The sequence below is a fragment of the Neoalteromonas facilis genome (genome assembly GCF_002807665.1).
GTDB lineage: Bacteria > Pseudomonadota > Gammaproteobacteria > Enterobacterales > Alteromonadaceae > Alteromonas_E > Alteromonas_E facilis.
The window spans coordinates 115,344-173,014 of record NZ_PEAY01000001.1 but is presented as its reverse complement, the minus strand read 5'-3'; the positions used below and the strand labels follow the sequence as shown (position 1 = coordinate 173,014).

52 protein-coding genes and 1 tRNA gene (1 of these 53 only partly in view) are annotated in these 57,671 nt (G+C 44.6%); 22 read left to right on the top strand and 31 right to left on the bottom strand.

Annotation, left to right across the window (positions count from 1 at the left end; all coding sequences use genetic code 11):
- Together CSH93_RS00815 and nlpI are read right to left on the bottom strand one after the other, a co-directional pair.
- On the bottom strand, positions 1-15 hold the 5' portion of the coding sequence (locus CSH93_RS00815) for a tetratricopeptide repeat protein (protein ID WP_100640952.1). It extends 1,515 nt beyond the left edge of the window; only the first 15 of its 1,530 coding nucleotides appear in the window; the start codon lies at positions 13-15; its stop codon lies off the left edge, out of view.
- Positions 16-30: 15 nt separating this feature from the next.
- Complete coding sequence (gene nlpI / locus CSH93_RS00810; RefSeq protein ID WP_100640937.1) at positions 31-915, bottom strand: lipoprotein NlpI; 885 nt, start codon at positions 913-915, stop codon at positions 31-33.
- A gap of 95 nt (positions 916-1,010) precedes the next feature.
- Here nlpI and CSH93_RS00805 point away from each other — a divergent pair, with 95 nt between their 5' ends.
- A complete protein-coding gene (locus tag CSH93_RS00805; protein ID WP_100640935.1) occupies positions 1,011-1,418 on the top strand; it encodes a cytidine deaminase in 408 nt (135 codons plus the stop codon).
- Here the strand turns inward: CSH93_RS00805 and CSH93_RS00800 are convergent.
- The 4 genes from CSH93_RS00800 to nhaR all read right to left on the bottom strand — a co-directional run bounded on the left by CSH93_RS00800 (position 1,415) and on the right by nhaR (position 5,520).
- On the bottom strand, positions 1,415-1,717 hold the full coding sequence (locus CSH93_RS00800) for a DUF1244 domain-containing protein (protein WP_100640932.1): 303 nt from the start codon (positions 1,715-1,717) through the stop codon (positions 1,415-1,417). The two genes, CSH93_RS00805 and CSH93_RS00800, sit on opposite strands and share 4 nt — an antisense overlap.
- A gap of 11 nt (positions 1,718-1,728) precedes the next feature.
- Positions 1,729-2,316 (bottom strand): HD domain-containing protein, encoded by a 588-nt coding sequence (locus tag CSH93_RS00795; protein ID WP_100640930.1) that lies wholly within the window; start codon positions 2,314-2,316, stop codon positions 1,729-1,731.
- A 78-nt stretch (positions 2,317-2,394) separates the two neighbouring features.
- Positions 2,395-4,530, bottom strand: coding sequence for a polyribonucleotide nucleotidyltransferase (pnp, locus tag CSH93_RS00790; protein WP_100640928.1), 2,136 nt, complete (start codon positions 4,528-4,530; stop codon positions 2,395-2,397).
- A gap of 87 nt (positions 4,531-4,617) precedes the next feature.
- Positions 4,618-5,520, bottom strand: coding sequence for a transcriptional activator NhaR (nhaR, locus tag CSH93_RS00785; protein ID WP_100640926.1), 903 nt, complete (start codon positions 5,518-5,520; stop codon positions 4,618-4,620).
- 158 nt (positions 5,521-5,678) lie between these two features.
- On the opposite strand from nhaR, the gene CSH93_RS00780 reads away from it, so the two are divergent.
- Positions 5,679-6,032, top strand: coding sequence for an HPF/RaiA family ribosome-associated protein (locus tag CSH93_RS00780; protein WP_100640924.1), 354 nt, complete (start codon positions 5,679-5,681; stop codon positions 6,030-6,032).
- A gap of 74 nt (positions 6,033-6,106) precedes the next feature.
- On the opposite strand, the gene CSH93_RS00775 is transcribed toward CSH93_RS00780, so the two are convergent.
- From CSH93_RS00775 to CSH93_RS18250, 7 genes are all read right to left on the bottom strand, one after another.
- Positions 6,107-6,192, bottom strand: a tRNA-Leu gene (locus tag CSH93_RS00775).
- Between the two features lie 6 nt (positions 6,193-6,198).
- Positions 6,199-6,552, bottom strand: a complete 354-nt coding sequence (secG, locus tag CSH93_RS00770) for a preprotein translocase subunit SecG (RefSeq protein WP_100640922.1) — start codon at positions 6,550-6,552, stop codon at positions 6,199-6,201.
- A 24-nt stretch (positions 6,553-6,576) separates the two neighbouring features.
- Positions 6,577-7,338: a triose-phosphate isomerase gene (gene tpiA, locus CSH93_RS00765; RefSeq protein ID WP_100642294.1), complete on the bottom strand. Its 762-nt coding sequence runs from the start codon at positions 7,336-7,338 to the stop codon at positions 6,577-6,579.
- Positions 7,339-7,461: 123 nt separating this feature from the next.
- The gene (gene glmM, locus CSH93_RS00760) at positions 7,462-8,805 is read right to left on the bottom strand and encodes a phosphoglucosamine mutase (protein ID WP_100640920.1); all 1,344 of its coding nucleotides are present in this window, start codon (positions 8,803-8,805) and stop codon (positions 7,462-7,464) included.
- A gap of 11 nt (positions 8,806-8,816) precedes the next feature.
- Complete coding sequence (folP, locus tag CSH93_RS00755) at positions 8,817-9,635, bottom strand: dihydropteroate synthase (RefSeq protein WP_100640918.1); 819 nt, start codon at positions 9,633-9,635, stop codon at positions 8,817-8,819.
- A gap of 73 nt (positions 9,636-9,708) precedes the next feature.
- A complete protein-coding gene (gene ftsH / locus CSH93_RS00750; RefSeq protein WP_100640916.1) occupies positions 9,709-11,655 on the bottom strand; it encodes an ATP-dependent zinc metalloprotease FtsH in 1,947 nt (648 codons plus the stop codon).
- Positions 11,656-11,758: 103 nt separating this feature from the next.
- The gene (locus CSH93_RS18250; protein WP_124748919.1) at positions 11,759-12,013 is read right to left on the bottom strand and encodes an SAM-dependent methyltransferase; all 255 of its coding nucleotides are present in this window, start codon (positions 12,011-12,013) and stop codon (positions 11,759-11,761) included.
- Between the two features lie 194 nt (positions 12,014-12,207).
- Here CSH93_RS18250 and yhbY point away from each other — a divergent pair, with 194 nt between their 5' ends.
- The gene (gene yhbY, locus CSH93_RS00740; RefSeq protein WP_100640912.1) at positions 12,208-12,504 is read left to right on the top strand and encodes a ribosome assembly RNA-binding protein YhbY; all 297 of its coding nucleotides are present in this window, start codon (positions 12,208-12,210) and stop codon (positions 12,502-12,504) included.
- Positions 12,505-12,541: 37 nt separating this feature from the next.
- Positions 12,542-13,321 (top strand): SDR family NAD(P)-dependent oxidoreductase, encoded by a 780-nt coding sequence (locus CSH93_RS00735; RefSeq protein WP_100640910.1) that lies wholly within the window; start codon positions 12,542-12,544, stop codon positions 13,319-13,321.
- 15 nt (positions 13,322-13,336) lie between these two features.
- On the opposite strand, the gene CSH93_RS00730 is transcribed toward CSH93_RS00735, so the two are convergent.
- Positions 13,337-15,733 carry a Lon protease family protein gene (locus tag CSH93_RS00730; protein WP_100640908.1) on the bottom strand — a complete coding sequence of 799 codons (2,397 nt, stop codon included), beginning with the start codon at positions 15,731-15,733 and terminating at the stop codon, positions 13,337-13,339.
- Positions 15,734-15,932: 199 nt separating this feature from the next.
- On the opposite strand from CSH93_RS00730, the gene leuS reads away from it, so the two are divergent.
- The 13 genes from leuS (at position 15,933) to lipA (ending at position 28,819) form a co-directional block, all read left to right on the top strand.
- Positions 15,933-18,542, top strand: a complete 2,610-nt coding sequence (leuS, locus tag CSH93_RS00725) for a leucine--tRNA ligase (protein WP_100640906.1) — start codon at positions 15,933-15,935, stop codon at positions 18,540-18,542.
- Between the two features lie 17 nt (positions 18,543-18,559).
- The gene (locus tag CSH93_RS00720; RefSeq protein ID WP_100640904.1) at positions 18,560-19,078 is read left to right on the top strand and encodes an LPS-assembly lipoprotein LptE; all 519 of its coding nucleotides are present in this window, start codon (positions 18,560-18,562) and stop codon (positions 19,076-19,078) included.
- Between the two features lie 6 nt (positions 19,079-19,084).
- On the top strand, positions 19,085-20,104 hold the full coding sequence (holA, locus tag CSH93_RS00715) for a DNA polymerase III subunit delta (protein ID WP_100640902.1): 1,020 nt from the start codon (positions 19,085-19,087) through the stop codon (positions 20,102-20,104).
- On the top strand, positions 20,101-20,769 hold the full coding sequence (gene nadD / locus CSH93_RS00710; protein WP_100640900.1) for a nicotinate-nucleotide adenylyltransferase: 669 nt from the start codon (positions 20,101-20,103) through the stop codon (positions 20,767-20,769). Before holA ends, nadD begins: the two co-directional genes overlap by 4 nt.
- 11 nt (positions 20,770-20,780) lie before the next feature.
- Positions 20,781-21,098 carry a ribosome silencing factor gene (gene rsfS / locus CSH93_RS17985; protein WP_100640884.1) on the top strand — a complete coding sequence of 106 codons (318 nt, stop codon included), beginning with the start codon at positions 20,781-20,783 and terminating at the stop codon, positions 21,096-21,098.
- Entirely contained in the window at positions 21,099-21,569 is a 471-nt protein-coding gene (gene rlmH / locus CSH93_RS17980) for a 23S rRNA (pseudouridine(1915)-N(3))-methyltransferase RlmH (protein ID WP_100640882.1), read from the top strand.
- 2 nt (positions 21,570-21,571) lie between these two features.
- Positions 21,572-23,476: a penicillin-binding protein 2 gene (mrdA, locus tag CSH93_RS00695; protein WP_100640880.1), complete on the top strand. Its 1,905-nt coding sequence runs from the start codon at positions 21,572-21,574 to the stop codon at positions 23,474-23,476.
- Positions 23,473-24,588 (top strand): rod shape-determining protein RodA, encoded by a 1,116-nt coding sequence (rodA, locus tag CSH93_RS00690; protein ID WP_100640878.1) that lies wholly within the window; start codon positions 23,473-23,475, stop codon positions 24,586-24,588. Before mrdA ends, rodA begins: the two co-directional genes overlap by 4 nt.
- Before the next feature lie 4 nt (positions 24,589-24,592).
- The gene (locus CSH93_RS18185) at positions 24,593-25,456 is read left to right on the top strand and encodes a septal ring lytic transglycosylase RlpA family protein (RefSeq protein WP_100640876.1); all 864 of its coding nucleotides are present in this window, start codon (positions 24,593-24,595) and stop codon (positions 25,454-25,456) included.
- Positions 25,457-25,742: 286 nt separating this feature from the next.
- Positions 25,743-26,903 (top strand): D-alanyl-D-alanine carboxypeptidase family protein, encoded by a 1,161-nt coding sequence (locus CSH93_RS00680; protein WP_100640874.1) that lies wholly within the window; start codon positions 25,743-25,745, stop codon positions 26,901-26,903.
- Positions 26,904-26,931: 28 nt separating this feature from the next.
- A complete protein-coding gene (gene ybeD / locus CSH93_RS00675) occupies positions 26,932-27,198 on the top strand; it encodes a DUF493 family protein YbeD (protein ID WP_205663201.1) in 267 nt (88 codons plus the stop codon).
- Between the two features lie 3 nt (positions 27,199-27,201).
- Positions 27,202-27,864: a lipoyl(octanoyl) transferase LipB gene (gene lipB, locus CSH93_RS00670; RefSeq protein WP_100640870.1), complete on the top strand. Its 663-nt coding sequence runs from the start codon at positions 27,202-27,204 to the stop codon at positions 27,862-27,864.
- Positions 27,857-28,819, top strand: a complete 963-nt coding sequence (lipA, locus tag CSH93_RS00665; protein ID WP_100640868.1) for a lipoyl synthase — start codon at positions 27,857-27,859, stop codon at positions 28,817-28,819. The genes lipB and lipA overlap by 8 nt, the downstream gene beginning before the upstream one ends.
- A 27-nt stretch (positions 28,820-28,846) precedes the next feature.
- Here lipA and CSH93_RS00660 read toward each other — a convergent pair whose 3' ends face one another.
- From CSH93_RS00660 to CSH93_RS00650, 3 genes are all read right to left on the bottom strand, one after another.
- Positions 28,847-30,577 (bottom strand): GGDEF domain-containing protein, encoded by a 1,731-nt coding sequence (locus tag CSH93_RS00660; RefSeq protein WP_100640866.1) that lies wholly within the window; start codon positions 30,575-30,577, stop codon positions 28,847-28,849.
- Between the two features lie 30 nt (positions 30,578-30,607).
- The gene (locus tag CSH93_RS00655) at positions 30,608-30,850 is read right to left on the bottom strand and encodes a hypothetical protein (protein ID WP_124748918.1); all 243 of its coding nucleotides are present in this window, start codon (positions 30,848-30,850) and stop codon (positions 30,608-30,610) included.
- An 89-nt stretch (positions 30,851-30,939) separates the two neighbouring features.
- Positions 30,940-31,734, bottom strand: coding sequence for an SAM-dependent methyltransferase (locus CSH93_RS00650; protein ID WP_100640862.1), 795 nt, complete (start codon positions 31,732-31,734; stop codon positions 30,940-30,942).
- Between the two features lie 130 nt (positions 31,735-31,864).
- Here CSH93_RS00650 and ansA point away from each other — a divergent pair, with 130 nt between their 5' ends.
- Positions 31,865-32,869 carry an asparaginase gene (gene ansA, locus CSH93_RS00645; protein ID WP_100642293.1) on the top strand — a complete coding sequence of 335 codons (1,005 nt, stop codon included), beginning with the start codon at positions 31,865-31,867 and terminating at the stop codon, positions 32,867-32,869.
- 33 nt (positions 32,870-32,902) lie between these two features.
- Here the strand turns inward: ansA and CSH93_RS00640 are convergent, their stop codons facing one another.
- From CSH93_RS00640 to CSH93_RS00605, 8 genes are all read right to left on the bottom strand, one after another.
- Positions 32,903-33,121, bottom strand: coding sequence for a hypothetical protein (locus tag CSH93_RS00640; protein ID WP_100640860.1), 219 nt, complete (start codon positions 33,119-33,121; stop codon positions 32,903-32,905).
- A 6-nt stretch (positions 33,122-33,127) separates the two neighbouring features.
- Entirely contained in the window at positions 33,128-35,935 is a 2,808-nt protein-coding gene (locus CSH93_RS00635; protein ID WP_100640858.1) for a DUF349 domain-containing protein, read from the bottom strand.
- Positions 35,925-36,212: a YeaC family protein gene (locus CSH93_RS00630; protein ID WP_100640856.1), complete on the bottom strand. Its 288-nt coding sequence runs from the start codon at positions 36,210-36,212 to the stop codon at positions 35,925-35,927. Before CSH93_RS00630 ends, CSH93_RS00635 begins: the two co-directional genes overlap by 11 nt.
- 9 nt (positions 36,213-36,221) lie before the next feature.
- Positions 36,222-36,548: a zinc ribbon domain-containing protein gene (locus tag CSH93_RS00625; RefSeq protein ID WP_100640854.1), complete on the bottom strand. Its 327-nt coding sequence runs from the start codon at positions 36,546-36,548 to the stop codon at positions 36,222-36,224.
- 147 nt (positions 36,549-36,695) lie between these two features.
- A complete protein-coding gene (locus CSH93_RS00620; RefSeq protein WP_100640852.1) occupies positions 36,696-38,357 on the bottom strand; it encodes an alanine/glycine:cation symporter family protein in 1,662 nt (553 codons plus the stop codon).
- Between the two features lie 51 nt (positions 38,358-38,408).
- Positions 38,409-39,536, bottom strand: coding sequence for a M14 family metallopeptidase (locus tag CSH93_RS00615; RefSeq protein ID WP_100640850.1), 1,128 nt, complete (start codon positions 39,534-39,536; stop codon positions 38,409-38,411).
- Positions 39,537-39,618: 82 nt separating this feature from the next.
- Positions 39,619-40,134: a thioredoxin fold domain-containing protein gene (locus CSH93_RS00610; RefSeq protein WP_100640848.1), complete on the bottom strand. Its 516-nt coding sequence runs from the start codon at positions 40,132-40,134 to the stop codon at positions 39,619-39,621.
- A 141-nt stretch (positions 40,135-40,275) separates the two neighbouring features.
- The gene (locus CSH93_RS00605; RefSeq protein WP_100640846.1) at positions 40,276-41,733 is read right to left on the bottom strand and encodes a glyceraldehyde-3-phosphate dehydrogenase; all 1,458 of its coding nucleotides are present in this window, start codon (positions 41,731-41,733) and stop codon (positions 40,276-40,278) included.
- 209 nt (positions 41,734-41,942) lie between these two features.
- Here CSH93_RS00605 and CSH93_RS00595 point away from each other — a divergent pair, with 209 nt between their 5' ends.
- The gene (locus CSH93_RS00595; protein WP_100640842.1) at positions 41,943-42,755 is read left to right on the top strand and encodes a DUF2989 domain-containing protein; all 813 of its coding nucleotides are present in this window, start codon (positions 41,943-41,945) and stop codon (positions 42,753-42,755) included.
- Positions 42,756-42,984: 229 nt separating this feature from the next.
- Here the strand turns inward: CSH93_RS00595 and msrB are convergent, their stop codons facing one another.
- From msrB to malQ, 5 genes are read right to left on the bottom strand one after another with little or no spacing between them, the layout of a single operon-like run.
- Positions 42,985-43,368, bottom strand: a complete 384-nt coding sequence (gene msrB / locus CSH93_RS00590) for a peptide-methionine (R)-S-oxide reductase MsrB (RefSeq protein ID WP_100640839.1) — start codon at positions 43,366-43,368, stop codon at positions 42,985-42,987.
- Positions 43,369-43,390: 22 nt separating this feature from the next.
- Entirely contained in the window at positions 43,391-44,941 is a 1,551-nt protein-coding gene (gndA, locus tag CSH93_RS00585; RefSeq protein ID WP_100640837.1) for an NADP-dependent phosphogluconate dehydrogenase, read from the bottom strand.
- A gap of 47 nt (positions 44,942-44,988) precedes the next feature.
- A complete protein-coding gene (gene glgX, locus CSH93_RS00580) occupies positions 44,989-47,034 on the bottom strand; it encodes a glycogen debranching protein GlgX (RefSeq protein WP_100640835.1) in 2,046 nt (681 codons plus the stop codon).
- An 18-nt stretch (positions 47,035-47,052) separates the two neighbouring features.
- Positions 47,053-49,236, bottom strand: coding sequence for a 1,4-alpha-glucan branching protein GlgB (glgB, locus tag CSH93_RS00575; RefSeq protein WP_100640833.1), 2,184 nt, complete (start codon positions 49,234-49,236; stop codon positions 47,053-47,055).
- A gap of 13 nt (positions 49,237-49,249) precedes the next feature.
- A complete protein-coding gene (gene malQ / locus CSH93_RS00570; RefSeq protein ID WP_100642292.1) occupies positions 49,250-51,451 on the bottom strand; it encodes a 4-alpha-glucanotransferase in 2,202 nt (733 codons plus the stop codon).
- A 212-nt stretch (positions 51,452-51,663) separates the two neighbouring features.
- Between malQ and gap the strand changes: the two genes are divergently transcribed.
- Positions 51,664-52,659 (top strand): type I glyceraldehyde-3-phosphate dehydrogenase, encoded by a 996-nt coding sequence (gene gap / locus CSH93_RS00565; protein ID WP_100640831.1) that lies wholly within the window; start codon positions 51,664-51,666, stop codon positions 52,657-52,659.
- 95 nt (positions 52,660-52,754) lie between these two features.
- Positions 52,755-53,603: a D-hexose-6-phosphate mutarotase gene (locus tag CSH93_RS00560; protein WP_100640829.1), complete on the top strand. Its 849-nt coding sequence runs from the start codon at positions 52,755-52,757 to the stop codon at positions 53,601-53,603.
- Positions 53,604-54,609: 1,006 nt separating this feature from the next.
- On the opposite strand, the gene CSH93_RS00555 is transcribed toward CSH93_RS00560, so the two are convergent.
- Entirely contained in the window at positions 54,610-55,575 is a 966-nt protein-coding gene (locus tag CSH93_RS00555) for a helix-turn-helix domain-containing protein (RefSeq protein WP_164078261.1), read from the bottom strand.
- Positions 55,576-55,836: 261 nt separating this feature from the next.
- Between CSH93_RS00555 and CSH93_RS00550 the strand changes: the two genes are divergently transcribed.
- A complete protein-coding gene (locus CSH93_RS00550; protein WP_100640825.1) occupies positions 55,837-57,642 on the top strand; it encodes a tetratricopeptide repeat protein in 1,806 nt (601 codons plus the stop codon).
- Positions 57,643-57,671: the final 29 nt, after the last annotated feature.

The window sequence follows — 57,671 nt, the reverse complement described above, 5'->3', positions numbered from 1 at the left end:
TAGATAGCGCTTCATTTAGGCAATTTGCCCCTATGAATCCGTTGTTTCGGTGCGTTCGCTAAGTCGCTCCAGTTCCAGCCTAGCATAGCGATGTTCAACGAACTCATACACGTTAGTGCTCAGTGCGAGCTTGAAATAATTGCTGGCTTTGCCACGATGACCTAACGCACTGTGATACTTGCCAATGTAGAAATAAGCTTCGCATACACGATTGTTGAGTTCAGTACGATTCGAGATATTTTCAATTAATAAGCCCAATAGCGTGCTTTCATCGATGTCTTCTAGGTAAAAATCAACGATGTAATTTGCCCACATCTCTGGATTCAATTGTGGTCTTATTTCTCGCAGAGCTTGCTTTGCTGCAACGGGGTCGACTTCCCGCTGAGCGATATACAACCAAATCGCACGGTATGGGTCAGACGCATCATTGTCTCTAAAGCGAGTTAAATCATCTACGGCCAATCTAGGCTCACCGCCGTAATACAGTGCAATGCCTCGATTCAAGAACGCGTATTCATATTCCGGCTTTAAATCTATTGATGAGTCGAACGCTTCATACGCCTGTATAAATTCTTGCTGCTGGGTGTAATGGATACCAATAGAGTTGTACGCTTCAGCCATAGTCGGCTGCAATTGCAAAACTTGACTGTAATCAAACTGCGCGAGACTGGTAAGGCCGATGCTGTCATACAGCATTCCACGCTGATACAAAAGTTCTGCCCGCTCCTGTTCGGCGATATCCGCTTGATTCAGAATGTAGTTAAAACGCGCAATGGCCAATTGAGTGCGCGGATTGGCCGGAATAGGCTCAACCAATAATAGATTGCCCATCTGAGCAGTTCTTTCTTGCGGTACTTGAGCACAGCCGCCCAGTAGTAACAGTATCAATACAATCGTGAAGATAAGTTTTTGCAACGTAAACCTTTTGGGTAAAGACGTGGCCCTTTCAAGACTATGCGAACTAGCCTATTTCATGTTAAAAAGGACACTAACAATTTAAATGATGTTCTATGAATACTAGCAAAATATCTGCAACACAAACAGCATTGCGTGACGCTGCATTAAAAGTTCAAGAAAACGCCTACGCGCCCTACTCCAACTTTAAAGTGGGTGCCGCAATTTTGGCATCCAATGGTAAAATTTACGCCGGCTGTAATGTTGAAAATGCAGCTTACCCGTTAGGTACTTGCGCTGAAGGCGGTGCTATCAGTGCAATGATCGCGGATGGTGCCACTTCAATCAATGAGGTCTTTATCGTAGGTAGCGCTGATCAAGCGTGCTATCCATGCGGTGGTTGTCGACAAAAGCTGGCTGAATTTAGCCAGCCAGAAGTCAAAGTAACCATGCAAAGTCACTCTGGGCAGTATGAAATTCTGACAGTTGGTGAGCTTCTTCCCGCCAGCTTCAGCTTAAATTAACAACCTTTTTTCGCCTGACGACTTTCAAACGCGGCGATCTGTTCAGGCGATGCAGGTTGTTGAAACTTCTCTTTCCACTCGCTATAGGGCATACCGTATATACGTTCCCTGGCTTGTTCATAGTCTACAGAAACATCCTGTTCCTTAGCAGCCGCCACGTACCATTTAGCCAAACAATTCCGGCAAAAGTCAGCGAGAATCATCAAGTCTATATTTTGCACATCCTTATTTTCATCGAGGTGTTGAAGCAGGCGGTTAAATACAGCTGATTCAATTTTCAGTGTGGTTTCATTTTCCATAGACGTATTCCTTACTCTTCGGTTAGCCATCCGTTTTGTGTGGCTAAATCAATTTGTTCAAGTACATACGACCAGAGTTTCGGCGCAGATCGTTCTAAATGTTTATTTCGATTGATAACTTGTTGTCTTTTAACCTTATTTTGCGACCAACTGCCACCGCCATTTTGCATATTTTGTATCAGCGGCAACACGCGGTCCATCGCTTTGGCGAAACAGGCATCGGCAGTCTCTGCTGCTTCAAACTCACACCATAAACTCAATAGGGTTTGCGCCTGTGTTTCAGGTAATAAACCGAAAATACGTTTTGCTGCTAGCATTTCTTTGTCAGATTGTTGCGCTAACATTTCAGTAGGCGCAAATGCAAAGGTATCACCGGCATCTATTTCTACGATATCGTGGATCAAAAGCATTAATATAACGCGACCGATGTCGATAGGTTCCTCCGCGTAGGGTGATAGAACTTGAGCCATAAGGGCGATATGCCAACTGTGTTCGGCACTGTTTTCGTATCGATTGTTGTCATTCTTAATAAGCGCTTTTCGATAAACCGCTTTTAATTTATCCAGTTCTTGAATAAATGCTAACTGCTGTTCCAACATATGTAACAACTCTTTCTACTTAATTTTTGACATAAAAAAGCCAGCGCAAGGCTGGCTTTTTAAGAACATTACAAGAGATTACTGATTGCCATTTGGCTCGTCATTTGACTCTTCAGCTTCTTCTTTTACCGGCTTTTCTAGCAACTCTTTGATGCTTAAACGAACACGGTTTTGGCGATCGATTTCCATTACTTTCACGTCAACCATCTGACCTTCTGAAAGGTAATCAGATACCTTAGCTACACGCTCGTGAGCAATTTGTGAGATGTGAACAAGGCCTTCTTTGCCTGGCAACACTTCAACGAATGCACCGAAATCAACAATACGCGTCACTTTACCGTGGTACGTTTTGCCTACTTCAATTTCTGCCGTAACTTGTTCAATTTTAGCAATCGCAATTTCGGCTTTAGCACGCTCAGTCGCGAAGATTTTGATAGTACCGTCATCTTCAATTTCGATGTTGGTATCAGACTCTTCAGTGATTGAACGGATCATGGCGCCACCTTTACCAATGACATCACGGATCTTATCTTGGTCAATCTTCAGTGTATAAATTCGTGGTGCGAATTCAGACATTTCTTCACGGTGACCAGAGATAGCTTCATCCATTACACCCAAGATATGCAAACGTGCTTCTTTTGCTTGCTTAAGTGCTTGTTGCATGATTTCTTGCGTAATACCTTCGATCTTGATATCCATTTGAAGAGCGGTAATACCATTAGTTGTACCCGCTACTTTAAAGTCCATATCACCCAAGTGATCTTCATCACCTAGAATGTCAGATAATACGACGAAGTTGTCATCAGATTTAACCAAACCCATTGCGATACCCGCAACTGATGCTTTAATCGGTACACCAGCATCCATAAGTGCTAATGAAGTACCACAAACTGACGCCATAGACGATGAACCGTTTGATTCAGTAATTTCTGAAACCACACGCACAACATACGGGAACTCAGCTTCAGTCGGCATAACCGCTTGAATACCACGCTTCGCTAAACGGCCGTGACCAATTTCACGACGCTTAGGTGAACCGATCATGCCAGTTTCACCAACACAGTATGGAGGGAAGTTATAGTGCAACATGAAACGGCTATCACGCTTACCAGCTAGCTCGTCGATCATCTGTGCATCACGCTCAGTACCTAAAGTTGCTACAACCAAGGCTTGCGTTTCACCACGTGTAAACAAAGCAGAACCGTGTGTACGTGGCAATAAACCTGTTGCTACGTCTAATGCACGGATCATGTCTGGGCTACGACCATCGATACGTGGCTCACCCGCTAAAATACGAGAACGAACAACTTCACTTTCAAGGTCATGCAATAAGCCAAGCACTTCATTGCTGTCTTGCTCTGCATCTGCAGCTAAGATTTCCGCTAGCGCTTTCTCAGTAACGGCAGTTACTGCATCTTTACGCTCCATTTTGTCAGAAATCTGATAAGCCGCTGTCATGCCTTCTTTAGCAAGCGCAGCTACTTTATCTTTTAATTCTGTATTTTCAGCTTCTGGCTGCCATTCCCATTTAGGCGTAGCAACTTCTGCTGCAAACTCATTTACTGCATTGACAACGGCTTGCATCTGCTCGTGACCGAACATTACTGCGCCAAGCATAACGTCTTCGCTCAGCATGTTGGCTTCTGATTCAACCATCAATACGGCACCTTGAGTACCGGCAACTACGAGGTCTAGCTCGCTCTGTTCTTGCTCAGATGCACGCGTGTTAAGGATGTACTGACCATCAGTGTAGCCAACACGAGCAGCACCAATTGGGCCATTGAAAGGTATACCTGAAATAGCTAACGCAGCAGATGTACCGATCATAGAAATAATGTCAGTTGGGATCTCTGGGTTTGAAGAAACCACCGTGATAACAACTTGCACTTCGTTTTTAAACCCTTCAGGGAAAAGCGGACGAATCGGTCTATCGATTAAACGTGCCGTTAGGGTTTCGTTTTCTGAAGGACGACCTTCGCGCTTGAAGAAACCACCTGGGATTTTACCCGCAGCGTATGTTTTTTCCTGATAATTTACTGTTAACGGGAAAAAGTCTTGACCTTCTTTCGCTTCTTTTTTACCAACGACAGTGACTAGCACTGAAGTGTCGTCCATGCTCGCCATAACAGCAGCTGATGCTTGACGTGCAATTACACCTGTTTCTAAGGTGACCGTATGTTGTCCATACGTAAATGTTTTTGTAATAGGATTCACTATTATTCCTTTCTATTAATCTATTATCGCTTTTTAATGCGGCGCATAGTATACCGGTCATCACACGCTATGGCTATGCACAAAACGTTATTTAAAGATAATATCCCGTGCTTTGTCACAAATAGCCGCAACCGCAGGGTGAGTGACTTTACGCTCTGAAGAAATAGCATAGAATCGCTGTTTAATTTCATCCGTTCTACCAATCACTTCAACCTTAAACTGTTCGCATACTTCTTCTTCAATCACGGTTGGCATAAAAAACACACCAAAACCGGACATACCAAAAGATTTCATTAATGCACTGTCATCATACTGCCCCCGCAGTAATGGAAAAATATCGTTATCACTTGACCAACGATCAAATAATTGACGAATCGCATACTGTTTGGTGGGTAGTAACATAGGTGCATGGTTGAGATTATGTGGGAATGTACCACTGAGTTTCTGCTTCAACGACGGTGCAGCAAGAAACGACAATCCCGACTCTCCCAAGAAATGATTATACGCCTTTATACTAAACGCAGATGACAATGGTGTGTCAGTTAACACCATATCCACTTCGTGAACCGCTAAATCAGCTAAAATGGCGTCTATCGGCCCTTCTTTGCTGATCAAATGAATATCTTCATCCAAGTTTAAAGCCGGTTCTAAGATCTTGTATACAATGGTCTTGGGTATTGCACTTGCCGCACTGACAATAAACTCTGACGCACCGATTTGTGGCGCTCCGCGCAACACATCACTCAGCTCTCTGCCTAATTCAAAGATTTCATCAGCATACCGCAACACTAATCTACCCGTCTCGGTTAGCTGCAATCCCCTCCCTACACGGTCAAACAACGGTTGACGAATGCGATCTTCTAACATGCTAAGTTGGCCGCTGATAGTTTGCGGCGTTATATGTAACTTTGCAGCAGCTTTTGCTATCGAGCCCTCCTTTGCGACAACCCAAAAGTAATGAAGGTGTTTATAGTTAATATTTTCTGCCATTGAGATTTTTTCCAATTACACTTTTTAAATTTTTTTCGATGTATAGCATCGCTATCAAACGATTTTTCTTGCTTTAATCGGATTGGTTAAATATGCGTTGTGAGCCGGTAGTAGTCAAACAAAATCGACAGTTTTAGTAACCGTTAAGGCAAATGTAGATGCGCATCAAATATAATGTTCGTGACTATGCAGTCACGCCTACCTTAAAAGCGTTTATCAATGAAAAAATCGGGTTCTCGTTAAGCCGGTTTGCGCAGCGAATACGCGTGGTCATTTTCTCAATAAGCCAAACGCGATCAAACAATGGCGAATTACAGTGTATATGTGTGATTAAGGTTAAACTGAATCAATACAAAACCTTGGTAGCAGAAGAGCAAGGCCGAGATATGTACCTCACTGTGCAGGCTTGCAGCTATAAAGCTAAGCGAAAAATTGAGAGGCATTTTTATACAAGTCGCACTAAAACCCATCGGGCCAATATGATGCAATACAGTAGACTAAAAAGCGAGTGAACAACAGAAAGTGTTGGCAGTGCTAACTGTGCAACAAAAAGCAAAAAGGCCAGCATATGCTGGCCTTATTTTATTGGTGCGGATGGAGGGACTTGAACCCTCACGAGCATAGCTCACTACCCCCTCAAGATAGCGTGTCTACCAATTCCACCACATCCGCTAAATTCTAGTTTGGTACGTCAGAGTCGTCTGATGCTGGCTGTGTTTCTTCAGCTGGAACATCTGTTGCTGGGACGGTTTCAGCCACTGGCACTTCTAGGTTTTGCCATTCATCAACTGCTTTCTCTCTATTCGCCGTCATATTTCCAAGCGTCAAGCTGATTAAGAAAAACAAGGTTGCCAAAATAGCAGTAGTGCGTGTCATGAAATTACCTGAGCCAGATGAACCAAACACAGTGTTTGAACCACCAGAGCCAAACGAAGCACCCATGTCAGCACCTTTACCTTGTTGGATCAAAACGATACCAATCAATACCAAAGCAACTAACAAATAAACGACAATCAAAACTTCATATAACATGTTTTTTTACTCTCCTGCGACTCGTCACAACATCGTTGAACGACAAATCGCTTCAAATTCTTCTGGTTTTAGGCTTGCACCACCTATCAAACCACCATCAATGTCAGCTTGGGAAAACAGTTCTCTTGCATTATCCGCTTTCACACTGCCGCCATATAACAACCTGACGCTTTTAGCTGCATCAGCACTAACTTTGGCTAATGCATCACGTATGTAGGCATGCATTGCTTGCGCCTGCTGTGGCGACGCTGTTTTGCCTGTTCCTATTGCCCAAATAGGCTCATAGGCAATTACGACAGTAGCAAGCTCTTCGGCGGACAGCACTTCAAACACAGCTTGCAACTGGCTTAATACATAAGTTTCTTCATTACCGGCTTCGCGTACATCCAGTGGTTCACCCACGCAGATAATTGGCGTAACATTTTGTGCCAATAATGCTTTTGCTTTGCTGGCAACCTGCTGACTGGATTCACCATGATCGGTACGGCGCTCAGAATGACCTACTATCGTGTACTGACAACCAACATCGGCCAACATTGCAGCGCTTACATCACCTGTATGAGCGCCCTCGCCTAGCTCACTCACATTTTGCGCTGCAACCAGAAACCCTGACGGGCCCAATTTTTGCGCAGCAATAGTAATGTAAGGTGCCGGCGGGCATAGCACTGCCTCACAGGTTAATGCTGACACGCTGTCAAAATGGTCAGCGAATGAGGACAACAACGCGTTGTTGCCATTCATTTTCCAATTTCCAGCCACCAGCGGCTTTCGAGAATTCTGCATAATCAATCCTTGTGCCGCTTCAAAGCGGGCGAGATATTAACGATTCCACTCATAATATACAAGTATCTAAACGACAAATTAGGCTAATTTATTGCGACTAGGAGCAATACTAGCAACATCGCGGATTTAAGCGGTTACTGCTTGAACAACTTCAGCAATATGCAGTGCCCAACGTGTTGACATATCATTGTCATTGGATTCGACCATAACCCGAATAAGAGGCTCTGTTCCGCTCTTTCTCAGCAAGACTCGACCGTTTTTGCCTAGTGCTGCTTCAGCTTCCTTAACCGCTTTGCTCACATCTGCATGAGTGAGTGGGTCAACGTTGGTATTTTCAAAGCGAACATTCTCTAAGACCTGCGGATACTTTTCAAAACCACTCGATAAATCATGTAAACTCATATCAGCACGTAACATCGAGGTTAAAACTTGCAGACCCGCGATTATACCATCACCCGTTGATGAGGTTGCCAGATTAAGCACATGGCCAGAATTTTCACCGCCTATATGCCAACCTTTCTCTTGCAGTAATTCCATGACATAACGATCGCCAACTTTGCTTCGCGCAAAAGGAACGCCTAACTTTGCCAAACCGTTCTCTAGCCCGAGATTACTCATCAAAGTACCAACAACACCGCCAGACAAACGACCGGACTTAAGTGCATCGCGCGCGATGATATATATAATTTGATCTCCGTCGATAACATTGCCGAGATGGTCTACCATCATGATGCGGTCACCATCACCGTCTAATGCCATTCCCAAATGAGCTCCAGAAGCCAATACTTCATCGACAATGGCTTTCATGCTGGTTGCACCAACTTTGTGGTTTATGTTTGTACCGTTTGGATTAGTGCCAATTTCAATCACTTCAGCACCGAGTTCACTGAGTACGTTTGGTGCAATGTGATAGGTTGCGCCATGCGCACAATCAACGACTATCTTCATGCCCTTAAGCGAAAGGTCGGATGGGAAGGTACCTTTACAAAACTCGATATAGCGACCTGCGGCATCATTAATGCGGATCGCTTTACCCAGTTTATCTGAGGCAACACATGTCATCGGTTGCTTCATTTGGGCCTCAATAGCCAATTCAATAGAATCGTCTAATTTAAAGCCATTGGCTGAAAAGAATTTAATGCCATTGTCGTAATAAGGGTTGTGCGATGCACTGATAACGATCCCGGCCTCTGAACGAAACGTTTTGGTTAAGTAGGCGATAGCAGGGGTAGGCATTGGTCCAAGCAGGCCAATATTAATACCCGCAGCAGACAAGCCCGCTTCGAGAGCTGACTCGAGCATATAACCTGAAATTCGAGTATCTTTACCAATCAATACTTTGTTTGTGCCTTGACCGGCAAGCACTTTACCGGCAGCCCAACCAAGCTTTGTGACAAATTCAGGGTTAATTGCGCTTTCGCCTACTTTGCCGCGAATTCCATCAGTTCCAAAAAATTCTCTTTGCCCCATGTCCCTACTACCTATTGGTTATTATTTTTAATCGCTTCGACTATGCGGATAGCATCTACCGTTTCATCAACATCATGTACACGGATAATATGCGCCCCCCACTGAGCCGCAAGTGTAGCCGCAGCAATACTGGCGGCCAATCGTTTTTCTACCGTTTTATGTGTAACAACCCCTAACATCGATTTTCTTGATACGCCCACAAGCAATGGGTAACCAAGTTCTAACATTTGAGGTATTGCATTAAACAATGCGTAATTGTGTTGTACCGTTTTACCAAATCCAAAACCAGGATCCAACGCTATTTCAGATTTTTTAATGCCCGCGTCTACACACATTTGCACGCGCTCAAGAAGAAATGCAGTGACATCGTCAACAACCTGTCCATAACGTGGATCATGTTGCATAGTGCGTGGCTCACCTTGCATGTGCATCAAACACACGGGTACGCCTAAGTCTGCAGCAGCGTCAAGTGCGCCAGGTGTTCTGAGCGCATTAATATCGTTAATCATGTTTGCGCCCGCGCCAATACCTGCACGCATCACTTCAGGCTTGTGCGTATCAATGGATATCGGTATATCGGTATGTCGCCGAAGCTGCTCCACAACTGGCACCACACGCGCCAGCTCAGAATCAATATCAACGGCTTGCGCACCGGGTCTAGTGGATTCTCCACCAATATCAATAATAGCAGCACCTTGCTCTACCATAAGCAGTGCATTTTCTACGGCGCGCTCTACATGGGTATTAATCCCCCCGTCGGAGAATGAATCAGGGGTAACATTTAAAATCCCCATTACACTCGGGGATGTAATTTGCGTCAGCGAAAACATATTGCCTCAGCGACTCCTTTTTTAATACAAAAACGCCAGCTTACGCTGGCGCTTTATTAGCATGATTCAATAATCAGCTCGTTGCATCATTTGGCTTGGCATTGGTTGTGTCAGACGATTCGTTATCATTTACGTCTTGTTTAACCTCTGCTCCACCACTGGGCTTATCATTATCATTCGATTTTGAGCTATCCCAGTCAGCCGGTGGGCGTACATCACGACGCTCCATCAAATCATCGATTTGTTTGGCATCAATCGTTTCATACTTCATCAATGCGTCCTTCATTGAATGAAGAATATCGATGTTTTCTTTTAAGATGTTTTCAGCACGCTCATAGTTACGGTCAATCAACGATTTAATTTCTGCGTCAATAGCACGCGCCGTATCATCAGACATGTGGCTCGCTTTAGACATACTGCGCCCAAGGAATACTTCACCTTCCTCTTCTGCATATAGCATAGGACCCATTTTGCTCGATAAGCCCCATTGAGTCACCATTTTGCGTGCAATTTCAGTTGCACGTTCAATGTCGTTTGACGCGCCTGTCGTCACTTTATCATCACCGTATATGATCTGTTCAGCAATACGACCACCAAACAAGCTTGAAATCATACTTTCTAGATGCTGTTTACTATGGCTAACGCGATCTTGCTCTGGTAAATACATGGTCACACCCAACGCTCGACCGCGTGGAATGATAGACACTTTGTAAACCGGATCATGCTCTGGCACTAAGCGGCCTACAATAGCGTGACCAGCTTCATGATAGGCCGTCATGGTCTTCTCTGCTTCAGACATAACCATTGATTTGCGTTCTGAGCCCATCATGATCTTATCTTTGGCTTTATCGAATTCTTCCATTGAAACCAATCGCTTGTTAGAACGCGCAGCAAATAATGCAGCTTCGTTAACAAGGTTGGCTAGGTCAGCTCCGGAAAAGCCTGGTGTTCCACGCGCAATTACAGATGCTTCAACGTTATCGCTGATCGGCACTTTACGCATATGAACTTTAAGGATCTGTTCACGGCCACGAATGTCTGGCAAGCCCACAACCACTTGACGGTCGAATCGACCTGGACGCAATAGCGCCGGATCTAATACGTCTGGTCGGTTGGTAGCTGCAATTACAATAATACCTTCATGACCTTCAAAACCATCCATCTCAACCAACATTTGGTTAAGTGTTTGTTCACGTTCATCGTGACCACCGCCTAAACCAGCACCACGCTGACGTCCAACGGCATCAATTTCGTCAATAAAGATAATGCACGGTGCAGATTTCTTAGCTTGTTCAAACATGTCTCGAACACGGCTTGCACCAACACCCACGAACATTTCAACGAAGTCAGAGCCCGAAATAGTGAAGAATGGTACTTTAGCTTCACCCGCAATCGCCTTCGCTAGTAACGTCTTACCCGTACCAGGAGGGCCCACCATTAAAACACCCTTGGGGATTTTTCCGCCTAGCTTTTGGAATTTTGATGGGTCACGTAAAAAGTCGACTAATTCTGCAACATCTTCTTTCGCTTCATCACAACCGGCAACATCTGCGAAGGTTGTTTTGATTTGGTCTTCACCTAACAAGCGCGCTTTACTTTTACCAAACGACATTGCGCCACGACCACCGCCGCCTTGCATTTGACGCATGAAGAAAATCCACACACCGATTAACAGCAGCATTGGGAACCATGAAATAAAGATCGTACCTAATAATGAAGGTGACTCTGGTGGCTCGCCTAATACTCGAACGTCTTGTTTAATTAAGTCTGAAATTAATTGCTCATCAAAATAAGGAATATAAGTGACAAAAGTATCACCATTACTTCTGGTGCCACGGATTTCGCGTGCATCACTGTTGATCCGCACTTCTCGAATATTGCCTTGATTAACCTGATTGATAAACGTCGTGTAATCAGTTTGCGCACGAGTTGACTCACCGGGAGAAAAACTCTGGAAAACTGACATCAATACCACGGCGATAACCAGCCAAAGGATTAAATTTTTTGCCATGTCGCTCAACGCATTAAACCTCGTAAATAATTGCTAGGGATTTCGATGCCCACACTCAGCAAATGTTCCTGAACGTGAACGTAAAACTCTCGTCGCGAAGTAGTACACAATACTACACCTTGTAACCAGTCGCCACTAAATACATACCTTGAAAACGTGCATGTAAACAGTCTGGTTTACGCGTTTTAACTATTTTTAAACGCGTTTTGACGTCGCCAAAGAATTCATCGAATCCTTCGCCTTGGAATACCTTAATAACAAATGCCTCGTTAGGCTTTATCACTATATATAACGCACTAAGTGCTAATTTACATATATACAATACGCACCTGCTTAACAGATGGATTAACGCTATCCATATAAGCACTTAACTCAAATCAGCTTTGTAGGACGTCTGCCCTTTACTCATTGTAAACATGATCTTTTAACTCGCGTTAACGACTCGCTGAGTGCTTCTTTTTCGTTATTAATCGCGATGATTGTCGTATTGCAACTTAGATGGCGTTAGAATAGCGCTTTTCAAGTGACATTACGTCATCTAATTGTAAGAAAATTGGTACGATGAATCTAACGACTAAACAAAAGCAGTTCCTCAAAGGGCTGGCGCATGACAAAAAACCAATCGTTCAGCTTGGTAATAATGGCCTTACCGAAGGTGTATTAGCTGAAATTGACAACGCTTTGGGCCATCACGAGCTGATCAAAGTGAAAATCCCCACTGACGATCGTGACGAAAAGAAGCTTATTGCTGAAGCAATTGCGCGTGAAACGCAAGCTGCACAAATTCAGATTATTGGCCATACACTGGTGTTATATAAACCGGCTAAAGAACCCAAAATCGTCCTGCCTAGACGGTAATAATAGAACCCTACAATAACGACAGAAGAAAAATAATATGCAAATTTCAAACAACATGACGGCTATCGTGACCGGCGGTTGCTCAGGTCTCGGCCATGCCACTGCGATAACACTACGAGAAGCGGGTTTTCGCGTCGCGATCTTTGACATGAATGAAGAAGTGGGTGCACAACGCGTCGAAGAGCTCGGTGCAAAGGACACCATGTTTTGCGCGGTTGACGTGCGCAATGCCGATTCAATTGAACAAGCAGTGGCTCAGGTAAATGAGAATTTCGGTAATATCCGCATGTGCGTTAACTGTGCAGGTGTGGCGCCAGCGAAACGTTTACTGGATAGAGAAAGCAACCCTATGCCACTGGATAGCTTTCAATCCGTGATCGACATAAACCTTGTAGGTTCATTCAACGTAGCGAGAGTTGTAGCAAGTTATATGGCTAAACTCGACCCTGTGGGTGAAGCACAAGAACGAGGCTTGATTGTCAATACGGCGTCTGTTGCCGGTTATGAAGGTCAAATCGGACAAACCGCATATGCAGCCAGTAAAGGCGGTATTATTGCGCTCACATTGCCAATGGCACGTGACCTTTCGAAAGTAGGAATTCGTGTAAATACTATTGCACCCGGCATTATGGGCACTCCCATGCTGCTAGCGATGCCTGAACATGTTCAAGATGCATTGAAAGCTAACGTGCCCTTCCCTAACCGTTTAGGGTTACCGGCTGAATACGCGAACCTAGCGGTCCATATGTTTGAAAATGCTTACCTTAACGGTGAAACCATCCGTTTGGATGGTGCATTGAGAATGCCACCTAAGTAATAGCATGATGGCGCGCTAATCTTGCGCGCCATTCACTATATTAGCGATGTTATACAAACGATTTACCGCATGGTAATTGACACTTCCCTTAGGATAGCGCCCTTTAGAGTTCAACTCTCCCGCCTCTTGCTGCATCAATAGTTCTATCGCCTGATCAACGGTCGCTACTGGATAAATATGAAATTGCCCTTGCGTGATCGCGTCAATTACGGGCCCATCTAACATCAAATTAATTTGATTTGAAGCCGGTATTATCACACCCTGTTTGCCAGTAAGCCCTCTGTATTGGCACAGGTCGAAAAACCCTTCGATCTTTTCATTCACACCACCTACGGCTTGTACTTCTCCGTATTGGTTGATTGAACCGGTAACGGCAAGTTCTTGCGTCGCGGGGATCTCGGTCAGTGCTGACAATAACGCTAATAATTCGCCCAAAGACGCGCTGTCACCATCGATATGACCGTAGGATTGCTCTAACGCAATATTGGCTGACAAGGTTAAGGGAAAATACTGAGCATATTTGTTGCCTAGATACCCGGTCAGTAGCATAACCCCTTTACTGTGGATCGGTTGCCCCAACTCGACTTCACGTTCGATATCAACCACGCCAGAGGCGCCCGCATAAACTGTAGAGGTTATCCGTGCCGGCGTACCAAAGGTTGTATCGCCGATTTCTAACACGGTTAGGCCATTCACTTTACCAATTGCTTTGCCCTGCGTATCAATCAGTACATGCCCTTCTGTGATGTCATCAAACAAGGCACCTTTTACGCGACCCGAGCGTTTTTTCTTTGCCGCCAGCGCTTCTTCAATATGCACTAAACGCAATTCTGCATCCTTGGCTTGCAATGCAAAGTAATTAGCTTCTTTTAATAACTCGATGACATCGGAAAAACGCGCTGATAACTTGCATTGATGTTCAGCCATTCTCATCGAATAGGTGACTAATCTAACCATTGCGGCGTGTTCAATGCTGTTCAGGCCTAACAACGCCAGTTGATGGCGAACGCGACCAACAAAATCTTTTAGATTGTCGTCACTGAGTTGAATTTCGTGGTCAAAGTCGACCAATACTCGAAACAGCTCATCAAATTCATCATCGTAATCTTGCAGCGTGTAATAGAGTTCGCGTGACCCCATCAGGATCACTTTTACGTTTAACTCTATTGCTTGAGGCGTCAGTGTAATGGCATTTACCATACCAATATCTTGCTGCGGTGAATCCATTTTCAGACTCGAAAACTTAAGTGCCAGTTTCAGTGATTCCCATACATAAGGCTGGTGCACCATTTTATCCGCGTCTAGCAACAAATAGCCGCCATTGGCGCGATGTAAAGCGCCACCTTGGATCATACTGTAATTGGTGTAAGCCACGCCCTGACTACTATTATATTCAACCTTACCGAATAAATTTTGATGCGTGGGGTTCGGCTCGTAAACTACAGGCGCCCCATCAGTGATGCGATGAGACACGACGACATTGGGCAGAAACTGCTCTTCAAGGATTGCGCGGCGGTCAAACTCTTCGGGTTTATCGTCCTTAGCTTCTACCATTAGCAGCTCAAGTACGGCGTCGATCATCGGGGTCTTCATTTGACGCAAGTATTTGAGCACGCCCAGCTGAGATGCATATTTATGTTCAAGATGCTTGAGCAATGGACGGATCCCCTGCTCAGCCGTCATTCGTTTGAGCTCTCGGAGCTTTTCACTGTGCTGGCGTTTCCATAATGGCAGCTCAATCAAAGCATCACTTAGACGCGTTTCTAGCGTATCTATCAGTTCATAAAAATGAGCTCTTTGCGCATCATCTAACTGGCTAAACTGAGTATCATTAATGGGTTCACCATTAATAATGGGCGAAAAAGAAATACTGCCGGCATCTTCGTATAACGCAACGCCCTTGGTTTGAGCGTATTTTTCTACTTCATCTATCGCATGGTCATATTGAAGCTCAAATTGACGCCCCAACGCGGCTTTTCTGCGTTGATATCCCGGGTTATCAAACGCAGCTGGGAAAGTATCAAGCACATCATCAATGAGGCCCTCTATATCTTCCACCAAACGCTTGCTGTCTCCAGCGGGCAATCTCAAAGTAAACGGCTGACGTTCATCGTCGAAATTATTGAGGTAAATCCAATCATCAGGCGTCGGTTTATGGGTCACCGCTTTAGCTACATAATCGTGAACTAATGTATACCGGCCGGTTGCTTGTTCACCCATAACGTACAAATTGTAGCCTGTCGCGTCGATACCTAAGCCAAAACTTAGGGCTTCACGCGCTCTCGCTTGGCCAACGAAGGTAGCTTGCATTGCCGTTTCGTCAGCAAGTGCTTGAGTGATTTTTTCTAATTGAGGAGCTGCATTGAGCTGTTCAGGCGTTAATGCAATCACGTCCTGTGGCTTTTTTTTCATGTAGACAAATCGAATTCATTTTTTATCAGTGTACACCGCGACAAAACGAATGTGTCAAGTTCACAAGTTTTTTTCACAAATGAAGGGTTTGGATCTGTTGTTGAATGCCACACTGAGGTATTCTAACGGGCTTTATGTCGCCGCAAATAAATCGGCTAACAATGTTAAGTTATAACACCAATACGGAATTCTACGCTGCATGTCAGAAAAGCAATACGACCACCGAGAAATAGAACAACAGGTTCAACAACACTGGCAAAATAACGACACGTTTAAAGTTGACGTGGACGAGTCAAAAGAGAAGTTCTACTGCTTATCAATGTTCCCATACCCTAGCGGCAAGCTGCATATGGGGCACGTGCGTAACTACACCATTGGTGACGTGATCAGTCGCTACCAACGTATGCAAGGTAAAAACGTACTTCAACCAATGGGTTGGGATGCGTTTGGCCTACCAGCAGAAAATGCGGCGATCAACAATAAGACCGCGCCGGCCAAGTGGACATATGCCAACATTGAATATATGAAGCAACAGTTGAAATCACTGGGCTTTGGCTATGACTGGTCGCGTGAGGTGACTACCTGTAAACCTGATTATTATCGCTGGGAACAATGGTTCTTCACCCGCCTTTATGAAAAAGGTTTGGTGTATAAAAAACTGTCTACGGTTAACTGGGATCCGGTGGACCAAACCGTATTGGCAAATGAACAGGTTATCGATGGCAGAGGCTGGCGTAGCGGCGCTGTTGTTGAACAAAAAGAAATTCCGCAATGGTTTATTAAAATTACCGATTATGCAGAAGCCTTACTCAGTGATTTAGACGGGCTGGATGAGTGGCCAGAACAGGTTGTAGCCATGCAACGTAACTGGATTGGTAAATCAGAAGGCGCCAATATCACGTTTGCATTACCTGCCCCAATCGCCGGCATCGACAGCGTCGACGTTTATACCACGCGTCCAGATACACTGTTTGGCGTGACCTATGTTGCCGTCGCTGCTCAGCACCCGCTCGCACAGCATGCTGCGCAATCGAATCCAGATGTAGCCGCCTTCATTGAAGACAACAAACACACTAAAGTCGCAGAAGCAGAACTAGCGACAATGGAAAAGCGTGGCTGCAATACAGGTCTTGAAGTAGTCCATCCGTTAACGGGTGAAAAAGTCCCGGTGTGGGTAGCAAACTTTGTCCTTATGGAATATGGCTCTGGCGCTGTTATGTCAGTTCCAGGCCACGACCAACGCGACTGGGAGTTTGCAACTAAGTATCAGTTACCTATCACGCAAGTGGTCAAGGCAGCAGACGGGGCAGAAATCAGTTCTATCGAGCACGCGGCAATCACTGATAAAGGTGAACTCATAAACTCAGGCGAGTTTAGCGGTCTTGCGTTTGAAGATGCATTCAACGGCATATGTCAGGCATTAGAGGCCAAAGGTAAAGGTACGCGCACAACCAATTATCGCTTACGTGACTGGGGTGTTTCACGCCAGCGCTATTGGGGTGCTCCTATCCCCATGATCAATATGCCAGATGGCTCAGAAGTGCCTGTGGCAGCAGAAAATCTTCCGGTTGAATTACCTGAAGATGTGGTTATGGACGGCGTCACAAGCCCTATCAAAGCCGATAAACAGTGGTCTCAAGTGACTGTTGACGGGCAAGCTGCACAACGTGAAACAGACACATTCGATACCTTTATGGAATCCAGTTGGTATTACGCGCGTTATGCATCTGCCCCCTCTGATGCGATGTTAGATCCAAAAGAAAGCAATTATTGGTTGCCGGTTGACCAATATGTCGGCGGCATTGAGCACGCCATTTTACACTTATTGTACTCTCGCTTCTTCCATAAGCTTTTACGTGATGAAGGTTTAGTTGATTCTGATGAACCATTTAAGCGTCTGCTTTGCCAAGGTATGGTGTTAGCAGAGTCATTTTATCGTGAAGATGAAAGCGGCAAGAAAACCTGGTTTTCGCCCACCGAAGTTGAATTGACCCGCGATGATAAAGGCCGTGTGATCAAAGCAGCATTAACGGCTGACGGCGAAGAAGTCATACCCGGCGGTATGACGAAAATGTCAAAATCCAAAAATAACGGGATTGACCCTCAACACGTTATCGATTTGTACGGTGCGGACACCGTTCGATTGTTTACTATGTTTGCTGCGCCGCCTGAACAAACGCTAGAGTGGATTGACTCTGGTGTTGAAGGGGCTCACCGCTTCTTGAAACGTCTGTACCGCTTAGTTATGGATAACCTCGATGCGCTTAAAGCGTCGAAACAAATCACGTCTGAAATCGTGAGTTCGTTAACTAAAGAGCAAAAAGCGTTACGCCGTGATATTCACAAGACGATTGAAAAAATCACTGATGATTTAGGCCGTAGACAAACCTTTAACACCGCTATTGCGGCGGTGATGGAATTGCTCAACAAGCTGCAAAAAGCTGATACTCAAAGTGATGCCGATATTGCCCTGTTGAATGAAGGCATTCACGCCATGATCCGTTTGTTGAATCCGGTAACCCCACATATTTGTCAGCATTTATGGGAAACGTTAGGGCATGAAGGTTCTATCGAGTTTGCCGGTTGGCCAACGGCTGATGCATCAGCAATGGTTGAAGATGAGAAACTTATCATCGTACAGGTTAACGGTAAGGTTCGTGCGAAAATAACGGTTGCCGCGGATGCTGACCAAGACAGCGTCAAAGCAACAGCAATGGAGCACGATAACGTGCAAAACTTCATCGCAGATAAGACCGTACGTAAAGTGATTGTTGTGCCAGGTAAACTGGTCAATATCGTAGCCAATTGATATCGGGAAAAGATTGGATGATAAAACTCCTGCGTGCATTTACTTGTGTGCTCATCGTGTTTACGTTGAGCAGTTGTGGCTTTACGCTGCGTGGCTCGCAACAGTTTCCAGAACACATAAAACAAGTCGAAGTGCGCAGTTTATCTGATCATGATCCCCAGGCTCTTGCACTCGCAGAGCGTTTGCGCGTTTACCAGTTAGATTACACTCGAGCGGCTGCGAGCGATATGTTGAACAATACAGTCATCATTGAGTTGCGCCCAGAAAATCTAGATCGACGTTTGCTGTCAGTATTTAGAACAGGCCAAGTGGCAGAGTATGAACTGATATATCGTGTCGATTACCGTGTTACCTTTCCACAAGCCGATCCCTTTGATTCAAGCGTTGAAGTTTTACGTGAATACCAAGATGATCCTGATCAGGTACTGGCAAAATCACGTGAACTGGATTTGATCTTAAGTGAAATGCGCGCCGACGCAGCAGATAGGATCATCCGCTTGATGGCCAGTCAGGCTGCTTCGCCTGCTGTCGAATAAAGCGCTATGCAAGTTTACCCTGACCGCTTCCTCGCCCAAATAGAAAAGGCACTGCCCAGTGTGGTGCTTGTTTTTGGTGATGAACCACAACAGAAGATTGAATGCATCGATCACCTTCGCGCTTTAGCCGTAAAGCAAGGCTTTTTGGAACGCCAAACACTTATCGCTGACAGTGATTTTGATTGGTCACTGTTGCTCGATGCTACCCAATCTATGTCGCTGTTTGCCGATAAGCAGTATATAGAGTTAGAGCTTCCGACAGGAAAACCCGGGGCAGCCGGCGCCAAAGTGCTCGCTGAACTTGCCAAAGCTGATTTTACCGATTTATTGGTACTGATCCATGGCGGTAAAATTGGCAAAGATGTGCAAAATACCAAATGGTTTAAATCACTTTTAGGCCTAGGATTCTATACGCCCTGCTTCCCACAAGAAGGCCAGCGGTTACAGCAGTGGATTTCACAGTGTATACAACGTAACCAGTTAAGTGCTGATCCTGATGCCATTGCATTGCTAGCAGACAACTGTGAAGGCAATTTACTTGCTGCACGGCAAGAAATAGAAAAACTTTCGTTAATTTACCCTAACGCACACCTTAACCGAGAACACGTGGGTAACGCCACTGTCGACCAATCGCGTTTCAACGTATTTCAACTGGTCGACTCATTGCTATCAGGCGATATACAACGTGGTATTAAAATTCTTTACCGTTTAGAAAGCGAAGGTGTTGAACCCAACATTGTTATTTGGGCGCTGATCAGAGAATGGCAAAACCTCTGGGCCTTGAAACACGCCATGCAAGCGGGCCAACAACCACAATGGCAGAAACACCGTATATGGCAAAACCGTCAAGGGCTATATTCCTCGGCATTGCACCGTTTAAATATGGACGATTTAGCGCAGATGCAACAAAAGCTAGCCGTTGCCGATCTTCAATTCAAACAATCAGTCGTCAGTAAGCCATATGTAACCTTGTGCCACCTTTGCTTACTGTTTTTGCCTGCGCCGCTATCTGCAATGAGTCTATGAATTACACAGGACCCTGTTTAGCGCTATTTGGCGGTACCTTTAATCCTCCTCATTTTGGCCATATAAACCCATTGCTCGCGTTAATTGACGAGTTTCAATTAACTGAAGTGAGGCTATTACCGTCCCCTATTCCGCCACATAAATCAGTTGATGGTGCGACCTTCAGCCAACGTCTCGATATGTTGAAGTTGGTATGCGAGGAATACCCACAATTTACCCTTGACCTCATTGAGACGCAGCTCCCCGAACCCTCATACACAGTAAGAACCCTACAACACTTCAGGCAGCAATTCCCTGATAGAAGTATTGTGTTCATTATGGGGCAAGACTCGATTAACACGCTGGATAGCTGGTACGAGTGGCAACGTATACTCGAGTTGAGCCATATAATTGTGATGCCGCGCAAAGACACATTGCCAGCGCCAAGCGAAAAGTTGAAACAGTGGATTAAACGATATCGGCAAACAGATACAGGTTTGCTCCAAAGTACCGCATCAGGTCAGCTATTTTTTGCAGAAAGCCCTATTACAGAGGTATCATCTACACTTATACGAAAAGTGTTAAATCAGGCGCTACCAGAAAACCCGTTAGCAGACGTCATTCCGTCTTCGGTGCTTAATTATTGCCGCGCCCATAAGCTTTATTTAGACAACACGTTAATGTGACAGGAGAAAACTTGAATCACGCAGAATTAGTAGAGTTTGTTAAAGACAAAATCGACGACATGAAAGGTCGTGACATCATTGAACTTGATGTATCCGGCAAATCCAGCATTACCGACACCTTACTTATTTGTTCAGGCAATTCAAAACGCCACGTCATTTCTATTGCTGAGCACGTTACATTATCGTGCAAAGCTGAAGGCAATCCAGCGCTTAGTATTGAAGGTAAGGACACGGGAGAGTGGGTGTTAGTGGACTTAGGTGATGTTGTTGTGCATGTGATGCAGGACGAAACACGTGATTTCTATCAATTAGAAAAACTCTGGGGCTAAATGCGGATCCAGATCATCGCAGTGGGGAACAAGATGCCGCAATGGGTGTCTGAAGGCAGTAATGAATACTTACGCCGGTTCCCACCCGACATGCCCGTTACAATAACTGAAATCCCGCCGGGGAAAAGAGGTAAGAACGCCGACATCGCGCGTATTCTCGACAAAGAGGGCGAGCTGATGTTAAAGGCTGTGGGCAAAGGAAATCGTATTGTTGCATTGGCTGTCACCGGCAAACGCTGGAGTACACCACAACTCGCACAAAAAATGTATGAGTGGCAACATGACGGACGTGATGTTAGTTTATTGGTTGGCGGTCCAGAAGGATTGGCACCGTCATGTATCGCAGCAGCGGAACAACAATGGTCTTTGTCAGATTTAACCCTGCCTCACCCTATGGTACGCGTTATTTTGGCTGAATCGTTATACCGCGCTTGGAGTGTTAATAATAATCACCCTTATCACAGAGAGTAGTCGTGCCGAGAAAGCGCCAAACCATACGTGATCACACCGCAGAGGCAAACCTTTTTGCACGACGTGCCGTCATCGCTCTCATTATCGTATCCACATTGATTGGGATAGTGATCAGTAACCTGTATCACTTGCAAGTCACGCAGTTCGAAGATTATCAAACGCGCTCAAATGGAAACCGCATCAAGGTATTGCCGGTTGCCCCCAATAGAGGCCTCATTCTAGATAGAAACGGCATTATACTGGCTGAAAATGTACCGGTTTTTAGTTTAGAAGTGATCCCGGAAGAAGTGGAAGACATTGATCAGATGTTGGTTGATGTAAAAGCAATACTGGACATCACCGATGAACAAATCGACGATTTTAAAAAGAACTTAAAAAGCCAACGACGATTTAAGCCAGTGGCATTGAAATCACGCCTAGAGCATGACGAAGTTGCCAAGTTTTCTGTACACCAACACAAATTCCCTGGTGTTAGCATCAACGCTCGTCTCGCGCGTCATTACCCTTTCGGTTCAGCGTTGACACATGCACTCGGCTACGTTGCGCGGATCAACAAAAATGATTTAAATAAACTCATCGAATCTGGTCAAGAAGCCAATTACGACGCCACACATGATATTGGCAAATTAGGCATTGAACGGTTTTATGAAGAACGTTTACACGGACAAGTAGGCTATCAACAAGTGGAAGTGAACAATCAAGGCCGTATATTGCGTACACTCGACTTTCAACCGCCGATCCCGGGTGAAGACCTTGTTTTGAATATCGACTTAGAGCTACAACTTGAGGTGCAGCGCTTAGTGGGTGAACGACGCGCAGCAATTATTGTATCTGAGCCTGCGACTGGCGCCGTCTTAAGCCTTTATTCAAACCCCAGTTATGACCCCAACCTATTTGTACACGGGATCAGTTCGCGCAACTACAATGCATTACTCAACTCTGCGGCTCGCCCCCTCATAAACCGCACAACGCAGGGGCAATATCCGCCAGCGTCAACAATTAAACCTCATCTAGCATTGGTTGGTTTAGAAAAGAAAATCATCGATTTAGACTTTACCATGAAGGATTATGGTCGCTATCGCATCGACAATGTCGATCATGTTTGGCGAGACTGGAAACGCGGAGGACATGGCGAAGTTAATGTTACCAAGGCTGTAGAAGTGAGTTGTGATACGTTTTTTTATGATTTGGCGTTTAATCTCGGTATCGATGCCATCAGTGAATCGATGAATGAATTTGGTTTTGGGGATTACACCGGTATAGACATCGCAGAGGAATCAGACGCTAACATGCCCTCTCGTGGATGGAAGCGCGCACAAATGAACGAGGCTTGGTATATTGGCGATACCATCCCTGTCGGCATTGGTCAGGGATTTTGGACTGCCACACCTATCCAAATTAGTGCGTCTGTGAATACATTGATTAATCATGGGGAAAAGATTATCCCTCAATTGCTGCGCGGCGTGAAAACGTCAGACACTATCAAATTAGAAGGTATTAAAACCTCACGCCCAATTACGGTTGAAAATGACGCCAATTGGGACGTTGCGCTTGACGCGATGTACGGCACAGTCAATAGAGAACATGGCACTGCGCGGAATGCTTTCAAAAATACGCCCTATATATCAGCGGGTAAAACCGGTACTGCACAGTTGTTTACTGTTGCTCAGGATGAAGAATATGTTGCCGAAGAAGTCGCCAGCCATTTGCGCGACAATGCGATGTATATCGGTTTTGCGCCGTATGAAAAACCTGAAATCTCGGTTACGGTTGTGCTTGAGAATGCCGGTGGTGGTAGTAGCAATGCCGCCCCACTCGCTAGGCAAATAATGGACTTTTATTTTAGAAATCATGTTTTTGAACCGCCGCAAAGCGAAATTACCCTGACTAATGGCGAAGTACAATGAACCGAACTCCCATAAATCCAAATAAAGTCAGCCTATTACGCAAGCTACACATCGACGGTGTATTGTTAATCGGTTTACTGGTTCTAATGGGGGTTGGATTGGTTACAATCTATTCAGCCGGCGGGCAGGACCCTGCTTTGATCCAGCGCCAATTGATCCGGTTAGGTTTAGCATTGTTCGTGATGTTTGTACTCGCGCAGGTTCCCCCCATGATGTACCGCGGCATGGCAATATATTTTTATGCTATTGGGCTTATGATGCTTATAGCCGTCTTAGTGGTTGGCGTTGTGGGTAAAGGTGCACAACGTTGGCTCGATCTCGGCTTTATGCGGTTTCAACCTTCGGAAATCATGAAACTGGCGGTCCCCATGATGGTGGCTTGGTATATCAGTAAATTCACGCTACCGCCGCGCACACATCACATCATTATTGGTTTTATATTAGTGGCAATACCGACTGTCCTCATTGCTAAACAGCCCGATTTAGGTACCTCATTATTGATTGCCAGCTCAGGCATTTTCGCCCTATTTTTGGCCGGCATGGCGTGGAAATTGATATCCGTAGTGTCAGTGATGGCCGGAGCATTTGCGCCTATCATGTGGTTTTTCTTGATGAAAGATTACCAAAAACAACGCGTATTAACGTTTTTGAACCCTGAAAGCGACCCCCTCGGTTCTGGTTATCACATCATTCAATCCAAGATTGCAATTGGTTCAGGCGGCATTGAGGGCAAGGGTTGGTTGCAGGGTACTCAATCACAGTTGGAATTTCTGCCAGAACGCCATACTGACTTTATCTTTGCGGTGTTCAGTGAAGAGTTTGGTTTGATGGGCGTTATTGGACTGCTTGGCATATACGCATTTATTATCTTACGTGGCATGTGGATAGCCTCGCGTGCCCAAGACGCCTTTAGTAAATTGCTTGCTGGTGCCATAACCCTAACCTTCTTTGTCTATGTGTTCGTAAATATGGGGATGGTTTCAGGCTTGTTACCTGTAGTCGGCGTACCATTGCCTTTAGTGAGTTACGGCGGCACTTCTATGGTGACACTGCTCGCAGGATTTGGCATTCTAATGGCTATTAGTACGCAAACCAGATTAATGTCGCGCTAACAAAATGAAAAAAATACTCACAACTCTGGTTTATATCACTACACTCAGCCTTACGTTTGGGTGTCAGTATGGCGGGCGATACTCGCAGCGCCATGATTCTGCACCGACCTACGTTCCCCACTCCATAGCCAGAGAGAGTGCGATCCCGCATTATGAGCCTTATCGAGAATGGAATAGTCGACCCTACACCGTGTTAGGCAAACGGTATTACCCATTACAAACTGGTAAAGGCTTTACAGAACAAGGCCAAGCATCATGGTATGGGCAAAAGTTTCACGGTCACCTCACCTCGAATGGCGAGATATATGACATGTACGGCATGACCGCTGCACATAAAACATTGCCACTTCCCTCGTTTGTGCGTGTAACCAATAAAGCCAACGGGAAGCAAGTTGTTGTGCGCGTGAATGATCGTGGTCCGTTTCACGGAGATAGGATCATCGATTTGTCTTTTGCTGCGGCGAAAAAACTCGATTTTTTGAAAACGGGAACGGCGAACGTGTCACTGGAAGTCATCCATTTTGACGAACAAAACCGTGTTACCGTTGGTAATGGCCCAACTGTTTCCTATGCAGAGTATGCAGGTATTGAGGTCCCGACTCAGCCTTCTCAGACAGTCGAAGAACGAGACACTACAGTGGCAGATGGCTTGTATATCCAAGTCGCAGCGCTCAGCGACGCGACTAAGATCCAACAAATTTCAGATGATTTAAGCCGCCGTTTTCAAGTTCCTACCATCACTTTGAATCAAGAACGGATCTACCGATTACGTTTGGGCCCTATCAGCAATCAGCATTTGGCAGACCTATTGCTAGACGAATTACGTACATCAGGCTTTCCCGAAGCCTTTAGTATTTCCGCGCAATAATAAGCCTATTCATCCTGAGAAATCGCCAATCGCCGTGGCACTTTTGCGCCAATTAGCACTCTCCGCACACAGTTGGTAATACAGCAAACTTTTTCCTGATATCCGTATCAGATAAAACTTCTGCAATAACCAACGCAGATGACATAAACTTTTCTAAATTTTTATTGTCTTAGCCTAGTCCAAAGGTAGCGTTTTGCGATATTATAACGCCTTATCTTTGTAGAAGATGTGCGCTAATAAAAGGGGTAATAAGCCCCAAAACCATAACTAAAAAAACGGTAGTTTCATGCTTTCAAAATTTCGTTATCTATCAGCCGTATTCTGTTTGGCCATTACTCCACTAACGCAAGCGGCCGTGGTTATCCCACCTCCACCGTCCGTGGCGGCAGAAGGTCATTTGTTAATTGATCCTGCGACAGACACGGTCATCACCGAAAACAACGCAGACATGCGCCTTGCACCTGCAAGTTTAACTAAAATAATGACGGTGTATGTTATCGGTAAAGAGATACAAGCTGGTAACATTTCAATTAACGATAAGGTTAAGATTTCTGAAAACGCATGGGCTAAAAACTTCCCAGACTCCTCTAAAATGTTTATTGAGGTGAATACTGAAGTATCGGTGTCTGACTTATTGCGCGGTATTATGGTGCAATCAGGTAATGATGCCTGTGTCGCTATGGCAGAACATATTGCCGGCAGTGAAAGTGCTTTTGCCAATATGATGAATGCACACGCCGAAGCGCTTGGCATGACCGGTACGCATTTTGTCAACAGTCACGGCTTACATGATCCTGACCACTATACTACCCCACGCGACATGGCCATTTTATCAGCGGCTCTGATCAACGAAGTGCCGGAAATGTATGCGATTTACAGCGAAAAAGAATTTACTTATAACAACATCAAACAGTACAACCGCAACAGTTTGTTGTGGGATAAAAGTCTTAATGTTGACGGAATTAAAACCGGGCACACATCTGATGCGGGTTACAGTTTAATTACCTCTGCTACGCAAGGAGATATGCGCCTAATTTCAGTTGTGATGGGCACTGATAGCGAACGTTCGCGTAAAGAAGAAAACAAAAAATTATTGCGCTATGGTTTCCGCTTTTATGAAACAGTCACGCCGTATGAGGCCGGTACAAGCTTTGTTGCCCACCGCATTTTTATGGGTGACAGAGAAACCGTAGACTTGGGAATTAACCAAGCAACCCCCATTACTATACCCAGAGGTCAAGTGAAAAACTTAGAAGCTAATTTTGTATTAGATGAAAAGTTAGAGGCGCCTTTGGCAAAAGGTGAAGTAGTAGGCAAATTATTTATCCAACTTGAAGGCGAAGACATTGCAGAGTACCCACTCGTAGCGCTTCAAGAGGTAAATGAAGGTGGTTTCTTTGATCGCGCTGTCGATTACATCAAGCTACAGCTTGGCTTTGATAGTTAAGTAACCAAACGCGAATACGCAGGAGATTATCGTGGATACACGTTTTGACGAACTGTTAGAGTTTCCATGTTATCAAACATTTAAAATAATGGGTGTGGCTCACGAGAGCCTACCTTCGGTGGTTATCAGCCGTTTACAAGAGCTTGCACCGGGGGACTATGTGCCCAGTGTAAAACCAAGTAGTAAGGGGAATTACCACTCCTTATCCTTGAGTGTAAAAGTCACCAGCAAAGACCACATGGAAACCATTTATACCGAGCTATCTAAGCTCGAACTAGTGCGTGTTGTTCTGTAATTAATGAGTGACACGCAGCAAATCCCTCGCATTATCGTTCGTCAATTAGGCCTGCAATCATATTTGCCCATGTGGCAACGTATGCAAACCTTTACCGATGAACGAAACACCGATACCACTGATGAAATATGGCTGTTAGAGCATGAAGCCGTGTTTACACAGGGCCAAGCGGGTAAAGCAGAACATATACTGATGCCAGGCGACATACCAGTTGTGCCAGTAGATCGTGGTGGCCAAGTAACCTATCACGGTCCGGGTCAGCAAATGCTGTATTGCTTAATTGATATTAAGCGAGCGAAGTTGGGTGTACGCCATTTAGTCACCGCACTAGAGCAATGCATCGTTAACCTGTTGGCCGACTACAATATTGAAGCGTACGCCAAGCCTGATGCTCCCGGCGTGTATATTAATGAGAAGAAAATCTGCTCAGTGGGTTTAAGAATTCGAAAGGGCTGTTCATTCCATGGCCTGGCTCTCAACGTGAATATGGATCTTAGCCCTTTCCAACGTATCAATCCCTGTGGCTATGCCGGCTTGGAAATGGTAGATTGTGCGCGCGTTGGCGGCCCCGATTCAATCGCCAGCGTGGCTAAACCATTGATTAATCATTTTTGCACGCTGATAGGCGTGCAATCGATAGAATTTAAAGAAGGCTTTGATGAGTAACGTAAAACCAAGGGCTGGAGTCAAACTCCGCGATGACGAAAAAGTTAAGCACATTCCTGTCACTATTATTCCGACAGAAAAAGAGGATATGCTACGCAAGCCTGAATGGATAAAAATCAAGTTACCACGCAATACCGACCGCATTGACCAGATCAAGCAAACTCTGCGTAAAAACAAACTTCACTCTGTATGCGAAGAAGCCAGCTGCCCTAACCTAGCTGAATGTTTTAATCACGGCACAGCCACCTTTATGATTTTAGGTGATATTTGTACTCGTCGTTGTCCATTCTGTGACGTTGCCCACGGTAAACCGCTTCCACCATCAGCGGAAGAGCCTTTAAAACTTGCCACCACAATAAAAGAAATGAATCTACGCTATGTGGTGATCACCTCGGTCGATAGGGATGATTTACGTGATGGCGGCGCACAACACTTTGTTGATTGCATTAACGCGATAAGAGAGCATTCGCCGTCAACCACGATTGAAGTACTGGTGCCAGATTTTCGTGGTCGTATGGATCGCGCATTAGAGATATTCAAAAATGGTGTGCCTGATGTGTTTAACCACAATTTAGAAACCATTCCACGCCTTTACCGTGAATGTCGACCTGGGGCAAATTATCAGTGGTCTTTAGATCTATTGAAGAAGTTTAAGCAGCAACATCCAGACATTCCAACCAAGTCAGGTTTAATGATGGGCATGGGTGAAACCAACGATGAAATCCAAACTGTACTCGACGATTTACGCGCTCATGATGTGGATATGTTGACGTTAGGCCAGTACCTTCAGCCAAGCAAGCACCACTATCCGGTAAAACGTTATGTACCACCGCAAGAGTTTGATGCGCTTGGCGAGTATGCGAAAGAAATTGGATTTAGCCACGCTGCGTGTGGTCCAATGGTACGCTCAAGCTATCATGCCGACAAACAAGCAGCCGGCGAAGAAGTTAAGTAAGCGATAAATAAAAGGCGCAGTGGTCAGCTACTGCGCTAATCTGGCGTTGTATTTAAAAACTTGATTACGTCCGAAGTGTTTCGACTGATATAACGCCAAGTCTGCAGACGCAAGCAATGTATCCAGCTTATATCCCGCCAAAGTGCTATCAGTTACGCCAAAGCTGGCCGTTATTTTAAAATTATGCCCCGTGTCTTTGGTATCTATTCGCTCTAGCGCTTCACGACAATGCTCCGCAAATTTAGCGGCTTGATCTTGCGCATAGCCCACTTTCAAAATCGCGAACTCTTCACCGCCCATACGCGCAAATAACATGGATGTATCCAACAGCGCCTCTATGCTCTTCACTGTGAGCTGTAACGCGTCATCTCCGGCTTTATGACCATAGGTGTCGTTAACATGTTTGAATTTATCTAAATCGAGTAATATTAATGATACAGGCGCGAAACGTTTATGCGCTTTTTGCAGCATTTGCGTACCCTGTTCAATAAATTCAGAACGATTATTGATCCCCGTGAGGCCATCAGTTTTTGCCAGATATTCAAAACGCTTCTGCAATTTTCGACCGCGATAGGACCAAAACATTAATATTGTTAGCAGTGTACTCAAAAGAATAAATGCCAGAATACTGTTTTCGATTCTCTCCGTGGCTAAATCTTTCTCAGTACGTAACAACCTATTTTGTTGGTCCAGTCGTTCAATATCGGCTTCTTTGGCAGCAATATCAGCATTTACTTGCTGAATGATTCGTAGCTTCACTGTGTCGGTTTCGGTTTTCTTCTGTTTTAACTCAACATATTGCTCGAAAACCGATAAAGCCTCATCGAACGCCTGTTGCTGTTTTAACGCTTGCCACAGTACGTTCAATGCTCGTATGCGACCTATACTGTAACTATGACTCGCTTCATGAGCCAACATGTCGCGAGCATACTGTTCAGCCATGCTGAAGTCAGACAATTGAAGGTAGGCTTCTGCGTATACCGTTTTTGTATACAAGTCTTCCAAAACGTAATTCGCTTCTTCACGCAATTGTTGAGTATCATCGAGAACCTTCAATGCCTCCTTAGGCTTTTCACGATCGAGCAGTACTTGTGCCCAAACACGATTAACAATGGCCTGCATGACGCGATTATTAGCTTTTTCGCAAACATCGTTGGTATTGGCATACTCAGTCGCTGAAACCCCCTCTGACGCATATAACTTGTAATTTGAATCAATCTTCAGGTGTAGCAATATGCAAAGAGAGTCTGCTGGAACACCGACTGGCAATAGCCTTTCAACGTGAAGTAGCGCCGTCTCATAATCCCCAAGGTAATAATAAAATGTACTTATCGAAGTAAAATAGGCGAGTAAGTTGGGATCCGTGATGTCTGCAAACTCTTCCAGCATATCATTTGACAGCAAAATTCCATCTTGCCAACGGTTTAACGCAATATAGGCGTTTAAAATGGAAGATTTAATTTTAAGGCGTAATGCAGGATTCGACACCTGTTGCAATAAACCCAGATTGTCGGCAAGCGCCTCTTCGAACTCGCCGCTGTATAGGCGAAAATAGGCTTTTAAGTATTGATAAGTTTGCTTTTGTAGCAACGGTAAATTGTCTGGATTAATCTCAGACATTAATTCACCTGCTCGTTTTTGATCAGACAAGCGCAGTGCCTCAGCCTCAACTAAACGTTCGAAATCTGAGGCACGAGCAACGTTAAATAGCACACTGAAGCCGAGCAACAATGTAGCTATAAATTTATAATTGAGCACAACTACGACTTAAAAAATGAAATGGAACTGTTAAGCAACCCTATCCGCTGGTTTTTCAGAGTCATCTTCCTTGTCATCTTCATCATCTTCTTCTTTGCCCGGCTCTGGTGGCGTCGTGATAATCATTAACAGCTCGGCACTTTGTGCATCCGCTTTATAAGCGTCAAGGATCGCTTGCTGTTCTGGTGTTAATATGATGTCCTGAGATGCAGGATTTTCCCCTAATTCAATCAGTATTTCTAAAGCTTCCGTAGCGTATTGTTTTTCTAACATTGTCATTACTATGTTCTCGTTTACGTGCGTTTAAGTGATAGCTTTTTATTGAGCACAAATTATGCCTGAAACCGCGTGTGATAAAAGTATTAATTACTTGTTAACAGCCTCAGTTTTTGCAAAACCTTCGCATTCTGTATTGGTTTATAAGCAGGCGGTACAATAAGCGTTGTAATGGGCGACATATCTGCGGTAGGTAAATCAGCCAGCGAAATATAGTCAATCCTAGCGTCGTCAGTGGGTAATGTAGGGCATTCATATAAGATCACCTGATGTGATGGCGCATAGTGTTCATATAGCAATTCACATAAGATAGTTACATGTTGGGATGAACTGACTTTCGTAGTTAGAGATAACTCACCGGCTAATGCTATCTGCCACAACACTAAGTAAGCCGACGCATCATAGCGGTGTTGATAAAACATAAACTGGCTTGCTTCATAATGCTGGCAGCCGACATCCCCTGGGTCGATACCCACATCAGCATACAAACAGTCCTCGGCAGAAATTCCCGGCTCCATAACAGCACTGTAACCTTCTTCTCTAGCCTGACGAATAACATTGTGTGGTGCGCGCGCAAATACGCCTGGGTGCCCATAAAAAGCGCCCACGACACGCTTTCCTTGGCGTACCTCGTCCATCATGACCTCTACCATATCAATATACGTTTGATTGCGCGGTTTATCGCTCGAGTACAAATATTGTAGAGAGTGAGTATTCGGATTAAGCCGCTCAATGTGCTGCTGCATTACTGGGTGGCAACTACTGAACACCACATCCGCTTGGGAAATGTGGTTTTTGCAACGAATACTCATGTGAGCACCGATGGTCATGCCTGTACCGACACAGGTTATCGAGCCTTTTTTCAACTGATTGTTACTCATTGACGGGTTTACTAAAGCACAAAAGAATAGCTTATCTTATAGTACCTGTACGATTTATTTCGAAAACGGTTGCACGTCTGTGTGCTTTCATTACAGTGTGCGCTTAGATAACGTCAGCATAAGTAAAATCATGCGTAAAAAAATCTACATTGCCTATACCGGCGGCACCATTGGCATGCGCCCGTCGCCACGCGGTTACGTGCCTGCTCCCGGCTTTTTAACCGATACGCTGGCGGGTATGCCAGAGTTTAATCGACCGGAGATGCCTGAGTTTCATATTCACGAGTATGAAAACTTAATTGATTCATCCGATATGACACCCGCTGACTGGCAACAAATGGCAGATGATATCGCCGCCAATTATGATAACTATGATGGCTTCATTATTCTCCATGGCACAGACACAATGGCTTACACGGCATCAGCACTGAGCTTTATGTTTGACGGTTTGTCAAAACCGGTCATTGTGACTGGTTCACAGATCCCCTTGGCAGAACTACGTTCGGACGGTCAAGAAAATTTGTTAAACGCTTTGTATATTGCGGCAAACTATCCCATTCCTGAAGTAACGCTGTTCTTCAACAACAAGTTATTACGCGGCAATAGAGCTCGAAAAGTCGATGCCAATGGCTTCGATGCATTTGACTCACCCAACTACCCTATTTTGATCAACGCTGGCATTAAAATTCAGGTCACCGAGCATCATCGTTGTGTTGCTGAAAATAAGTCATTGAGCGTCAAACCGATTTACCCACAACCAATTGGCTTGATCAGTCTATACCCTGGGATTTCAGCGGATGTGATCCAGAATATTCTGCAACAACCAGTAAAAGCGCTGATTCTCTTGAGTTATGGTGTCGGTAATGCGCCACAATCTGACGCGATTTTAGCGCCACTTCGCTTTGCCAGAGAGCAACAAATTGTGGTGGTTAATTGTACTCAATGTGCGCGGGGCAAAGTTGACATGAGTGGCTACGCCAATGGTCATGTATTGAATGAATTAGGGGTAGTTTCGGGCTCAGATATGACGCCTGAAGCAGCCTTAGCGAAGCTGCACTTTTTGCTTTCGCAAGGGTATGATTACGACACCATTCGCGAGCTTCTGCAGCAAGATTTATGTGGCGAGTTGAGCTAATTAAACAGCAATCAGTAGCAATGAGGCGGCGCACTAGAGTGCCCGCCCTCCCATATCATCAGCTAATCGATCCAATCTAGATAGCGTATCGTCAAACCCCGCGTTCGCAGGTAAATAACTGACCTTTACGCAGGCAGAGTCACTACCATATTCAGCCTTTAACCCATCTTGGTGCCAGTTCTTTACGGTATTCAAAAAACGGTATGCAACGGGCTCGGCATCAAACACAAACTCAATAATTTGGGTAACCATACTCGCCTACCCTTGCTTCGCTTGCGTATAGGCCAATTTCGCTCTTTCCAATAGAGCTGCCTCAGTTTGACTGATTGGGCCTAGCGACAACCAAGCAGACCAGAGGTCATCCATCGACACACTTTCGCCTTCTTGCAACTTACGCGTCATCAGTTGAAGCTGTTGTTGCTCACGTAACGCAATGTCTTGAGCCGGCGAATCTAGTTGTGCAATGATTTCCATTTGCAGCGTTAACGCATGACGACTAATGTCCTCATCAGTATTCGGTGCCAATACTTTAAACGGTATGTTCGGATTATTGTCCAACGTTGTATCGGTACCCACAATACTCTGCAAATACTCGAAAGCGCTATTCGTCACATCAGCTTGTTGCTTGGCATAATGCTCTGCATTCTTAGCTTTTGCCGTTTTATGCAGATGGCTTAAACTTGCCTCGATTTGACGCACATGCTTAAGCTGCAAGCGTGTTTCACTATCATCTTTTGCCGCTATTAGTGTTTGTCGCACCGTCTCTAGCGCCTGCTCCACCTGAGATAACCACGGCTTTGTAGCGTCTGCAACGTCCACATCTACGTTTATCGCATTTATGGCCGCATTCATTTCATCCAGCACTTCATTGGACTTTTGTGCATGCTCGACTTTCAATGCTTTTAGCTTGGCGTAACCTTCATCATTCACGCTTTTAAACTGCTGCCACAATCGATGATCTTTTCCTTGCCCAGCATAGCCGACCGATTTCCATGCTTCTTGTAATGCTTTAAGAGATGCCGCGGTATTACACGGTAATGTCTCTGCAATCTGTTTAGCTTGTTCGATCAACGCTAGTTTTTGTTGCGCGTGTTCTTTTTGAATATCATTGGCTCGTTGCTGCAGTGGCTGACAAAGCTCATTAAACCGTTGCTTGAGTGATTGCCAGTCCTTACGGCCTATCTCCCCTAATGCAAACCAATCTTTTCGTAACTGCATATACCGCGAAATAAATTCATCATTTTGCTCACATGTACTGAGTGTTTCCAGCGCAGCGAGTAACGTGATCGCTTTTTGCTTGTTGCCTTCTCTTAATTCCGCTTGCTTGGCAAAAAATGCTTTGCAAGGCGCATAGGCTTTTTCAGCCGCTTCATCAAAAGCCACGGCTAGCTCACTATTACTATCAATCGGCCCAAGTGACTGCCAATCTGCTCGTAACGTAGAGATCGCTTTGCGGCGCGCCTCTATATCATCAGTGATGTTATCAGCGAGCGCTATCATTTGCTTAACGAGTTCAGGTCTGCGTGGGGTTGCTACGTAACTTTGCCAATCTTTAAGTTGTGCCACTTCATCACTGAATTGTTCATACTGGCGAATAAGCGGCTTACGTGCGCTTTCACTAAGTTCTGCGAACGCATGTTGAACTTTGGCATAGATCGAAATGGCCGCTTTAAACTTACCTTGTTTAATTAACGCAAGTCCCGTGCGTATTTTATTTTTGCAAAACGTACGCTGTGCTTGCAGTTGATTGTCATAATCAGTTAGCGCTTGTTGCCACGCCTTTCGGATGGCATACCATTCGGTAATAACAGGGGCTTTAAGCGATCCACTTGCTGTTTTAAGCACCTTTTTAATATCGTCATTTAATCCGTTAAAAGTGCGTACGGCTTCATCTGACATTACGGCTGGCGGCTCAGCATTGTTCTCTTGTTTTAAGATTGCCAGCTTCTCTTCAATATTGGTAATTACAGCAATATGCTCAGGTAACTTTGCTAGTTCTGCGGCAGTTTTTCGAAGCGCGCTTAACAAGTCGCCTTTTTGTGCGCCATCGACCCATGCATAGTCATCCATCGTCACCATGTGTTGCTCGATGTCGGCGCGCACAGCTGTGGTATCAAGACTCTGCTTGCTAGCCAATCCGTCTTCGAGCATGCCTTTGGCCGTTTGCAAAAGGGCTTTGCGTGTTTCTTTCCACTGATCTACAAGTGCTTGCTGCCTTGCCTGCTCAGAAACGCTGGCAATTTTTTCCGCGATACTGACATAAATAGCGTCTAATCTAGATTGGATAGTGTCTCGTTTCTCGCGCAACACCGCCGCTTGTTCTGATGCTAAGGTGGCGAGCTCTTCAAGGGAAGCATTAATTTCCTGTGTAAGCGCCGCACGTTTGTCCTGCCATGATAAATAGTCGCCATTGTCTGCTAATGCGAGTAATTTTGATAAAGACAAGGTTAATTGTTGTTGCAGGATAATTGGGCGCTGGGCCCTTTGATGAAGCTCATCAAGGCGCTTATCAATATACTCAAGCGTTTCAGTGTTTTTAATCGACTTGCGCAGCTTATTCAACTGACCCGTTTCGTTGATTGACTCGATGAGGTTTTGCTGAACGCCTGTGTCTTCGATATTGACGATAACTTTCCGCGTAAAGTCAGGCTCATGAATATGACGTAATATTGCATTTAGCGATTGCGCATCTGACGCAAACAATGTGGTATTCTCCAGCACCGCTTTTAAGACTGTAACATCCTTTATCTCTAAAGCGTTTGCTTTGCGTTGCGCCGCACTTAATGTGGTTAACTGTTCATCACATAGCGTAGTAATGACTTCTTTTTGTGCCGCTTTTTTAACCTTAGGATCACGCGCAATTTGGGACATTTTCAGCCACAAATCAAACGAGCCCAGACGAGCGAGTGCCGCCAAACTAACATCTGCATCAGCGTCATTAAAAGCGAGCTCATGCAACCGAGACTTATCCTCTGATTGCACAGGATCCAGTGTCGCGATTGCCTGTATTCGAACCTCTGGATCGGCATGAGTATGTTTCGGAGCAAACAAACGGCTAAATATCATGCTTTTTAAACCTTGCAATTAATGACTCTTGGGCCATTTTCATTTCATTTTTAAGCTCTTGACGGGACTTTTGCACAATCTCACCATCGGCACCGATGGTCATGTGTTCCCCTGATTGCTCAACTTTTGACTGGTACACCATTACGGCTTGCAACAGCGTATCTCTTTGTTCAGATGACAACGCCGTACCGTCAAACCACTTGCCGGTTTCGACTAATAACTTAATGCGTTCATACAATTCCGGCGTCAACGAGGTGATGAGTTGTTCTAGCTGCATTTATTTGCTCTATGAGAAACGTTTCAATAGCACCAAACGTGCACGATTGATAAGGTACCAAATGAAACCCAGTACGGAGCAACCTACCGCGATGTTCTGTTGTAAATCTGTTGGTTCTACTCCGCCCCAATACCATAAACCAAACCCTGAAACGAACATCAACATAGCGAGCATTGACTGGTTTTGCAGACTTTGACGCTTATTGAAGCGCTGCATTTGCTGTTTTCTCGCGATATCTTCTTCACTCGCGTTGCCTATCGCAAAGTTACAATGTGAACAGCTTTTCGCTTTATCGGAAATTTTCTTATTACATGATGGGCAGTCTATTAATGCCATTGTCGACTCCTATTCAATCTCGTGCAGACATCACAACGTGCACGGTAATTACGGCTTAATGACGCAAATGGTTTTGCGAGATGAAGTGATAAGCCAATAAAAAAGAGGCATCAGTATACACTGATGCCTCTGTTTCTTCACTTAAGGTTACTTGTCTTGATTACGTTGCCAGTAATCGTTAACTGACTCTTTCATTTCCTTACGCAACAACATTATGCCGAATAAGTTAGGTAACGTCATAACCACAATAGCGACGGCTGAAAGTGCCCACACTAGGGTCGTGTCTGAGAACGATGCCCAAACAAAACCTGCACAGTAAATTACACGGTACGGCATGACGGAGCGTGGACCTAATAAATAAGTCATTGCCCGGTCACCGTAATATGACCACGCGATAGCCGTTGAGAATGCAAACAGAAGTAAGCCTATGGATACAATATACTGACCAAAGTCACCAAAGAATCCACGCGTAAAGGCAATGGCGGTTAACGGTGCAGAGTGAACCAATGACTTACCTGATACTTGCAAGTTTTCGCGCACTGGCTTGCCGTCTACTATTTCCAACATGCCGGAGAACAAGTCTTCATTGTTAACACGATACACCACATCTTCGGCAACAGAACGAGAATTGATAAGCGTGTACCCGCCTGATACTGCAACACCATTCACGACAGAAACCTGACCGTTGTAGGCCTCAACCGTGTGACCATCAACACCATTTAAATAGCGGTATAACTGATCAACGCTTGCTGCATCAGATTCTGCATATTGACCGCTCACAAACAACATATCAGAACGATCAAAGATATTTTGATGCTTCTCTTTCCATACGCCTGATGAAAGGATTACAAGACCGGTGATCGTACAAATAATAATGGTATCGATAAATGGCTCTAGGATTGACACCATACCTTCTGATACTGGCTCTTTAGTACGCGCTGCGGCGTGTGCAATGGGTGCTGAACCCTGACCGGCTTCGTTAGAAAACAAGCCACGGTTAACACCACGGTTAAATGCGTAAGCAAGCGTAGCCCCTAAGAAACCACCAGCAGCGGCTGAACCGGTAAAGGCGTCACCAATCACTGCCATAAACGCTGGGCCGATGTTTTCAACATTGGCGAAAATAACCGCAAATGCACCAATCATGTAGATAACCGCCATTAACGGCACAATACGCGCTGTAACGGCTGCGATACGTTGAATACCGCCCAAAATAACAAGCGCCAACAAAATACCTAACGTCCAACCGACTATGTAAGCATCGATACCAAAGGTAGACTCGATACTGGTCGCAATACCATTACTCTGCGGTAAGTTACCCGTACCAAACGAACTGATCACCGTCGCGATAGCAAAAGCAACAGCTAACCATTTCATGTTCAAACGGCGATCCATGTAATACATTGGACCACCTGCCATCGTACCGTCTTCAGTTTTAACTCTGTATTTATGTGACAGGGTAACTTCGACAAACTTCGTGGTCATACCCAAGAATGCCGTTGCCCACATCCAAAATAGCGCAGCAGGGCCGCCGAGGAAGATAGCAAATGCCACACCAGAGATATTCCCCGTACCGACGGTACCTGACAACGCAGTCGTTAGCGCTCTAAAGTGACTGGTATCGCCTGGATCATTATCTTTGTCGTACTTGCCCGATATAACTTTACAAGCATGTTTGAAATAGCGAATTTGCGGAAACTTCAAATAAATGGTGAAAAATAAACCAACACCAAGGAGTACATACGGAAACCAAAATGCGCCCCCCAGTAATCCATCTAAATCGACGAGAAAATTATACAAACCTTCCAAGGTATTCCCCTTTGTTCTTATTGTTGTCGTGTGAGTGTAAACTGCCCAAGATTAACCCAGTTCGTGCACAACTGCACGCACTGCTACCAATATATCTTCGCCTAATTGCATGCAGCGCTGCGGAGACCAACCGTATGCAGGATCGGGTACATTCGCATTATCTTTAAACGGCATTTCAAAGGTTAATCCCATGCAATTGAAGCGTTCTGCAACCGCATTTGATGCAATGGTTAAATCGGCTTTCCCCGCTTCATCTTTTGGATAACCGTGTTCAACCTGAAATTCCGGTGTTACGTTCAATAACGTATTGCGGAAGGTATCTTCTAAATGCTTCATACGTGCATCAAAACTGGGTACCCCTTCACTGCCCGCAACAAAGTTATATGGCAGCGCTTCATCACCATGCAGATCCAAGTACATGTCAACGCCAGTCGCCTTCATTTCTTCTAGAACATAATACACTTCAGGACTACGTTCTAGCGTTGGCGTGGCCCATTCTCGGTTTAAGTTCGCGCCAACAGCATTGGTGCGTAAATGCCCCCTTGCGGCACCGTCAGGGTTCATGTTCGGTACGATATAAAACACCGCATCCTGCAGTAGCGCACGTGCAAGTCCGTCTTGTTCATCTAACAATCGCGTGATGAGGCCTTCAGCACACCATTCAGCCATTGTCTCTCCGGGATGTTGACGTGCTGTTATCCATACACGTTTTTTTCCTTCCGCTGGTTCACCGATCACCAGCAATGACATATCGCGACCATCTAATGTTTCACCCAATAATTTATGCTCACAATCGAGTGAGGTTTGCGCATGACTGATCAAGTCCAAATGGCGCTCATAGCTATAGGGTGCAAAGTACGCGAAATAGATACATGAATGCTCAGGTGTAAACTCTACCGTTAAGCTTTCACCATCAAATGTTGATTCAACACGAAACCATTCATCTCGGTCGTAGCTTGCCACAACATCGTAACCATCCCAGCCATCAGGATAAGCTGACGCTTTAAGGTCATTAATCGTAATTTTGTGTTCTTGGTAAGCCGTTGTTTGTAGGCGAAAATGGAACCATTGATAAAAGTCAGATTGATTGTCTTTGCGAATACTAAGTTGAATATTATCTGGCGCTTCAGCACTGATGACATTGATATTGCCACTGTCGAAGTTAGCGGAAATGTGCATGTAGAGTCCGTTATTCGATAAAAACGTTAGTGTAAACGTCTTGCCTATGATCACTCAATAGCAATTCGATAACTCTACCAATTTAGCCTTTGTATTGCGTTAAATATTCTCGCACTTTAAGGCCTACTGCAGTGCTATAGCCTCGCGTGCCCGACACAATTTCATGCGATGCATTCACCATATAATAAGTCGGGTATGCATCAACTTTAAATTGGCTTTTGAGCTGCTCGTTGCCGTATAAGATGGGGGCTTGAATATTGTGTTGTTGTGCAAATGCTAACACATCGTCTTCGGACGCGTAGTCCAGTGCAACACGGACAATCCTAATATTCTCATTGTCGATGTACTCGAGATTGCCAATACTCAGATGACAAACCTGACACCAAGGCGCGAAAAAATAAACCAATGTCGGTTTACCATCTGCTAATAACGGCTCGCTAGTGCCATGTGTTGTAGCGTAGTGGCGATTATTCACCCCAACACTGGTATTGGATGTCAACATATCCCGCTGTTGCCACAACAAAACGGCTATTACGATCGCTCCCCCGATGAGAATATCCCGTACCCAAATAGTCCATTTTTGTCCCGCTAACGTCATATGTTGCCCTTATAGAAACTGCGTAAAAGAACTGACCCGCACGATTGCGTTTGTATTTCAGTCATTCGTAAAAGCCGGAGGCAGTATATACGAAAACGCCCGCTGATTTAGCGGGCGTTTGTATCTACCAGAAAACTAAACTTAGTTTCGTGTATTAGCTGGCACCGATGGGAAGTCTAGCCCTGCCATGTCACGCACAACGCGCATAACCTGACAGCTATAACCAAACTCGTTATCGTACCAAACGTACAATGTCACGCGGTTGTCAGCGACAATTGTTGCCTGACTATCAACCACAGCTGCCGCACGTGCGCCCACTAAGTCGGTTGATACGATTTCTGTCGATGCAGTGTAATCAATTTGATGTTGCAGATCTGAGAACAACGCCGCATCACGCAAGTATTCGTTGATAGAAACTTTATCTGTCGCCTTTTCAAGGTTTAGATTAAGGATCGCCATAGATACATTAGGTGTCGGCACTCGAATCGCATTACCCGTTAGCTTACCGGCTAGTTTTGGATAGGCTTTAGCTACCGCTTTAGCAGCACCCGTTTCAGTGATTACCATATTTAATGGAGCACTGCGACCACGACGTTCGGCTTTGTGATAGTTATCAATCAAGTTTTGGTCGTTTGTATACGAGTGAACCGTTTCAACGTGTCCGCTGGTAATACCGTACTCTTCATCAATCGCTTTCAATACTGGCGTAATCGCATTTGTTGTACAGCTTGCGGCACTCAAAATAGTATCACTTGTGTCAATATCGCCATGGTTTACGCCGTGTACGATATTTTTGATGTCACCTTTACCTGGTGCCGTTAGGATTGCTTTAGATGCACCTTTAGCTTTTAGGTGTAAGCCTAAGCCATCGCGGTCACGCCAAATACCAGTATTATCAATGATGATCGCATTATTAATACCGTATTGAGTGTAATCGACTTCGTCTGGGCTGTTGGCGTAAATAACCTGAATATATGAACCGTTCGCTTTGATAGCTTTGCGTTCATTATCGATAGTGATACTACCGTTGAAAGGCCCATGAACTGAATCGCGACGCAATAAACTCGCTCGCTTTTCTAAATCGCCTTCACGACCACCACGCACAACAATTGCACGTAAGCGCAGTTTGTTGCTTGTACCCTGACGCTCAATCATTAAGCGTGCAAGCAAACGACCAATACGACCGAAACCATACAACACAACATCTTGTGGCTCTTGGTCATCGGTGCGGTCAATCACGTCAGCAAGCGCAGCTCGTAGGTAACCGTCTAGGTCATTATTATCTACAGCGCTACCGTAATGGAAATCGAACGCCAACTTACCGATATCAATTTGCGCTGGGGCAAGCGTCATGTTGCTCAAAGCTTCCAAAATCGGCCAGCTTTCACGCAAACGTAATTTGACACCTTCGTGCAAACGAACAGTACGGTGTGCTTTAATCACATCGATTGCGCTAGCGTTTAACAGAGGGCGACCGTAAATTGAAATTTCAACTGCGTGATTGCGGTACAACTTGCCAATCAACGGCAACATCATTTCTGCATATTCTTGGCGCTCTTGCCAACTGGATTGTAACTCTTGTTCGAATTGCTGATTCATGCCCCACCTAGATAGTAATCATTCGCTATACTTAACGCCACGCATACATCCGCAGTATCGATTCATTTTTGTTCACCAAATACGCTACACTGATGTTGTGATAAATCGCCGTGACGCCCTCACTAAAATCGGGCGGTATTGTAATGAAGCATTTGAAGAACGCCAAATTGTTGAAAAATTTCAGTTTTAGTTAAATAGCCGAGGGTAATTTGAATTTTTTACGTTATTTTCCGTCACTTGTTACACTTTCATGTTTATTGTGGTTGTCTGGCTGTACGGAATTTACCGCGAAAACCGTCGCGCAAATGTGCAAAGAAGATCCGTCAATTTGCAATGACCTAAATCCTGATGCGTGGTGCCGTGCAGAAAAAGCCGACATCATTAAACACCGATATTCATTATCTAACCCGCCCAGCAACAAAGAGCAATATCAAATGATTTTGTTCTTTGAAGACTACCAGCAATGCATCGCAAAGGCTGCTCAAATCAGGCATAAAGAATTGAGAGAGAAAGAAAGTGGTCGTATGAAGGGTTTGCTAACCGCACAAAATGAACTTAAACGCTTAGCTAGAGAAACACGCAACACCGATGATCCATACTTAAGCTTTTACCAATGGTCTCGCCATGGCCATGACGACGCACTTTCACGCTTTTTGCGCTATGAGAAAAATGGTCAACTCAATACGGCTCCTTTGCAAGTTGGGTTAGCCAGTTATCATGCAAAGCGTGACACAGGTAAAGCCATCAACGCACTTTACACGGCGTTAAGCCTGTACCAAGAAGACGAGGAAATCGACCCCGATATTTTTATATCGCTTTACACATTACACAAATCGAGAGATGAAGTGGAAATGGCAATTGTATGGGCGTTAATTGCAGCGGAGTATGAAGAGAATGAAGTTGACTTTGCAACCCTGCAAAGTATGGCATCAGACGCTGGATTAGACTTCGATTACCTGCAACAGCGTGCAGATAGCATCCATAGCAATATTGAATCTAGGGAATTTACATTTAACGCCTAACTGAAAGTAAATTTCAGTTTGGCGTATCAAAAAATTGACATATTTTGGTTATTTAGTGCATTTATTTGCCCGTTGCTTGCCCAAATCTATCATTTGGAAAGGCTGTTTGAGCCACCAAGCAACAAAATCTTCAACGTTTGAAAGCCACAGAGAGCTCAATGCTGGCGTTTTCGCCGCACTTACATCGATCATTACGCAACATTGTTGCAGATCTGATTAACCTAGAACGTTACTTGGGAGTGAATTGCAATGATACAGAATTCACGCAATAGCGCTTTCCGGTCGGCGCTGGACCATCATCAAACACATGACCTAAATGCGCATCACATTGCTGACACACGATCTCTATGCGGTGCATGCCATGGCTGTGATCTTCTTGATAGCCAACATTCCCCGCATCTGTTTGAGCATAAAATGACGGCCAGCCGCCCCCCGATTCAAACTTAGCTTGCGCTTCAAACAATTCCGCTCCGCAACATGTACAGTGATAGGTTCCCGGTGCAAATTGATTTAGCAATTCGCCCGTAAAAGGACGCTCAGTACCGCGTTCACGACACACGCGAAATTGTTCGGGAGTTAGTTGTGCTTTCCATTCATCATCGGTCTTTCTCATACTAACTCCCATTTCTTGCGATTTATTTTTTAATAATCACTTGTGGACGTTGTGGATCATTCCACTCTATATGGTAGCGCTTGCCTTCCGGCTTATCTGTGCGTTGGAACGTATGTGCGCCAAAGAAGTCACGCTGTCCTTGCAACAAGTTCGCCGGCAGCACAGCCATACGATAGGAATCGTAATAGCTCAACGCAGACGTCATGGCAGGACACGGGACGCCTGACAATACTGCATGACTTATCGCACTACGCCAATCTTGCTGGTAGGTCACGATTTGTTGCGTAAAGAATGGGTCGACCAGCAAGTTTGCCAGTTTTTCATCCTGCTCGTATGCTTGCGTGATGGACTGCAAGAAAACTGCTCTAATTATACAACCGGCACGCCAGATCTTGGCGATTTCGGCAAAATCCAACTTCCAGCCGTGCTCTTTGGCAGCGATGTCCATGAGCTGGAAACCTTGTGCATATGCACAGATCTTGCTGCAATAGAGCGCATGTTTTAATGCTGCAATAATCTCAGCTTTTTGCGCTTCACTGTATTCAGGTAACGCAGGTCCCGCCAAACATTTACTGGCAGCAACGCGTTCTTTTTTCAAGCTGGATAAGCTTCTGGCAAACACGGCTTGCGCAATAGTTTGAGCCGGACTTCCGACTTCTAGCGCGCTCACGGCGGTCCAAAGGCCTGTTCCCTTTTGGCCTGCTCGGTCAAGAATAACATCAACCAATGGCGTGTCAGTTTCTTCGTCCATTTGATCCAGTACTTCAGCACTGATCTCAATAAGATAACTGTTCAATTCGCCCTCATTCCATTCACGGAACACATCAGCGATTTGACTTGGGGTCATACCTAAAGCCAAACGCATAATGTGGTAAGCCTCGCAAATCAATTGCATGTCGGCATATTCAATCCCGTTGTGGACCATTTTGACGTAATGACCAGCACCAACCGGGCCAATATAAGTCGCACACGGCTCACCTTCTGTTACGGGTTGACCGGGTATATTGGACTCAAGAGGCTTACCCGTTTTAGGGTCAACCTTTGCAGCAATAGATTTAAACACGGGTTCAAGGCGCGTCCAGGCATAAGGGTCGCCTGACGGCATTAAGGATGGTCCAAATCGAGCACCTACTTCTCCGCCAGATACAGCGGTTGAGAAGAATATGAACTTGCCTTTGTACTGTTTTTCACGCTCGACCGAATCAGTCCATAAACTGTTGCCTGTATCAACCACAATGTCATCTGGCGCGATGCCTGAATCGATAAGATGGTGACAAACGTGATCAACCGGCTCGCCCGCAGGTACCGACAGAATGATTAAATGAGGCGCTTTTAATTTACTGAGTAGCTCAGTGTAAGAACGACACGCGACGACACGAGGCGCCTTATCGCCACGCTCCAGCGTATCTTGCGCGATGATGCCATCAACTTTTGACTGGTCAAGATCAAAGCAAGCGATACGATATCCGTTATCCGCCAGGTTTAAGGTAAGGTTTTTGCCCATTACGCCTAGCCCGATAAATCCGATATCACACAAATTATCGTCAGCTATGGTTTGGTTCGGTTGATTCATCATGTTTTCCCCATCGCATAATGGGGCGGCATAATACCAAAGCTCGGTTAATAGGAGTAGGTGAAAATTGCAATTGATTTACCTGCTTGTAAAAACAATTGATTAACACACACTTTAGGGGTTTGTGAAATGTCGGCATAACGCGTATCCAAACGCAATGTCCAGCCAGCTTTCGGGGCAAAAAATGGCAACGCAAAACGCACATCATCGTCACTGGCATTCACGCATATCAGCCAGTGTTCTGGGCGAATATGCTCTTTATCACAAGATAAACCCCGTATTTCCACTGCAAATGCCTGATTTTCGCTCTCATGCCAGTCATGCGGTGCTTTGTTTGTACCATCAGTTTTATACCAATGAACGGTGGCAGGGTTACGGTTGCAGTAATATCCGTCGTCCTCTAATTGCAAGCCTTTAAGCAATTGACTGCTGTTACGCAATGCTATTACTTCGCGGCAAAATTTAAGAAAGCATGCTTGATTAGCATCTAGCTGCCAATTAAACCAATTTATTGAATTATCCTGACAATACGCATTATTGTTGCCTTGTTGCGAGCGACTCAGTTCATCACCACCTAAAATATGCGGCGTACCTTGTGACAGTAATAATGTAGTAAACAGGTTGCGCTTTTGACGCTCTCTTAACGAATTAATTTTAGGGTTATCGGTTTCCCCTTCATGCCCATAATTGGCCGACAAATTATGTGAATGCCCGTCTCGATTTTCTTCCAAATTGGCTTGGTTATGTTTTTCTGCATACGTCACGACATCATGCAAAGTGAAGCCATCATGATAGGTCACCATATTGACTGAGGTACATACCGGCTTGAAGCCTTTATGAAAGATATCGCGAGATCCCATTAAGCGAGTAGCGAAATCACTGGTGAGTCCTCTATCCCCTCGCCAGAATGCTCGTACTGTATCTCGAAACTTGTCATTACATTCACGCCAGCCGTTGGGAAATCCACCGACTTGATAACCACCTAACCCAATATCCCAGGGCTCTGCAATCAGTAACACGTCACGCAATACTGGGTCCTGCTCAATCGCTCGGAAAATAGCGGCGCAAGGAGAGAACACTAACGGGTCTCGGCCTAGGCTCGCAGCCAAGTCGAAACGGAAGCCATCGACACCAATGACCTGAACCCAAAATCGCAGAGCATCCATTATAAGGCGCAGCATTTGTGGCTGAGCCGTATTAATACTGTTGCCACAGCCCGAATTATTGATAAAGCTGCGACTTCCATCTTCCATATGCTGATATAAATATGCTTGAGAGCCCTGCAGCCCTTTGAAGCTCAATACTGGACCGCCTTCCCCACCCTCTGCAGTATGGTTAAAGACAACATCCATGATGACCTCAATCCCGGCATCATGGTAAGCACGTATCATTTGCTGACATTCAGATAGCGGGTCTTTGAGGGCATAGCGTGGTTCAACAGCGAAGAAATTAACTGGGTTGTAACCCCAGTAATTAGTCAGTCCTAATTGCGTGATGTACGGCTCTGGCATAAAGCTAGCGCAAGGCAGAAACTGAACCGTTGTAATACCCAGCAAACGTAAATGCTCAATCACAGACGGATGACTCGCCCCTAGATAAGTGCCGCGAAGTTCAGTTGGTACATCAGGGTGTAGTTGTGTGAGTCCTTTTACGTGAGCTTCGTATATAATGCGTGGCGATTCTTTATCAAGAAGCTTATGTGGCTTAGCAGGCCTATCGGCAGGCATGACAACTGACTTGGGCACCATTTGATGACTGTCGCCTTTGTAGCGTTTTTTATCCCAATGACACGCGCGGCTTATCTGCTTTGCGTAGGGGTCAATAAGCAGCTTATCGATACTTTTATTAGCGGGAACGCCATCATCAACACGGTAGCCATAAAACTGTCCGGCTTTCAGCCCTTCTACGCATACATGCCAAACATGACCCGTTTTACCCAACATCGGATATTCCGCTGTTGGGGCTTCAGAATCTGGATCAAATAAGCACACATAAACCAGTTTCGCGTCTGGCGCATATACGGCGAAATTAACACCTTCGTCGACAAGGCTAGACCCTAGAGGGTCTGGAGTGCCAAGCTCGATTCTTACCATATGCGCAGTTACCCAGCGTTATTCAAAGACGATATATAATGTAGCTAATGGCGGTAAATTAAAACAAATAGAATGCGGTTGATGGTGCCATCCATGCGGTTCAGAGGTCACAACATCTTGCATTGCGTAGTGACTTCCCCAATACATCTGAGCATCAGTGTTCAGAATCAACTTATATTGCCCTTTGTCTTGCACGCCTAGCCTAAAGTTATCACGAGGAATAGGTGTAAAATTACTTACGGCATAAACCTTTTGTTTGCCGTTTTTACTCATGCGTACAAAAGACAAAATACTTTGGTCAGCATTGTCGTGATCAATCCATGCAAAGCCTGAAGGGTCAAAATCTAACTGATGCAGTGCAGGGTAGTCACAATGCAGCTTATTTAAAGTGCGATAGAGAGCTTGTATGCCTTTGTGTTTATCAAATGCCAACAAGTCCCACTGTAATTGAGCGTCATGGTTCCATTCGTTCGCTTGGCCCAGTTCGTTGCCCATGAAATTTAACTTTTTACCCGGATGAGCAAACATGAATGCTGCGAAGCTGCGTAAGTTAGCGGCTTGCTGCCATTCATCGCCGGGCATTTTGCGTAGCATAGAGCCCTTACCGTGCACCACTTCATCGTGAGATAAGGGCAGCACAAAGTTCTCATCAAAGGCGTACACCATCGAAAACGTAATTTCGCCGTGATGATAGCGACGATATGCAGGGTCTTTGCTGATGAAATGTAATGAGTCATGCATCCAGCCCATATTCCACTTAAATCCAAAACCAAGACCGCCATCAAACACTGGTCGAGACACTTTGGCGAAGGATGTTGACTCTTCCGCTATCGTCATAGCGTGTGGAAACTTGCTGTAAACCTCTTGGTTCATCCACTGCAATAGACTAATCGCTTCATAATTGTGATTGCCGCCGTCCACATTGGGGATCCACTCACCATCATTGCGTGAATAATCGAGATAAAGCATTGACGCCACAGCATCGACACGCAATCCATCAATATGAAACTTATCTAACCAATACAATGCGTTAGACACCAAAAATTGACGCACCGTTTGTTTACCGAAATCATATATGCACGAATTCCAGTCGGGATGCCAGCCTTTGCGTGGATCTTCATATTCGTAAACACAACTACCATCAAAACGCGCTAATCCATGTCCATCTTCCGGGAAGTGGGCAGGCACCCAATCAATGATCACGCCGATACCGTTTTGATGGCATTGATCAACAAAATACTTAAAGTCATCAGGATGGCCAAAACGACTGGTTGGTGCGAATAAACCCACCGGTTGATAGCCCCATGAACCATCAAAGGGGTACTCGGATATAGGCAAAAGTTCTACGTGGGTGTAATGCATGTCGACCAAGTATGGTATCAACTCTGCGGCAAGCTCACGATAGGTCAGATATCGCTCGCCAGATCCTTCGCTAGGCCGCTTCCATGAACCTAAGTGGCATTCGTAGACACTCATGGGCAGTGAATAAGGATCTTTATGCTCGCGATTCATCCACTCAGAATCATGCCATTCATACACTGTATGATCATAAACCCGTGAAGCATGCGATGGGTATTGTTCGGCGCTAAAACCTAATGGGTCTGCCTTATGCGGCAACTCATTTCCAGCTGAATCCTTAATTTGATATTTATACTGCGTACCGCTTTGCAACCCGGGTACAAACAGCACCCAAAAGCCCAAGTCTGTTTTTTGCATCGGGTGGCAGCTGCCATCCCAAAGGTTAAACTCACCAATCAACGATACCGCTGACGCGTTCGGTGCGTAAACCGCAAACCTTACGCCATTGACCAAGCCGAAATCAGGTACCTCAAGTGAGCATAACTGCGCTCCCGCTTGTTGATACAAATTTTCAGGGGCATGGTCGATATAATGCACCGCATGATACGCTTCTTGCTGAAATAAATACGGATCCAGTATCTGATATGAAGTGTCATCGGTCGTAATATCGAAACCGTAGAGCGCCGGCAGCTTGGCAGATTTCAATGTAGCAGAATAAAAGTGAGAATTATCTTGAGCTTTAAGATCTGCAACCGATTGACGCGTTTGCCAATCGATTACACTCACCTTCTTAGCACCGGGCAGCCAAGCATTCAGCGTCACCTCCTTGCCACTTGTTTGCATACCTAATATTTCAAAGGGTTTGGCACAAGTCGCATGAGTTAATTCTTGAATGTGCTGCATTAGAAATCCTTATTTAATTGTTGCCTGCATGTTTTCTCGCAGTATCAATACGTGATGCTAACTCACTTATTTTCGGATCATCAAATATTGATGATAGTGAACGTGATAACTTTCGTTTCCAATTCGGATACTCATCAAATGTACCCGGAATATTGACAGGTTTGTCCATTTGAAGCCAATCTTCAAGCTGCAAGCTCAGCAATGCACTAGAACCGCCAGCCATATGCACTTGCATACCGAAATTCAATGCCTCTGTCATCGGAGTATGCTCTACATTACGACCAACATCCTCGCCAACAGACAAATGGCCGTGTAATGAATCGAGGATAGACTGTTTATTCGCATGGCGATCATCGTATAACGAGTGCAGCACCGCTTCATCTCTATATAGGCCAAGTTCTTTACCTAACTCTAAGTCAAAGCAATGCCAATAGCCGATTAGTGTTGGCATATCATGCGTCGTTAGCGTCGACATAGATTGAACAGGATAGTGACTGGGTGAGAAGAAACCACCGTCTTCTGCCTGTTCAAAGAAAAACACCCGATAGGAGTATATGCCATTATCCGCCAGTTTCTCGCGGATCTCGTCAGGCACAGTACCTAGGTCTTCGCCAATCACTAAGCTCTGATGACGCTGGCTCTCTAGTGCCAATATGCCAAGCAAATCATCCACCGGGTAGTAAACATACCCTCCGGATTTCGCACCATCTCCTTTACGTATCCACCACAAACGTAACAACGCCATCGCGTGATCTATACGCAAAGCACCTGAGGCATGCATATTGGCAGCAAATAAATCGATAATCGGTTGATATCGTTGAGCGTATAATTGCTCAGGGTCCATAGGCGGCAACCCCCAGTTTTGACCCAATGGGCCCAAAATATCGGGCGGTGCACCAACACTGGCTTCTGTGCAATAGAGCGATTTATTGCCCCAAATTTCAGCGCTTCCTTCACTCACGCCGACGGCCAGGTCTCGATACAAACCAATGGTCATGCCGAGTTCCTTGGCTTTTTCGCTAGCTTGCTCAAACTGCAAGAATGCTTGCCATTGTAGGAACTTATAAAACTTGATCCGCTGTGCATGTTGCTTTTGGAACTTTGCCACATCTTTGCTGGAGAAATCTTCATATTTACTGGGGAAAACTGGCCAGCCCCAACTTTCTTTCCCTTCGCTTTTCAGATGTTCTTGCATTGCGTCGAATGTCGCCAAAACATCAAGACTTTCACCACCACTTTCAACAAAGGCTTTAAATGCTTTGTTTACACGCGAGTTCTTGGTTAGATGCATGGCGTTAAACACATCAAATACACGCGACAACGCCGCCAATTTTAATTTTGCAACGGCATCATAATCAATGTAGTCGACTTGGCGTACGTGCTGCAGTTGTTGCTGGAAGCCAGAATTGTTAATCAACGATTGCACTGATTCGTCATTAAAACCGTCAATTTGCGCAACGTCTATATATAAGTAGTTCAACCAGCGTCTGGATGAAGGACCATATGGACTGCACGCATCGGGGTTTGAAGGATACAGCGCATGAATTGGATTTAGCCCGATGAAATCAGCGCCTTGATGCGCAGCCTTTTCAACCAAGAAGCTTAAATCACTAAAATCCCCTATTCCCCAGTTACTTTCACTGCGTAAACAATAGAGCTGGACACTCAAGCCCCAAATTTTCTTTCCTTTCGCGACCGAATCCGGCGTATAACATCGCTCTGGCGCTATAATCAATCGCATATCAGCTAATACATCGTTTCCATCCGCGACTAATTCTACTTGGTGATAGCCTAGCGGCAGATCATTAGCTAAATCCACTGCATACGCTTGAAATTCAATATCGTTGACGTCAGCAGCACCAATCAGATTACAATCCACCGGTGTAAATGTGTGCGAGGTCTGCTGCCCGTCTTCCAGCGTAATGACAAACGTGTGCTCATCATTCACTAACTCGATGGGTAGTTTTACCGTAATAACTACATGTTCATTCGTACGCACCACCTGCACAGGCTCAAGCGGCTTTAACCAAGCCGCTTCAATCTTGTGTTGAATTTGTTCTTCTATTACTGCATCCGATTGAGTGTCATACCCCATCGCTTCTAGCAGTTTGGTTTTCGTGGACGCCTCAACCTGTGCCGGGTTTCCCCACGCATCGATATACTTCGTTTCTATGCCTCGCATTTCGACCAAAGAATCAAGCGCTTTTGATGCCATATATATATCCGTTATGAAAGCTGGTTTATGAAGCCAGGTAAATAAATTGTTAATATTATGATTTAACAACGCCTGCATCGCATTTGAATACGATTGCAGAGATTTATGCATTACTTATAAATGTAATTTTACATCATTTTATCGCTTAATCTTTGCGAAATTTGGTTTTTTGATCCATAATTTTCGTAATTATATTACATAAAGGCAAAACAATGACTATTAAGGTAGGAATCAATGGCTTCGGTCGCATCGGTCGACTGGTACTAAGAGCGGCTACAAAGCGTGACGATATTGATATCGTCGCAGTCAATGACCTTTTAGACGTTGATTATATCGCCTACATGCTTAAATACGACTCAACGCACGGCCGTTTTGACGGCGACGTAGAAGTCGTGGATGGTCACTTAGTCGTCAATGGCCAAACCATTCGTGTTACTGCTGAAAAAGATCCTGCAAACCTAGCGTGGTCTGATGTAGATGTTGATGTGGTGGTTGAAGCTACAGGCCTATTTTTGACTGAAGAAACCGCACAAAAGCATATTCAAGCAGGCGCTAAGAAAGTTGTGATGTCTGCTCCGTCTAAAGATACAACCCCAATGTTTGTCATGGGTGTAAACCACAATGACTATGCAGGACAAGCTATTGTGTCAAACGCGTCATGCACAACCAACTGCTTGGCACCTGTCGCAAAAGTACTGAATGATGAATTCGGGATTGTGGATGGGTTAATGACAACGGTACACGCGACAACCGCAACTCAAAAAACCGTTGATGGACCATCATTAAAAGATTGGAGAGGCGGACGCGGTGCCTCGCAGAACATCATTCCATCATCAACTGGCGCGGCAAAGGCTGTTGGTAAAGTGATTCCAGCGCTGAACGGCAAGTTGACCGGTATGGCTTTTCGTGTTCCAACCGCGAATGTATCCGTTGTTGACCTAACCGTTAATTTAGCTAAGCCTGCAAGCTATGCTGACATATGCTCAGCCATGAAGTCGGCTTCTGAAGGTGAATTAAAAGGCGTATTGGGTTACACAGAAGATGCTGTTGTTTCGCAAGATTTTATTGGCGAAACACAAACTTCCGTGTTTGACGCGACTGCCGGTATCGCACTCACCGACACCTTCGTGAAAGTTGTTGCTTGGTATGACAATGAAATGGGCTATTCCAGTAAAGTGTTGGATTTAGTCGCTCATATTTCAAAATAATTAGATGGGTTCAATGCCTAGGGTATTGAACCCCTCTCCTTCCTGACCTAGTCTTTCAGTCAGACATTGACTCCCTACTCGACGTAAGGTTTTTTATGAACGCGTCAACAGTATCAAAAATCCAGCAAGGCAACGTCGACATTATTCGCGTAGAGAATGCTTTCGCATCGCTAGAATTAAGCCTTTTTGGTGGTCAAGTACTCTCATTTTCACCTCGTCATGATAATCGCAATCGACTATGGCTCAGCGAAAAAGCGATATTCGATGGTATTACGCCTATACGTGGTGGGATCCCGATTTGTTGGCCTTGGTTTGGTGCGGGCCCCGATAAGTTGATATCACAGTTCGGTAAATTGCCTGCTCACGGGTTTGTGCGCACGTGCACTTGGGATATTGAACAAATTTCGGACAATGAAAGCGCGACAGTCATAACGCTTACCCCTAACATTGACTATTCAACTCAGGTCATTTCAGCGTTACGAGTAAGACTGCACATTACACTGAGCCAGACCTTAACGGTTGCACTGGAAACGACCAATGTTGGTAAACAGTCGGAGTTTACTGCTGCATTGCACAGCTATTTTGCAGTAAACAATATTGCAGCTGTCGAGATCCAACATATTACTAGCCCATACTGGGACAAATTGAGCGGACAAGACACCCTCCCTGCTCCAACACCTTATGTTATTGATGCTGAAACTGATCGCATTCATACCGAAGCAGTACCACAGGTTTTGATCAGTGCACTAGGTGATAAAACTGAGATTACATCTGAAGGTCACGACAGTATTGTTGTTTGGAATCCTTGGAAAGATAAAAGCCATTCCATGAAAGATATGACTGACGACAGCTATGAAACTATGTTGTGCATAGAAACCGCACGAACTCAGCATAGTGCTATCGCAGCGGGCGCAACACATTGGTTAAAACAAACGATTCGGTAAAGTTTTTAACCAATAGAGCTATCTTCATCGTTGCGTAATTCCGCAACACTTTGTGCTGCGGTTACCCGTTATTCCGATAAAAACCAGGGTCTACTTGGTACTCAGAGCAGACGACCAGTTTTTGAAGCCAATCAACATCAAAGAAGAATATTTAAATATCTTTGTGCAGCGCCCCCCCAAAAAAACCTCTATGCTGGTTATAACGACCTCTGAATATTACAGCTTGTGCTAAAGAAAACATTCTTCATTGCTTCAGGTATCATTTTAATAGTTGCTTATTCTTAACTATCTTCGTTTTATGCTGCTATTCAGCAGGCACTTCCAATAATTATTGTAAATGCGAAGGAGTCTTCCTCGGAAACAGAGCAGGCCATTAAATCGTTATTTGATCATTGTGATATTGAGTTCCAATCAACCTTGTTACCTGAAATTTATGTGGAAAGCAAATCCGTTCCAAAAGCATATTATCGCTTATCACATTCTCAAAAACCTGTGCATCGCTCCATCGAATCCTTGATTAAAGAATTTGAGAACTCTGAAAAAGATAACGCCCACATCTATTATCTTCTCGAAAGTCCTACACTTATAGCGTTAAAACAGTTGAGGCAAAACATTGATCGTAGTTTTATAGGGGAAGCTCGAACATCATTACTAGTCCGACTAATACCAATTTTACCAATTGAAGTTCCCGTATCAAAAAACCGGTGCGAGCTTATTGAAAGTTATATGCTCTACACTAAATATGTTTTTGGCGGGGCTAGTTTCTTGATTTAACTATCGTCGTGATCGCATTCGTTGGCACAGCGGATTCCAATGACCCTGAAAATTTGTGAATATAATGTTTTTTCTTCAAATTATAACCGTTCGGAAATTGTGTTTTAGAGCCACAAGAAGCAATACACATCAGCCTCGTACGCAGATATTGTTAAAAAAATACTCTTATTTCAGCCCATTTTTAAAAATTACGTGTTAACTTGAAAATAACTGGTCTGGTGAAAACTTTAACTCACGAACGCTCAAAATTACTATTTAAAAATTGAGTTGGCGTCATGTTTTCAAACTTCTTAAATGCGTGATTGAATGCTGATTTTGAATTGAAGCCACATTCTAGTGCCTCATCAAGAATTGCGCCGCGTTTATCAGTATTGGCAATAAGTTGTGCTTTTACCGCATTCACTCTCAGGCCGTTGATGTAGTCATTAAAGTTTTTTCCAGTTGCTACATTTATTGCCCACGAAGTGTCTTTTACATTTAACCCTGTTTGTTCTGCCACCTTCTGTACAGTCAATTTAGATATCTTAAATAGTTGTAAATTTAGTACTTTTGAATTGATTGAGTCGAAGAGTGTCTGCGCTAATGCATTATCTTCATTGGTTGTGATGTCATTATTGTTTTCAGAATTGAGCTCATCGTTAGCGTCATTTTCTATCGTAAAACCGGTGAACAATTCTGTTTGGTTAAGTGACTTTACTAACAAATAACTACAAATCACTAAGAGCAAAACCAAATCAAAAACATACCACTGATAATAAATTTCGTTGCTAATAAAGTGCTTACTGTTAAGTCGGATCATATCAATAAGTAAGAACACTACGATGATAATACCGCTATTTTCAACCCAACGTAGACGGATTGACAATTCGTCTGAATGGGAATTCAATGCGGCGTTTTCATAGCGACGAAGTAATTTGTAGGAGTGAAACAAATATATTATTTGACTTAGCGAGCCAAGCGCAATGATGAAATCAACGTACTGTGTGAAAGGTAGCGACACTATTGCAGGTAAACAATGTAATGCTACGCGCTGACTTGAGAGTGAACGGCTGGAAACTAAGTTTTGCGAAGCATAATAAAGGATTGGCCCCACTAATAAAGTAAACGAAGGCGTAATAAAAAAATAAGGCTTGGTGATGTTGAGTTCTTCTAAGATGTTAAACGTCATCAATACTGCAAAATACAGTATTATCAACATCACACCTCTATATCGCTGCCGACCATAAAGTAAAGCGAAACTGAGTAAACCTAAGAAAATAAAAAGTCCCTGTAGGATATTTGCGGTAGAGAGAAAGACAACGTCATACATGGTTATTTTTTATATTACTTCGAGTTTACTTTAGGGTGCAAAAAGATAATTTAAATCGAAATTAAAGTGCTGAATCCTAATTCGGGACGCTTATTCCGAGTGAAAAGTTTATCTTCGGGTTTTACAGAATTATACGGTGCCAGAATACATATGATTAGCATTAAAATACATGGTTGCATTTGGGCGAGCTTATTTTTCTTTTCTTTTGCTGCAGCGGCTGAAAAACCAAACAAAGTACTCCAAGTGAGTAATAGTGCTCTGGATGTGTTAGTAGGAGAAGTGCAAGAGCTTGATTCAGTACTCTACTTTCAGAATAAACAAGATGCGTTACGACTTTGCAAATCAGGGGTTTGTAATGATGCCCTGCCTTTATTGTCTAGATTGACTCAACAATTTAATGCGGATGGAGATACTTGGTACTTATTAGGTAACGCCTATCGACAAGCCGGTAACTATGAGGCTGCGGCCAGTGCTTTGGTTACCGCACTCGAATTGGGAACGAAACTACGAGGTATTCCAAACGGCGCAAGTAATCCAAACGACTTAATGGTGATTATTGCTGAAGTGTATGCTCAGGCAAATAATAAGGCCTTGGCGCAGCATTGGTTAACTAAAGCATTAGATTTTCGGTGGGATGATAAGCCAAAGCTATCTGGACATAGCTTATTTCAGAAAGGGAAAAACCCATATTTCAAACCGTACTATGAAAAAGACTGGTACAAATCATTGTCGGGCATTGCTGATATGCCTGACAACAGAGTAGAAGGTTGGCGCCTGGACCTCAATTACTTACTCTCTGAAATAAAACGCCTACACGTAGCACCTTTCCATTCAATTTCAGAACCTGAACTAACCAAAAAGGCGAAGCAGTTATACGACGAAATTCCAAATCTTAGTGACCACCAAATTGTATTTGGCTTGATGGAGCTCTTGGGTAATATTGGAAATGGACATAATTTTATTATTCCAGCATGGGGAAAATTAGGTAATTTTCAGCAACTGCCTGTTCAGTTTTATCAATTTGCGGACGGATTATATGTAGTCAAAGCATCTGACGAATACCAACACCTTGTTGGCACTAGAGTATTAAAATTCAACGAAATGGACGCCAATAAGGCATTGCGACTCACTGACATAGTGAACCCTAGGGATAATAATATGCAAAGGCTCTGGCTGGGACCGTATTATTTGAGCCTCCCCGAGGTGCTTGAGGGTATTGGTGCAATAGACAATCCAGATACCGTTACGTTGACACTAATGGATAGGCAAGAAAATCTGTTTGAGACATCATTGAATCCGGTTCCAATGAGTTTTAGTGGTTTCCCCAAATTACCCGCAGTGACAGGAGCGACGACAACTCCGCTCTATTTAAAACAAAATAACGATGAGTACTGGCGCGAATGGTTGGAAGATGAAAGTATCTTATATGTACAATTTAATGACGTCCGGAATAAACGTTCAGTTACTTTTGATAAGTTTAATCAACAACTTCAGAGTGAAATTAAAGACCGTCAATCTAAGGCTTTAGTACTCGACCTTCGTCATAACAGCGGTGGCGATGGTTCAATTACCCCACCAATGCTCAAAACACTGGTGCTATTTGAGGCATTAAACCCATCGGGCGCAACGTTTGTCATTGTCGGCAGAAATACTTTTTCCGCTGGTCATGACCTGTTAATGAATGTTGTTAAGATAACCAATGCCGTTGTGGTTGGTGAACCCTCGGGTACTCGCCCTAATACCATCGGAGAGGCTGGATGGTTTTATCTCCCATATAGCGGCCAAATAGGGATAATTTCTTCTCAATTTCATCAGAAAGGCAGCGCTGAAGACCATCGTATTTGGATAGCACCAAGCGTCCCTGTGGCACTAACGTCCCAAGTGTACTTTGCAGGTGTTGACCCCGCGATGGAATCAATTAAAGAAATAATAAAGCTCCGTGTAGGCCAGAAATGACAAAACCTGTTCAGCGACAGCGGCCTGCA

Coding starts and splice junctions, on each gene's coding strand:
- CSH93_RS00640 (WP_100640860.1), bottom strand. CDS start 33,121: ATGGTTACCCAAATTATTGAGTTTGTGTTTGATGCCGAGCCCGTTGCA.
- CSH93_RS18185 (WP_100640876.1), top strand. CDS start 24,593: ATGAAAAAAATACTCACAACTCTGGTTTATATCACTACACTCAGCCTT.
- rodA (WP_100640878.1), top strand. CDS start 23,473: ATGAACCGAACTCCCATAAATCCAAATAAAGTCAGCCTATTACGCAAG.
- CSH93_RS00630 (WP_100640856.1), bottom strand. CDS start 36,212: ATGCAGCTAGAACAACTCATCACCTCGTTGACGCCGGAATTGTATGAA.
- CSH93_RS00635 (WP_100640858.1), bottom strand. CDS start 35,935: ATGATATTTAGCCGTTTGTTTGCTCCGAAACATACTCATGCCGATCCA.
- nadD (WP_100640900.1), top strand. CDS start 20,101: ATGAATTACACAGGACCCTGTTTAGCGCTATTTGGCGGTACCTTTAAT.
- lipB (WP_100640870.1), top strand. CDS start 27,202: ATGAGTGACACGCAGCAAATCCCTCGCATTATCGTTCGTCAATTAGGC.
- glgB (WP_100640833.1), bottom strand. CDS start 49,236: ATGCAGCACATTCAAGAATTAACTCATGCGACTTGTGCCAAACCCTTT.
- CSH93_RS00625 (WP_100640854.1), bottom strand. CDS start 36,548: ATGGCATTAATAGACTGCCCATCATGTAATAAGAAAATTTCCGATAAA.
- CSH93_RS00655 (WP_124748918.1), bottom strand. CDS start 30,850: ATGTTAGAAAAACAATACGCTACGGAAGCTTTAGAAATACTGATTGAA.
- CSH93_RS00805 (WP_100640935.1), top strand. CDS start 1,011: ATGAATACTAGCAAAATATCTGCAACACAAACAGCATTGCGTGACGCT.
- glgX (WP_100640835.1), bottom strand. CDS start 47,034: ATGGTAAGAATCGAGCTTGGCACTCCAGACCCTCTAGGGTCTAGCCTT.
- rlmH (WP_100640882.1), top strand. CDS start 21,099: ATGCGGATCCAGATCATCGCAGTGGGGAACAAGATGCCGCAATGGGTG.
- CSH93_RS00800 (WP_100640932.1), bottom strand. CDS start 1,717: ATGGAAAATGAAACCACACTGAAAATTGAATCAGCTGTATTTAACCGC.
- CSH93_RS00730 (WP_100640908.1), bottom strand. CDS start 15,733: ATGAAAAAAAAGCCACAGGACGTGATTGCATTAACGCCTGAACAGCTC.
- malQ (WP_100642292.1), bottom strand. CDS start 51,451: ATGGCATCAAAAGCGCTTGATTCTTTGGTCGAAATGCGAGGCATAGAA.
- holA (WP_100640902.1), top strand. CDS start 19,085: ATGCAAGTTTACCCTGACCGCTTCCTCGCCCAAATAGAAAAGGCACTG.
- nhaR (WP_100640926.1), bottom strand. CDS start 5,520: ATGGCAGAAAATATTAACTATAAACACCTTCATTACTTTTGGGTTGTC.
- folP (WP_100640918.1), bottom strand. CDS start 9,635: ATGTTTTCGCTGACGCAAATTACATCCCCGAGTGTAATGGGGATTTTA.
- glmM (WP_100640920.1), bottom strand. CDS start 8,805: ATGGGGCAAAGAGAATTTTTTGGAACTGATGGAATTCGCGGCAAAGTA.
- CSH93_RS00610 (WP_100640848.1), bottom strand. CDS start 40,134: ATGACGTTAGCGGGACAAAAATGGACTATTTGGGTACGGGATATTCTC.
- CSH93_RS00680 (WP_100640874.1), top strand. CDS start 25,743: ATGCTTTCAAAATTTCGTTATCTATCAGCCGTATTCTGTTTGGCCATT.
- lipA (WP_100640868.1), top strand. CDS start 27,857: ATGAGTAACGTAAAACCAAGGGCTGGAGTCAAACTCCGCGATGACGAA.
- leuS (WP_100640906.1), top strand. CDS start 15,933: ATGTCAGAAAAGCAATACGACCACCGAGAAATAGAACAACAGGTTCAA.
- CSH93_RS00720 (WP_100640904.1), top strand. CDS start 18,560: ATGATAAAACTCCTGCGTGCATTTACTTGTGTGCTCATCGTGTTTACG.
- gndA (WP_100640837.1), bottom strand. CDS start 44,941: ATGAATCAACCGAACCAAACCATAGCTGACGATAATTTGTGTGATATC.
- secG (WP_100640922.1), bottom strand. CDS start 6,552: ATGTTATATGAAGTTTTGATTGTCGTTTATTTGTTAGTTGCTTTGGTA.
- CSH93_RS00605 (WP_100640846.1), bottom strand. CDS start 41,733: ATGAATCAGCAATTCGAACAAGAGTTACAATCCAGTTGGCAAGAGCGC.
- CSH93_RS00735 (WP_100640910.1), top strand. CDS start 12,542: ATGCAAATTTCAAACAACATGACGGCTATCGTGACCGGCGGTTGCTCA.
- CSH93_RS00780 (WP_100640924.1), top strand. CDS start 5,679: ATGCGCATCAAATATAATGTTCGTGACTATGCAGTCACGCCTACCTTA.
- msrB (WP_100640839.1), bottom strand. CDS start 43,368: ATGAGAAAGACCGATGATGAATGGAAAGCACAACTAACTCCCGAACAA.
- CSH93_RS00795 (WP_100640930.1), bottom strand. CDS start 2,316: ATGTTGGAACAGCAGTTAGCATTTATTCAAGAACTGGATAAATTAAAA.
- gap (WP_100640831.1), top strand. CDS start 51,664: ATGACTATTAAGGTAGGAATCAATGGCTTCGGTCGCATCGGTCGACTG.
- CSH93_RS00615 (WP_100640850.1), bottom strand. CDS start 39,536: ATGCACATTTCCGCTAACTTCGACAGTGGCAATATCAATGTCATCAGT.
- CSH93_RS00650 (WP_100640862.1), bottom strand. CDS start 31,734: ATGAGTAACAATCAGTTGAAAAAAGGCTCGATAACCTGTGTCGGTACA.
- ansA (WP_100642293.1), top strand. CDS start 31,865: ATGCGTAAAAAAATCTACATTGCCTATACCGGCGGCACCATTGGCATG.
- CSH93_RS00550 (WP_100640825.1), top strand. CDS start 55,837: ATGATTAGCATTAAAATACATGGTTGCATTTGGGCGAGCTTATTTTTC.
- CSH93_RS00560 (WP_100640829.1), top strand. CDS start 52,755: ATGAACGCGTCAACAGTATCAAAAATCCAGCAAGGCAACGTCGACATT.
- CSH93_RS00555 (WP_164078261.1), bottom strand. CDS start 55,575: ATGTTGATAATACTGTATTTTGCAGTATTGATGACGTTTAACATCTTA.
- yhbY (WP_100640912.1), top strand. CDS start 12,208: ATGAATCTAACGACTAAACAAAAGCAGTTCCTCAAAGGGCTGGCGCAT.